The sequence below is a fragment of the Streptomyces humicola genome, from assembly GCF_024436035.1.
Taxonomy (GTDB): Bacteria; Actinomycetota; Actinomycetes; order Streptomycetales; family Streptomycetaceae; genus Streptantibioticus_B; species Streptantibioticus_B humicola.
Genome location: NZ_JANFNG010000003.1, coordinates 57,672 through 113,227, shown reverse-complemented (window position 1 = coordinate 113,227; position 55,556 = coordinate 57,672). Strand labels below are relative to the sequence as shown.

General features: G+C 71.6%; 55 protein-coding genes (1 of these 55 only partly in view). 22 read left to right on the top strand and 33 right to left on the bottom strand.

Features of this window, described 5'->3' with window-relative positions:
• From NGB36_RS06520 to NGB36_RS06510, 3 genes are all read right to left on the bottom strand, one after another.
• A protein-coding gene (locus tag NGB36_RS06520) for an ATP-dependent helicase (RefSeq protein ID WP_255919134.1) crosses the window boundary here: on the bottom strand, positions 1-942 show its 5' portion. The gene continues 2,352 nt to the left of window position 1, outside the view; only the first 942 of its 3,294 coding nucleotides appear in the window; it begins with the start codon at positions 940-942; its stop codon lies off the left edge, out of view.
• 40 nt (positions 943-982) lie between these two features.
• Entirely contained in the window at positions 983-4,267 is a 3,285-nt protein-coding gene (locus NGB36_RS06515; RefSeq protein WP_255919133.1) for an ATP-dependent helicase, read from the bottom strand.
• A gap of 171 nt (positions 4,268-4,438) precedes the next feature.
• The gene (locus NGB36_RS06510) at positions 4,439-4,840 is read right to left on the bottom strand and encodes an MGMT family protein (protein ID WP_308288809.1); all 402 of its coding nucleotides are present in this window, start codon (positions 4,838-4,840) and stop codon (positions 4,439-4,441) included.
• Positions 4,841-5,001: 161 nt separating this feature from the next.
• On the opposite strand from NGB36_RS06510, the gene NGB36_RS06505 reads away from it, so the two are divergent.
• From NGB36_RS06505 to NGB36_RS06490, 4 genes are all read left to right on the top strand, one after another.
• Entirely contained in the window at positions 5,002-7,761 is a 2,760-nt protein-coding gene (locus NGB36_RS06505; protein WP_255919132.1) for a flippase-like domain-containing protein, read from the top strand.
• A gap of 93 nt (positions 7,762-7,854) precedes the next feature.
• Positions 7,855-8,253: a TOBE domain-containing protein gene (locus NGB36_RS06500; protein WP_255919131.1), complete on the top strand. Its 399-nt coding sequence runs from the start codon at positions 7,855-7,857 to the stop codon at positions 8,251-8,253.
• Between the two features lie 43 nt (positions 8,254-8,296).
• The gene (modA, locus tag NGB36_RS06495) at positions 8,297-9,082 is read left to right on the top strand and encodes a molybdate ABC transporter substrate-binding protein (RefSeq protein ID WP_255919130.1); all 786 of its coding nucleotides are present in this window, start codon (positions 8,297-8,299) and stop codon (positions 9,080-9,082) included.
• Positions 9,079-11,043, top strand: coding sequence for an ABC transporter permease (locus NGB36_RS06490; protein WP_255919129.1), 1,965 nt, complete (start codon positions 9,079-9,081; stop codon positions 11,041-11,043). Before modA ends, NGB36_RS06490 begins: the two co-directional genes overlap by 4 nt.
• 399 nt (positions 11,044-11,442) lie before the next feature.
• Here the strand turns inward: NGB36_RS06490 and moeZ are convergent, their stop codons facing one another.
• The 11 genes from moeZ to NGB36_RS06440 all read right to left on the bottom strand — a co-directional run bounded on the left by moeZ (position 11,443) and on the right by NGB36_RS06440 (position 24,480).
• Positions 11,443-12,621: an adenylyltransferase/sulfurtransferase MoeZ gene (moeZ, locus tag NGB36_RS06485; RefSeq protein ID WP_255919127.1), complete on the bottom strand. Its 1,179-nt coding sequence runs from the start codon at positions 12,619-12,621 to the stop codon at positions 11,443-11,445.
• Positions 12,622-12,746: 125 nt separating this feature from the next.
• The gene (locus NGB36_RS06480) at positions 12,747-13,532 is read right to left on the bottom strand and encodes a spherulation-specific family 4 protein (protein WP_255919126.1); all 786 of its coding nucleotides are present in this window, start codon (positions 13,530-13,532) and stop codon (positions 12,747-12,749) included.
• Positions 13,520-14,437, bottom strand: a complete 918-nt coding sequence (locus tag NGB36_RS06475; protein ID WP_255919125.1) for an NAD-dependent epimerase/dehydratase family protein — start codon at positions 14,435-14,437, stop codon at positions 13,520-13,522. The genes NGB36_RS06480 and NGB36_RS06475 overlap by 13 nt, the downstream gene beginning before the upstream one ends.
• A gap of 66 nt (positions 14,438-14,503) precedes the next feature.
• The gene (locus NGB36_RS06470) at positions 14,504-15,796 is read right to left on the bottom strand and encodes a hypothetical protein (RefSeq protein ID WP_255919124.1); all 1,293 of its coding nucleotides are present in this window, start codon (positions 15,794-15,796) and stop codon (positions 14,504-14,506) included.
• Positions 15,793-17,607 (bottom strand): glycosyltransferase, encoded by a 1,815-nt coding sequence (locus tag NGB36_RS06465; RefSeq protein WP_255919123.1) that lies wholly within the window; start codon positions 17,605-17,607, stop codon positions 15,793-15,795. Before NGB36_RS06465 ends, NGB36_RS06470 begins: the two co-directional genes overlap by 4 nt.
• 215 nt (positions 17,608-17,822) lie before the next feature.
• Positions 17,823-19,469, bottom strand: a complete 1,647-nt coding sequence (locus tag NGB36_RS06460; RefSeq protein WP_255919122.1) for a dipeptide ABC transporter ATP-binding protein — start codon at positions 19,467-19,469, stop codon at positions 17,823-17,825.
• Positions 19,466-20,455: an ABC transporter permease gene (locus tag NGB36_RS06455; protein ID WP_255919121.1), complete on the bottom strand. Its 990-nt coding sequence runs from the start codon at positions 20,453-20,455 to the stop codon at positions 19,466-19,468. Before NGB36_RS06455 ends, NGB36_RS06460 begins: the two co-directional genes overlap by 4 nt.
• A complete protein-coding gene (locus NGB36_RS06450; protein WP_255919120.1) occupies positions 20,452-21,444 on the bottom strand; it encodes an ABC transporter permease in 993 nt (330 codons plus the stop codon). The genes NGB36_RS06455 and NGB36_RS06450 overlap by 4 nt, the downstream gene beginning before the upstream one ends.
• The gene (locus tag NGB36_RS06445) at positions 21,444-23,156 is read right to left on the bottom strand and encodes an ABC transporter substrate-binding protein (protein ID WP_255919119.1); all 1,713 of its coding nucleotides are present in this window, start codon (positions 23,154-23,156) and stop codon (positions 21,444-21,446) included. The genes NGB36_RS06450 and NGB36_RS06445 overlap by 1 nt, the downstream gene beginning before the upstream one ends.
• Before the next feature lie 182 nt (positions 23,157-23,338).
• Positions 23,339-23,434 carry an Ms4533A family Cys-rich leader peptide gene (locus NGB36_RS33695; protein WP_372509384.1) on the bottom strand — a complete coding sequence of 32 codons (96 nt, stop codon included), beginning with the start codon at positions 23,432-23,434 and terminating at the stop codon, positions 23,339-23,341.
• Positions 23,435-23,466: 32 nt separating this feature from the next.
• Positions 23,467-24,480 carry an alpha/beta fold hydrolase gene (locus NGB36_RS06440; protein ID WP_255919118.1) on the bottom strand — a complete coding sequence of 338 codons (1,014 nt, stop codon included), beginning with the start codon at positions 24,478-24,480 and terminating at the stop codon, positions 23,467-23,469.
• 183 nt (positions 24,481-24,663) lie between these two features.
• Here NGB36_RS06440 and NGB36_RS06435 point away from each other — a divergent pair, with 183 nt between their 5' ends.
• The 4 genes from NGB36_RS06435 to NGB36_RS06420 all read left to right on the top strand — a co-directional run bounded on the left by NGB36_RS06435 (position 24,664) and on the right by NGB36_RS06420 (position 26,439).
• Positions 24,664-24,843 carry an Rv3202a family protein gene (locus tag NGB36_RS06435; protein ID WP_255919117.1) on the top strand — a complete coding sequence of 60 codons (180 nt, stop codon included), beginning with the start codon at positions 24,664-24,666 and terminating at the stop codon, positions 24,841-24,843.
• A gap of 211 nt (positions 24,844-25,054) precedes the next feature.
• On the top strand, positions 25,055-25,705 hold the full coding sequence (locus NGB36_RS06430; RefSeq protein ID WP_255919116.1) for a TetR/AcrR family transcriptional regulator: 651 nt from the start codon (positions 25,055-25,057) through the stop codon (positions 25,703-25,705).
• 99 nt (positions 25,706-25,804) lie between these two features.
• A complete protein-coding gene (locus NGB36_RS06425) occupies positions 25,805-26,032 on the top strand; it encodes a DUF3107 domain-containing protein (RefSeq protein ID WP_255919115.1) in 228 nt (75 codons plus the stop codon).
• A 134-nt stretch (positions 26,033-26,166) separates the two neighbouring features.
• The gene (locus NGB36_RS06420; protein ID WP_255919113.1) at positions 26,167-26,439 is read left to right on the top strand and encodes a hypothetical protein; all 273 of its coding nucleotides are present in this window, start codon (positions 26,167-26,169) and stop codon (positions 26,437-26,439) included.
• On the opposite strand, the gene NGB36_RS06415 is transcribed toward NGB36_RS06420, so the two are convergent.
• Complete coding sequence (locus tag NGB36_RS06415; RefSeq protein ID WP_255919383.1) at positions 26,440-27,195, bottom strand: ferritin-like fold-containing protein; 756 nt, start codon at positions 27,193-27,195, stop codon at positions 26,440-26,442.
• Between the two features lie 351 nt (positions 27,196-27,546).
• Between NGB36_RS06415 and NGB36_RS06410 the strand changes: the two genes are divergently transcribed.
• The 3 genes from NGB36_RS06410 to NGB36_RS06400 all read left to right on the top strand — a co-directional run bounded on the left by NGB36_RS06410 (position 27,547) and on the right by NGB36_RS06400 (position 30,483).
• Entirely contained in the window at positions 27,547-29,298 is a 1,752-nt protein-coding gene (locus tag NGB36_RS06410) for a DEAD/DEAH box helicase (RefSeq protein ID WP_443740992.1), read from the top strand.
• Positions 29,299-29,364: 66 nt separating this feature from the next.
• Positions 29,365-30,237: an alpha/beta fold hydrolase gene (locus NGB36_RS06405; RefSeq protein WP_255919111.1), complete on the top strand. Its 873-nt coding sequence runs from the start codon at positions 29,365-29,367 to the stop codon at positions 30,235-30,237.
• A gap of 105 nt (positions 30,238-30,342) precedes the next feature.
• Complete coding sequence (locus NGB36_RS06400; protein WP_255919110.1) at positions 30,343-30,483, top strand: DUF8834 family protein; 141 nt, start codon at positions 30,343-30,345, stop codon at positions 30,481-30,483.
• 112 nt (positions 30,484-30,595) lie between these two features.
• On the opposite strand, the gene NGB36_RS06395 is transcribed toward NGB36_RS06400, so the two are convergent.
• The 5 genes from NGB36_RS06395 to NGB36_RS06375 form a co-directional block, all read right to left on the bottom strand.
• The gene (locus tag NGB36_RS06395) at positions 30,596-31,204 is read right to left on the bottom strand and encodes a MarC family protein (RefSeq protein ID WP_255919109.1); all 609 of its coding nucleotides are present in this window, start codon (positions 31,202-31,204) and stop codon (positions 30,596-30,598) included.
• Positions 31,205-31,355: 151 nt separating this feature from the next.
• On the bottom strand, positions 31,356-32,213 hold the full coding sequence (locus NGB36_RS06390; RefSeq protein WP_255919108.1) for a PHP domain-containing protein: 858 nt from the start codon (positions 32,211-32,213) through the stop codon (positions 31,356-31,358).
• A 104-nt stretch (positions 32,214-32,317) separates the two neighbouring features.
• Positions 32,318-32,956, bottom strand: coding sequence for a DUF6758 family protein (locus NGB36_RS06385; RefSeq protein WP_255919107.1), 639 nt, complete (start codon positions 32,954-32,956; stop codon positions 32,318-32,320).
• A gap of 102 nt (positions 32,957-33,058) precedes the next feature.
• Complete coding sequence (locus tag NGB36_RS06380) at positions 33,059-33,652, bottom strand: suppressor of fused domain protein (protein ID WP_255919106.1); 594 nt, start codon at positions 33,650-33,652, stop codon at positions 33,059-33,061.
• Between the two features lie 22 nt (positions 33,653-33,674).
• Complete coding sequence (locus NGB36_RS06375) at positions 33,675-34,541, bottom strand: DMT family transporter (protein WP_255919382.1); 867 nt, start codon at positions 34,539-34,541, stop codon at positions 33,675-33,677.
• A gap of 222 nt (positions 34,542-34,763) precedes the next feature.
• Here NGB36_RS06375 and NGB36_RS06370 point away from each other — a divergent pair, with 222 nt between their 5' ends.
• The 4 genes from NGB36_RS06370 to NGB36_RS06355 all read left to right on the top strand — a co-directional run bounded on the left by NGB36_RS06370 (position 34,764) and on the right by NGB36_RS06355 (position 38,550).
• Complete coding sequence (locus NGB36_RS06370) at positions 34,764-35,303, top strand: hypothetical protein (protein WP_255919105.1); 540 nt, start codon at positions 34,764-34,766, stop codon at positions 35,301-35,303.
• A gap of 112 nt (positions 35,304-35,415) precedes the next feature.
• Entirely contained in the window at positions 35,416-36,786 is a 1,371-nt protein-coding gene (locus NGB36_RS06365) for a magnesium transporter MgtE N-terminal domain-containing protein (RefSeq protein ID WP_255919104.1), read from the top strand.
• The gene (locus tag NGB36_RS06360; protein WP_255919103.1) at positions 36,776-37,363 is read left to right on the top strand and encodes a DUF1003 domain-containing protein; all 588 of its coding nucleotides are present in this window, start codon (positions 36,776-36,778) and stop codon (positions 37,361-37,363) included. The genes NGB36_RS06365 and NGB36_RS06360 overlap by 11 nt, the downstream gene beginning before the upstream one ends.
• 29 nt (positions 37,364-37,392) lie before the next feature.
• Positions 37,393-38,550: an Mrp/NBP35 family ATP-binding protein gene (locus tag NGB36_RS06355; protein ID WP_255919102.1), complete on the top strand. Its 1,158-nt coding sequence runs from the start codon at positions 37,393-37,395 to the stop codon at positions 38,548-38,550.
• Positions 38,551-38,625: 75 nt separating this feature from the next.
• On the opposite strand, the gene NGB36_RS06350 is transcribed toward NGB36_RS06355, so the two are convergent.
• From NGB36_RS06350 to sigE, 5 genes are all read right to left on the bottom strand, one after another.
• The gene (locus NGB36_RS06350) at positions 38,626-39,249 is read right to left on the bottom strand and encodes a hypothetical protein (RefSeq protein ID WP_372509383.1); all 624 of its coding nucleotides are present in this window, start codon (positions 39,247-39,249) and stop codon (positions 38,626-38,628) included.
• A 106-nt stretch (positions 39,250-39,355) separates the two neighbouring features.
• Complete coding sequence (locus NGB36_RS06345; RefSeq protein WP_255919101.1) at positions 39,356-39,814, bottom strand: sec-independent translocase; 459 nt, start codon at positions 39,812-39,814, stop codon at positions 39,356-39,358.
• A 100-nt stretch (positions 39,815-39,914) separates the two neighbouring features.
• Positions 39,915-41,039, bottom strand: a complete 1,125-nt coding sequence (locus NGB36_RS06340; protein WP_308288807.1) for a S1C family serine protease — start codon at positions 41,037-41,039, stop codon at positions 39,915-39,917.
• A gap of 87 nt (positions 41,040-41,126) precedes the next feature.
• Entirely contained in the window at positions 41,127-42,029 is a 903-nt protein-coding gene (locus NGB36_RS06335; RefSeq protein WP_255919099.1) for an anti-sigma factor family protein, read from the bottom strand.
• Positions 42,026-42,838 (bottom strand): RNA polymerase sigma factor SigE, encoded by an 813-nt coding sequence (sigE, locus tag NGB36_RS06330; protein ID WP_255919098.1) that lies wholly within the window; start codon positions 42,836-42,838, stop codon positions 42,026-42,028. The genes NGB36_RS06335 and sigE overlap by 4 nt, the downstream gene beginning before the upstream one ends.
• Positions 42,839-43,195: 357 nt before the next feature.
• Between sigE and NGB36_RS06325 the strand changes: the two genes are divergently transcribed.
• On the top strand, positions 43,196-43,867 hold the full coding sequence (locus NGB36_RS06325) for an O-methyltransferase (protein WP_255919097.1): 672 nt from the start codon (positions 43,196-43,198) through the stop codon (positions 43,865-43,867).
• A gap of 130 nt (positions 43,868-43,997) precedes the next feature.
• Here NGB36_RS06325 and NGB36_RS06320 read toward each other — a convergent pair whose 3' ends face one another.
• Complete coding sequence (locus NGB36_RS06320; protein WP_255919096.1) at positions 43,998-44,165, bottom strand: DUF3117 domain-containing protein; 168 nt, start codon at positions 44,163-44,165, stop codon at positions 43,998-44,000.
• Positions 44,166-44,481: 316 nt separating this feature from the next.
• Between NGB36_RS06320 and chcB the strand changes: the two genes are divergently transcribed.
• Positions 44,482-45,282 carry a 2-cyclohexenylcarbonyl CoA isomerase gene (chcB, locus tag NGB36_RS06315; RefSeq protein ID WP_255919095.1) on the top strand — a complete coding sequence of 267 codons (801 nt, stop codon included), beginning with the start codon at positions 44,482-44,484 and terminating at the stop codon, positions 45,280-45,282.
• On the opposite strand, the gene NGB36_RS06310 is transcribed toward chcB, so the two are convergent.
• The gene (locus NGB36_RS06310; RefSeq protein ID WP_255919094.1) at positions 45,279-45,866 is read right to left on the bottom strand and encodes a DNA-3-methyladenine glycosylase I; all 588 of its coding nucleotides are present in this window, start codon (positions 45,864-45,866) and stop codon (positions 45,279-45,281) included. The two genes, chcB and NGB36_RS06310, sit on opposite strands and share 4 nt — an antisense overlap.
• A complete protein-coding gene (locus NGB36_RS06305) occupies positions 45,863-46,228 on the bottom strand; it encodes a DivIVA domain-containing protein (protein WP_255919380.1) in 366 nt (121 codons plus the stop codon). The genes NGB36_RS06310 and NGB36_RS06305 overlap by 4 nt, the downstream gene beginning before the upstream one ends.
• 164 nt (positions 46,229-46,392) lie before the next feature.
• On the opposite strand from NGB36_RS06305, the gene folP reads away from it, so the two are divergent.
• A complete protein-coding gene (gene folP, locus NGB36_RS06300) occupies positions 46,393-47,253 on the top strand; it encodes a dihydropteroate synthase (protein WP_255919093.1) in 861 nt (286 codons plus the stop codon).
• 32 nt (positions 47,254-47,285) lie between these two features.
• On the opposite strand, the gene NGB36_RS06295 is transcribed toward folP, so the two are convergent.
• Positions 47,286-47,984 (bottom strand): LOG family protein, encoded by a 699-nt coding sequence (locus NGB36_RS06295; RefSeq protein ID WP_255919379.1) that lies wholly within the window; start codon positions 47,982-47,984, stop codon positions 47,286-47,288.
• A gap of 392 nt (positions 47,985-48,376) precedes the next feature.
• Complete coding sequence (gene dapE, locus NGB36_RS06290; protein ID WP_255919092.1) at positions 48,377-49,444, bottom strand: succinyl-diaminopimelate desuccinylase; 1,068 nt, start codon at positions 49,442-49,444, stop codon at positions 48,377-48,379.
• 57 nt (positions 49,445-49,501) lie between these two features.
• Between dapE and NGB36_RS06285 the strand changes: the two genes are divergently transcribed.
• Together NGB36_RS06285 and NGB36_RS06280 are read left to right on the top strand one after the other, a co-directional pair.
• Positions 49,502-50,446, top strand: coding sequence for a hypothetical protein (locus NGB36_RS06285; RefSeq protein WP_255919091.1), 945 nt, complete (start codon positions 49,502-49,504; stop codon positions 50,444-50,446).
• Positions 50,447-50,762: 316 nt separating this feature from the next.
• Positions 50,763-51,230 carry an ATP-binding protein gene (locus NGB36_RS06280; RefSeq protein WP_255919090.1) on the top strand — a complete coding sequence of 156 codons (468 nt, stop codon included), beginning with the start codon at positions 50,763-50,765 and terminating at the stop codon, positions 51,228-51,230.
• A gap of 125 nt (positions 51,231-51,355) precedes the next feature.
• On the opposite strand, the gene dapC is transcribed toward NGB36_RS06280, so the two are convergent.
• Together dapC and fdxA are read right to left on the bottom strand one after the other, a co-directional pair.
• Positions 51,356-52,456 carry a succinyldiaminopimelate transaminase gene (gene dapC / locus NGB36_RS06275; protein ID WP_255919378.1) on the bottom strand — a complete coding sequence of 367 codons (1,101 nt, stop codon included), beginning with the start codon at positions 52,454-52,456 and terminating at the stop codon, positions 51,356-51,358.
• A gap of 116 nt (positions 52,457-52,572) precedes the next feature.
• Positions 52,573-52,899, bottom strand: a complete 327-nt coding sequence (gene fdxA / locus NGB36_RS06270) for a ferredoxin (protein ID WP_255919089.1) — start codon at positions 52,897-52,899, stop codon at positions 52,573-52,575.
• Between the two features lie 113 nt (positions 52,900-53,012).
• On the opposite strand from fdxA, the gene NGB36_RS06265 reads away from it, so the two are divergent.
• Together NGB36_RS06265 and NGB36_RS06260 are read left to right on the top strand one after the other, a co-directional pair.
• On the top strand, positions 53,013-54,059 hold the full coding sequence (locus tag NGB36_RS06265; RefSeq protein WP_255919088.1) for a GNAT family N-acetyltransferase: 1,047 nt from the start codon (positions 53,013-53,015) through the stop codon (positions 54,057-54,059).
• A gap of 9 nt (positions 54,060-54,068) precedes the next feature.
• Positions 54,069-54,902 carry a transglutaminase family protein gene (locus NGB36_RS06260; protein ID WP_255919087.1) on the top strand — a complete coding sequence of 278 codons (834 nt, stop codon included), beginning with the start codon at positions 54,069-54,071 and terminating at the stop codon, positions 54,900-54,902.
• A gap of 12 nt (positions 54,903-54,914) precedes the next feature.
• On the opposite strand, the gene NGB36_RS06255 is transcribed toward NGB36_RS06260, so the two are convergent.
• On the bottom strand, positions 54,915-55,520 hold the full coding sequence (locus NGB36_RS06255) for a response regulator transcription factor (protein WP_255919086.1): 606 nt from the start codon (positions 55,518-55,520) through the stop codon (positions 54,915-54,917).
• Between the last annotated feature and the right edge of the window lie 36 nt (positions 55,521-55,556).

Below are 55,556 nucleotides of genomic sequence, written 5' to 3'. Positions count from 1 at the left end.
CGCCTGGCAGGGGTCGCCGACGGCGGTGACGGGATGGCCGGTGCCGCCGCCGAACAGGCCGGCGAGCAGCAGCCGTTGGGCGACGGAGGTGTCCTGGTACTCGTCGAGGAGCACGACGGCGAACTCCTCGCGCAGCGCGCGGCCGACCTCGGGCCTGGTGCGGGCGAGCTCGGCGGACAGGGCGATCTGGTCGCCGAAGTCGAGCAGGTCGCGGCGGGTCTTCTGCTCGCGGTAGGCCTGGACGAGCCCGGCGAGGTCGCGCCGCGCCGCGACGGCAGAGGCCACCTCGCGCACCCAGGCGAAGCCGCGCCGCTCCGGGTCGAACGGGTCGAGGCGCTCGGCGAGCTCCGCGTCGTACTCGCGCACGGCGTCGACGGGAACGAGGTGCTCGGCGAGCTCCGCGTCGAGGGCGAGCAGATCGGCGGCGAGCGCGGACAGGCCCTTGGTGAGCGCGGGGTACGGGCCGGGGGCGGCGCGCAGCACATGTGCGGCGAGCTGGAAGCGGGTGGCGTCGGCGAGCAGCCGGGCGCCCGGTTCGAGGCCTATACGCAGTCCGTGGTCCTTCAGCAGCTGACCGGCGAAGGCGTGGTACGTGGAGATCCTCGGGTCGCCAGGCGGTTCCTCGGGCGGCTCGGGGCCTGCGCTCGTGCTCGTGTCCGTGCCCGTGACGCCTGCCTCCACGAGGGCTTTGCGCACCCGCCCGGAGAGCTCGCCGGCCGCCTTGTTGGTGAAGGTGAGCCCGAGCACCTGCTCGGGCGCGACCTGGCCCGTGCCGACCAGCCAGACGACGCGGGCCGCCATGACGGTGGTCTTGCCCGATCCGGCCCCGGCCACGATGACGTTCGGGGCGAGCGGTGCGGTGATGCACGCCAGCTGCTCTGGGGTGAACGGGATGCCGAGGAGCTCCTTGAGCTCGTCGGGTTCGGTGATACGGGACGCCACCCGAGTGAGGCTATCGGGCACCACTGACAGCGCGGCCGTCTCACTCGATGACGTGACGGCCTTCGGGCCGGGCACTGCAGCTGCTGCGGAAGGCGCAGGTCGTACAGTGCCGGCCGGGGGTGGGCGTGAAGCGTTCGTCCAGGACCTTGGCCGCCGCCGTCGTCAACAGCTCGCCCACCCAGTCGCCGTCGAGCGCCGGTTGTGCCTGCACCTTCGGCAGCGCATCGCCGCCGTCCCGTTTGGGGGCACCCTGGCGAAGCTGGACGAGCTCCGCGCCGCCCGGGCGGGGGCGCCGGCCGTCGAAGGCGTCGTCCACCGCGCCCTCGGCCACCGCCAGCTGGTAGACCGCGAGCTGGGGATGGCCGGCGACCTCCGCGGCGGTGGGGGCGCCCTTGCCGGTCTTGAAGTCGACGACGTAGGCGTTGCCCTCCGCGTCCCGTTCGACGCGGTCCATGCTGCCCCGGATCCGTACCTCGTACTCGCCCGCTGCCAGCGTCACGTCGAAGCCGTGCTCCGTGCCCGCCACCTCGCGGCCGCGTTCCAGGACGTGCCAGCGCAGGAAACGTTCCAGTGCGGCGCGCGCCTGCTCGCGCTCCTGCCGCGACTTCCACGGCGCGTCGAAGGCGAGTGCGTCCCAGACGGAGTCCAACCGGGCCATGAGCACGTCGAGTTCGGCCGCCGTGCGGCCGGAGGCGACCTCGTCGGCGAGGACGTGCACCACGTTGCCGAATCCCTGGGCGGCGGTGGGCAGCTCGTCCGCCTTGACCTCACGCCCCAGGAACCATTGCAGCGCACACCTGTTGACGAGCTGGTCGAGCGCGCTGCCGGACAGGGTCACTGGGCGTTCGCGGTCGCGCAGCGGGATCTGCGACCGGGTCGGCTCGTCAAGGCCCCACCAGCGGCGCGGGTGCGCGGCCGGCACGAGGGGTTGCCCCTCCTCGTCGCGCAGCGCGGCAAAGCGCGCGAGGCGCTCGGCGGCCGCCTTGCGCAGCGCGGGCGAGGCCTGCGGGTCGACGGTGGTGGCGCGGAGCTCGGCGACGAGCGCGGAGACGGCGAGCGGGCGGCGGGGGCGGTGCGTCACGTCCCGTGGCTCGACGCCGAGTTCGGTGAGGAAACGGGAGGGCTGGTCACCGTCGTCCGCCGGTGCCTTGACCGCGGTGACGACGAGCCGCTCCCTGGCGCGGGTCGCGGCGACGTAGAACAGCCGCCGCTCCTCGGCGAGCAGGGCGCCCGCGGGCAGCGGCTCGGCGAGGCCGTCGCCTCCGATCCTGTCCGCTTCCAGGAGCGAGCCGCGGCGGCGCAGATCCGGCCACAGCCCCTCCTGCACCCCGGCGACGACGACCAGCCGCCATTCGAGCCCCTTGGAGCGGTGGGCCGTCATCAGCCGCACGGCCTCGAGGCGGGCCGTGCGGCGGCTGAGGACATCGGCGGCGATGTCCTGGGCCGCGAGCTCGTCGAGGAAGTTGAGGGCCCCGCGCCCGCCCGAACGCTCGGCGCGGGCCGCCGTCTCGAACAGCGCGCAGACGGCGTCGAGGTCGCGGTCGGCGTTGCGGCCGGCCGCGCCTCCGCGGGCTGCCGCGCGTTCCAGGCGCTGCGGCCACGACGTGCCGTCCCACAGCTCCCACAGCGCCTGTTCCGCGGTGCCGCCGTCGGCGAGCACGGTGCGGGCGCGTTGCAGCAGCAGCCCGAGCCGCTGGGCACCACGGGCGTACGACGGATCGTGGGCGACGAGCCGTCCCGGCTCGGCCAGCGCCTCGGCGAGCAGGACGTCGGAGGGCCGGGGCACGGTGACCCCCGCGCCCCGCTCCTCGTCGCGCAGGGCACGGCCGAGACGGCGCAGGTCGGTGGCGTCCGTTCCGCCCAGCGGCGAGGAGAGCAGCGTGAGGGCTTCGTCGACGGGGAGCGCGGCGGGCGTGTCCGCGGCCTCGTCGGGGCGCAGTGCCGCCTGCGCGGCGGCGCGCAGGGCGAGGAGCAGCGGCGCGACGGCGGGTTCCTCGCGCAGCGGGAGGTCGTCGCCGTCGATCTCGACCGGTACACCGGCATTGGTCAGCGCCCGGCGCAGGCCGGGAATGGAGCGCGCGCCGGCGCGCACGAGGACGGCCATCCCGCTCCAGGGCACCCCGTCCTCCAGATGCGCCCGGCGCAGGATGTCGGCGATGTTCTCGGTCTCGGCGCCCGGCGTCGGGTAGGTGAGCACCTCGACGCGGCCGCCGTCCCGCACGGCGGTCAGGTCGCGGTGCGCGCGTACCGCCTCGGCGGGCAGCCGGCCCAGCGGCATCCGGCGCGTGATCAGCCGGGTCGCGGCGAGCAGCCCGGCCCCGGAGCGGCGGCTGACCCGCAGCACCTCGACGGGGGCGGGGCGGCCGTCGGCGCGCGGGAAGTCGTGCGGGAAGCCGAGGATGCCGCCGACGTCGGCGCCACGGAAGGCGTAGATCGACTGGTCGGGGTCGCCGAAGGCGACGAGGGTACGGCCGGAGCCGGCGAGCGCGTGCAACAGCCGGATCTGGGCGGAGTCGGCGTCCTGATATTCGTCGACGAAGACCGCCTCGTAGGCAGTGGCGAGGCGGGCCGCGACCTCGGGGCGCCCGGCGAGGAGCACGGCGCGGTGCACGAGTTCCGCGTAGTCGACGACGCCCTGCGCGTCCAGGTTGTCGAGATACTCGGCGAGGAAACCGGCCGCGGCCCGCCAGTCCGGGCGTCCGGCCCGCTCGGCGAAGGCGGCGAGCTCATTGGGGCCGAGGCCCAGCTCACGGCTGCGGGCGAGCACGGCCCGCACCTCGTCGGCGAAGCCACGGGTGGTCAGGCAGGCCCGCAGCTCGTCGGGCCAGCGCACCGAGCCGAGACCCTCGCTGTGGCCGGCCAGCAGCTCACGCACGACGACGTCCTGCTCCGGTCCCGACAGCAGCCGCAGCGGGTCGGCGAACAGCTCGGGTTCCTGGTGAGCGCGGACGAGGGCGTAGCAGAAGGAGTGGAACGTCGTCGCCTGCGGGGCCTGCGCCTGCGCCTGTGTCCCGGTCAGGCGGGCCGTCATCCGGTCGCGCAGTTCGAGCGCGGCCCTGCGGCTGAAGGTGAGGACGAGGAGGCGCGCCGGGTCGGCCCCCTGGCGCACGCGCTCGGCGACCGCCTCGACGAGGGTGGTGGTCTTGCCGGTGCCGGGCCCGGCGAGCACGAGAAGCGGCCCGTTCGCGTGCTCAACCACAGCGCGTTGGCGGGCGTCCAGATCAGGGGGCACCGGGGGGGCCGGCGGTGTGCGCAGCAGGCGGTAACCGCCCGTGGCCACGGGCGGTGCGGGCACGGTCGGGACGGACGAGATGGAGGATGTCACGTGGTTCGGGGGTTCCGTGAGTTCCGTTCGGGTGCCGACGGTACGCCACGCCGCATGCGGGCCGCAGGCGGGTCGACCATTCGCGAACGGATTACGCCTTACGGGCGGTATGGGCCGCCCGGAGCATGCTTGGGCCCCGGATGGCGGAAGCTGGATGGTGTGAGGTGCAGGTCATCCGTCGCCGTCCCAAGGTTCGTAGCCCGGTTCGTCAGCCGGTTCGTCGCCGACCGGGCCGTCCCAGCGGGCCCGCGCCATGTCCACACGCGGGATGTGGCCCTGCGCCGCCCGGGAGGCGCCGCGCAGCGGGGTACCCTCCTCCCGGTAGTGCGCCAGCGCGCGCTGCTCGTGGCCGGGCAGCAGCACACCGTCCGAGCGCACCACGCGCCACCAGGGCACGGCGCCCCCGTACAGCGCCATCACCCGGCCCACCTGACGGGGACCGCCTTCCTCCAGCCACTCCGCGACGTCGCCGTAGGTCATCACGCGGCCGCGCGGAATCAGCTCGGCGACGTGCAGCACCCGCTCCGCATACTCGGGGATCTTGCTGTTCTCAGTCATCGCAGCCTCAGTCATCGAGGCCATCCTGCCGCACGTCCCGCGGGGTGCAGGGGCGCATATCATCCGGCGTTCACCACCCCGAAATGCACCCTCATGCCCCCGTACGGGGATCGGCCATGCCACCATCGTCCGGGCGGTGACTGGTGATACGAGATCAAGATGCGACGGCGGGAGAGATGAGCGCGGAGCAAAGTGATGCGCTGCGCGATGCCTCGGGCATGCCCGCAACCGGGCCCGAGCCCGCCCCCGGGTCCGTGTCCGAGCCCGCGCCCGAGCCCGCCTCGCCGACCCCCTCCACCGATCCCCCTGATCCCCCGGGCGACGACGACCGCACCCCGCCGGAGCCGCACGGCGAGCACGTGGCGCACGTCGACGAGGTCGCGGGCGACGAGCCGCTGCTGGCCGCGCGCGTGCACCGGCCGGTGGACCTGCTGCGCTTCCTCATGGGAATCGTGGGGATTGCCGTGGTGCTCGGCATCGCCGGTTTCGCGCACGGCACCACCACCGGTGTCGAGCAGGACATCTCACGCGGCACCAACAACGCCCCCAATTTCCTGATCAGCTTCGCCGGCTTCACCGCGAGCGTCGCCGTCCTGATCGTCCCGGTCGCGTTCGCGGTCGAGCGGCTGATCAAGAGGGACGGGCTGCGCGTCGCCGACGGTGTGCTCGCGGCCGTCCTCGCGCACGGCGTGTCCCTCGCCGGCGATCTGTGGGTGACCGGCTCCGCCCCCGCCGCGATCCGCGACGCGCTCACGCGTACCGCGCCGAGCGGCGGAATCACCGATCCCGTGCACGGGTATCTCGCGCCCGTCATCGCATACATGACGGCCGTCGGCATGGCACGGCGCCCGCGCTGGCGCATCGCCTTGTGGTGCGTGCTCGTCCTCGACGCCTTCGCGGTGCTCGTCGGCGGCTACACCACGCCGTTCTCGATCCTGGTGACCGTGCTGATCGGCTGGACGGTGGCATACGGCACCGTCTACACGGTCGGCTCGCCCAACGTGCGGCCCACCGGCCGCACCCTTCTCGCCGGGCTGCGCCGCGTCGGCTTCGCGCCGCTCACGGCCCAGCGCCTCGACGACGGCGTCGAACCATCGGACTCCGAACGCGGCCGCCGCTATCTGGTCACCCTGGAGGACGGGCCACCGCTCGACATCACGGTCGTCGACCGCGAGCAGCAGGCGCACGGCTTCTTCTACCGGGTCTGGCGGCGGATGCAGCTGCGCGGCATCACCGAGCGCCGCAGCCTGCAGTCGCTGCGCCAGGCGCTGGAGCAGGAGGCGCTGCTCGCCTACGCCGCGATCTCCGCCGGAGCGCATGCCCCCAAGCTGATCGCCACCTCCGAGCTCGGCCCGGACGCGGTGATGCTCGTCTACGAGCACATCGACGGCCGCACGCTCGACTCCCTCACCGACGACGACATCACCGACGACGTGCTCGACGCCGCCTGGGAGCAGGTCAAGGCGCTGCAGTCGCGGCGCATCGCCCACCGCCGGCTGACCGGCGAGTCGCTCCTGGTGGATCGTTCCGGCACGCTCTACGTCACCGACCTGCGCAGCGGGGAGATCGCCGCGGGCGACATCGTCCTGCGGATGGACATCGCCCAGCTGCTGACCACGTTCGCGCTGCGTGCAGGCGCCGAGCGCTCGGTCGCCTCGGCGCTGCGCGTCCTCGGCACCGACGCGGTCGCCGACAGCCTCCCCCTGCTGCAGCCGATCGCGCTGAGCCGTTCGACCCGCGCCACGCTCCGCAGGCTCGCCAAGGAGCGGGCGGAACGCGAACGCGAGGCGGTGCTCGCCGCCTTCCACGCCCGCAAGTCCTCGTCCGCCGGTGACACGGACGACGCAAAGGACCGCAAGGCCAGCAAGGCGGAGGCCAAGGCCCAGAAGGACGCCGAGAAGCGGGCTCTCGACGAGGCCGTGGAGCAGGCCCACGAGGACGACATGCTCGCCCAGATCCGCCGCCAGGTGCTGTTGATCAGACCGCAGGCCCCGGCCGTCCCCGCTCGGCTGGAACGGATCAGGGGCCGCACCCTGGTCAGCCTGATCGCGGGCGTCATCGCCGCGTACTACCTGCTCTCCCAGCTCATCACGATCAAACTGGGCGCCATGGTCCACCAGGCCCACTGGCTCTGGGTGGTGGCCGCGCTCGCCTTCGCCGCGCTCACCTACATTGCGGCGGCGATGAGCCTGCTCGGGTTCGTCCCCGAGAAAGTGCCGTTCTGGCGCGCGGTGATGGCGCAGATCGCCGGCTCGTTCGTGAAACTCGTCGCGCCCGCCGCGATCGGCGGTGTCGCGCTCAACACCCGCTTCCTGCAGCGCAACAAGGTGCGTCCCGGCCTCGCCGTCGCCAGTGTCGGCGCCTCGCAGCTGGCCACGGCGTGCAGCCACCTCACCCTGCTGCTGGCCTTCGGTTACGTCACGGGCACGCAGCACACGCCGTCGCTCTCGCCGTCCAGGGCGGTGATCGGCGGGCTGCTGACCGCGGCCGTGCTGGTGCTGGTCGTCGCCGCCGTACCGCAGCTGCGCAGGTTCGTCGTCACGCGGGTGCGGGCGCTGTTCGCCGGTGTCGTGCCCCGCATGCTCGATCTGCTGCAGCGTCCGACGAAACTGATCAGCGGCATCAGCGGCATCCTGCTGCTCAATCTGGCGTTCATGGCCTGCCTCGACACCTCGGTGCGGGCGTTCGGGCAGTCGCTCAGCTTCGCGACCATCGCCGTCGTCTTCCTCGTCGCCAACGCGGCGGGTTCGGCGATCCCCACGCCGGGCGGTGTCGGCCCGATCGAGGCCGCGATCGCCGGTGCCCTCACCCTCGCGGGGCTGCCCGCCTCCACCGCGTTGTCGGCGACGCTGCTGTACCGGCTGCTGACCTTCTGGGTGCCCGTGCTGCCCGGGTGGGCCTCCTTCACGTATCTCACGAAGAAGGGCTCCCTCTAGCATCGGAGGAAGCTACAGCCACGCCCGCATCTACCAGTCTCATCGACCGAATTTTCTTGCAGATGCGGTCCCTGCAGCTCTAACGTGCCGCACATGCGGTCCTACACCATCGGCCGGGCAGCGCGACTGCTCGGCGTCAGCCCGGACACCGCGCGCCGCTGGGCGGACGCGGGACGGATCCCGACCCATCGGGACGAGTCCGGCAAACGGCTGATCGACGGCCGGGACTTGGCCGCGTTCTCCGTGACGCTCGCCGAGGAGGCGAGTGCCGAGGAGGCCGACGGCCCGTACACCTCCGCCCGTAACGCGTTCCCCGGCATCATCACCGCCGTCAAGCTCGGGGACGTCGCGGCCCAGGTCGAGATCCAGGCCGGGCCGCACCGCCTCGTTTCCCTCCTCACCCGCGAAGCCGTAGAAGAGCTGGGCTTCGAAGTCGGCATGGAGGCCGTGGCCCGCGTGAAGTCCACCAACGTCCATATCGACCGCGCCTGAACGACCGCGCCCTAGCGCCTGGAGTGACACGATGCCCCGCCACATGCCCCGCCGCCGGAAGCTGGCTCTGCCGCTGCTGGCCGCCGCCCTCGCCATCCCGCTCGCCGCCTGCGGTGGCAGCAAGTCGGCGGCGACCAGCTCCTCCTCCACCGGCAGCAGCAAGCCGGCGAGCCTGACCGTGCTGGCCGCCGCCTCGCTCACCGATGTCTTCAACGCCGAGGGCAAGGCCTACGAGAAGGCCCACCCCGGCACCACCATCAAGTTCTCCTACGCCGGCTCGCAGGAGCTGGCCGCGCAGGTCGGCCAGGGCGCGCCCGCCGACGTCCTCGTCACCGCCGACACCAAGACGATGGACGGCCTCAAGAGCGACACCCGTACCCCGACGATCATCGCCAAGAACCGGCTGACCATCGTCACCGCCCCCGGCAACCCGAAGAAGATCACCAGTCTCGCCGACCTCGCCAAGCCGGGTCTGAAGGTCGACCTGGCCGCCCCGCAGGTGCCGGTCGGCAACTACGGCGCGAAGGTGCTGCAGGAGCAGCACCTCAACGTCAAGCCGGTGTCGCTGGAGACCAACGTTCGCGCCGTGCTGACCAAGGTGGAGCTCGGCGAGGCCGACGCCGGAATCGTCTACATCACCGACGCGGAGTCGGCCAAGGGCAAGGTCGCCACCGTCACCATCCCCGACGCGCAGAACGCCATCGCCTCCTACCCCGCAGCCACCCTCAACACCTCCAAGGACGCTTCGGCCGCCGCCTCCTTCGTGGCGTTCCTCTCCTCCGCACAGGGGCAGCAGATCCTGCGCAGCTACGGCTTCCAGCAACCGTGACCAGCACCCGGCCGGCGGCGGCAGCGAGGCTGCCGATCGCCCTCGTACTCCCCGCGCTGGCAGCGGTCTGTTTCCTGGCGCTGCCGCTGGCCGGTGTGCTCGCCCGCACCCCCTGGTCCACCCTCCCGGACCAGCTGACCAGCCCCGAAGTCACCCAGGCGCTCTGGTTGTCGCTCACCGTCTCGCTGTGGGCGCTCGGCCTCGCAGTCGTTCTCGGGGTGCCGCTGGCCTGGATCCTGGCGCGCGTCGACTTCCCCGGCAAACCGGCGGTGCGCGCCCTCGTCATGCTCCCGATGGTGCTGCCGCCCACCGTCGGCGGTGTCGCGCTGCTGATGGGGTTCGGCCGCAGGGGGCTGCTCGGACCGCTGCTCGCCGATTTCGGTGTCACCCTCCCCTTCTCCACGCCCGGCGCGGTCGTCGCGGCGGCCTTCGTCGCGATGCCGTTCCTCGTCATCAGCCTGGAAGGCACGCTCACTTCGCTCCACCCGCGGTACGAGGAGACGGCGGCCTCGCTCGGCGCAAGGCCACTGCGTGCCTTCCTCACCGTCACCGTCCCCATGGCCGCACCCGGCCTCGTCGCGGCGGCGGCGCTGTGCTGGGCGCGCGCACTCGGAGAGTTCGGGGCGACGATCACCTTCGCGGGCAATCTCCCCGGGGTGACGCAGACGCTTCCGCTCAATGTCTATCTGCTGCTCCAGGACAACCCCGAGGGGGCAACCTCCGTCTCGTTGCTGCTTCTTGTGGTGGCCATGGTCGTGCTGACCGGGCTGCGCGGCCGCTGGACGGGGTCGGGGGCGAGGACCGCCACGGCCGCCGACCCGGCTCCGGCCGCAGCACCCGATGCGGTACTGGATGCGGTCGAGGCCGAGGCGGAGGCTCCGGCGCCCGCCGCATCCGCCACCGTGCCCACGGAGCCGCCGCCCGAGCGCTGGCCGCTCAAGACCACCGTGACCGGTTTCACCCGGCTCTCCCTCGAAGCCGAACCGGGCACCACCGTCGCCGTCGTCGGCCCCAACGGCGCAGGCAAGACCACGCTGCTGCGTGCACTGCTCGGCCTCACCCACCGCGCCCATGCGGAGCAGTTGCTGCTGGGCGCGGTGGACGCGGCCGGGGCACCGCCGCACAAGCGCGGTGTCGCCTGGGTCCCGCAGGACGGTGCGCTCTTCCCGCATCTGACGGTGCTGGGCAACACCGCATACGGGCTGCGCGCCCAGGGCGTGCCACGCCGGTCGGCGCGCGCGCAGGCGCAGCTGTGGCTCGACCGGCTCGGCGTGGGCGACCTCGCCGACCGCAAGCCGGGGCGCATCAGCGGCGGGCAGGCCGGGCGCGTCGCGCTGGCGCGTGCACTGGCCGTGCGCCCGCGCCTGCTTCTGCTCGACGAACCGCTCGCCGCGCTGGACCAGACGACGCGCGCCAAGGTGCGGCACACGCTGCGCGAGCACCTCGCCGGGTTCACCGGGGCCTGTCTGATCGTCACGCACGATCCGGTGGAGGCCGTCACGCTCGCCGACCGGGTGCTCGTACTGGAGGACGGGCGCGCCGTGCAGTACGCATCGCCCGCCGATGTCGCCCGTCACCCCCGTTCGCCGTGGGTGGCACGGATGCTCGGCCGAAACGCGTGGGCGGGCACCGCGAAGGCGGACGGCCTCGAACTTCCCGGCGGGGCTCGTCTGGTGGCGGCGGAACCGCTGCCCGAGGGGACGGCGGCGCTCGCCGTGGTCGGTCCCGAGGCGGTCTCCCTGCACCGGGTACGGCCCTCGGGAAGCCCGCGCAATGTATGGCAGGGGCAGGTGCGCGAACTCACCGCACTGGGCAGCCGGATGCGGGCGCTGGTCACATCGGACGGGCTCGACGCGCTCGCCGAGATCACCGCCTCCGCCGCGGCCGAACTCGCCCTCGCGGAGGGCGGCACCGTCTGGGTCAGCGTCAAGGCCACCGAAATCACCCTGGTGGCACTGTAGAGCGAACCGCTCCCTCGTGTCTCTCGTCAGACTTTGGTCACCCGGACCCGTGCCCACCGGCAATGTCACCTACACGATCACCATCTGCCGCCGGGACCAGGCACCCTCCGTCACACCCCAACCACCCGCCACATAACGACGCGACGTCAGGCGAGCAGCCAGCCCGATTCGCGGTGCGGCTTACGGCCCCATGACCTCTCGCCCATGGCGGCTCCCGCCCAAAGTCTCGGACCACCGCCCGCGTGATCACGTGCGGCATCAAGGGGCCCCTCCGAGGCCGGGCCGTCGCTGGGCCGTATGACGTCAGCCAACGCCGACCAACAATGGCACAGGCCCACGGCATCTGAACTGGTCAGAGCCGTGGGCCTGTTCTGCCTCACTGGTCAGCCGGACGGCTGATTAGTACACCGGCTTGTGCGGCTCGACCTGGTTGACCCAGCCGATCACGCCGCCGCCGACATGGACGGCGTCCGCGAAGCCCGCGTTCTTCAGCACGGCGAGCACCTCGGCCGACCGTACGCCGGTCTTGCAGTGCAGGACGATGCGCTTGTCCTGCGGGAGGTCCTGAAGGGCGTTGCCCATCAGGAACTCGTTCTTCGGGACCAGGCGGGCGCCGGGGATGGAGACGATCTCGTACTCGTTCGGCTCGCGGACATCGATGATCTCGATGTTCTCGCCGCCGTCGATCCACTCCTTCAGCTGCTTCGGCGTGATCGTGGAACCGGCGGCGGCCTCCTGGGCCTCCTCCGAGACGACTCCGCAGAAGGCCTCGTAGTCGATGAGCTCGGTGACGGTCGGGTTCTTGCCGCAGACCGCGCACTCCGGGTCCTTGCGGACCTTGACCTCGCGGTACTTCATCTCCAGGGCGTCGTAGATCATCAGGCGGCCGACCAGCGGCTCGCCGATACCCGTCAGCACCTTGATCGCCTCGTTGACCTGGATCGAGCCGATCGACGCGCACAGCACGCCGAGCACGCCGCCCTCGGCGCACGACGGGACCATGCCGGGCGGCGGGGGCTCCGGGTACAGGCAGCGGTAGCACGGACCGTGCTCGCTCCAGAAGACCGACGCCTGGCCGTCGAAGCGGTAGATCGAGCCCCACACGTACGGCTTGTTCAGCAGCACGCAGGCGTCGTTGACCAGGTAGCGCGTGGCGAAGTTGTCAGTGCCGTCGACGATCAGGTCGTACTGCGCGAACAGCTCCATCACGTTCGAGGAGTCGAGGCGCTCCTCGTGGAGATTGACCGTGACGTACGGGTTGATGCCGAGCACGGTGTCGCGCGCGGACTCGGCCTTGGAACGGCCGATGTCGGCCTGGCTGTGGATGATCTGGCGCTGCAGATTCGATTCGTCGACCTCGTCGAACTCGACGATGCCGAGAGTGCCCACGCCGGCGGCGGCCAGGTACATCAGCGCCGGCGAACCCAGACCGCCGGCGCCCACACAGAGCACCTTCGCGTTCTTCAGCCGCTTCTGCCCGTCCATCCCGACATCCGGGATGATCAGGTGGCGGGAGTACCTGCGGACCTCGTCGACGGTGAGCTCGGAAGCCGGCTCGACCAAGGGTGGCAGCGTCACGGGGACTCCGGATCGGTAGGACAACGGTTACTCTCCCCGTAACAGTGCCACGACCGTCGGCATTCCGAGACCGCCGGTCCGGTCCGCGAGACGATTGCGGCCCAAATGCCGGGCATCCGGGGCATTCAGCGACTGGGAGGTGGTTGATCCCGGAGTATTCGTGCCGCTTCGTCCCAGTATGCGGGCAGCCCTTCCCAGGGATCGAACCCCCTCCCCACGGCATCACGCGCCGCATCGGTCGCGTAGGTCGCGTATTCATCATCCGCACCATCCGTGCGGTCGGTGAAGTAGACGCTGGCGGCGCCCTGCCAGCGGGCGATGCGCATCGCCTCCTCCAGATGCGGCCGCGGCACCCCGTGGACCAGATGGCAGAAACGCTCCGGTGGATAGCCCGCCGTCCATTCGGGCGCCTCCGACCAGCGGTAGCCGGTCCACGGCCCGCAGTACGTCACGAGCTGATCGGCGATCTCCGCAAAGCCGGGGTACGGATGGGTGCCGTGCCCCAGCACGATGTGGCCGTCGCCGCGGCCGAGCAGCGCTTCGAGCGTCGCCGCCGCCCGCCGGCACTCCGGGAGCCGGTCCCGGGTCTGCGGCGCACGGTCCAGGTAGAAGCCGGTCACCTCGTACCAGTCCAGATAGTGGCGGGCGTCGGAGACGAGCTCGGCGAACCCCCGGTCCCCGTACGCCGCATCGAGGTGGCCGAGCACTCGCACCCTCGCCTCGCGCAGCCGCGCCACCGCCTTCGCGTACAAGGGGTCGGGGCAGGCGCCGGGCCCGTCGTCGACATTGAGCACGACCCAGTGGACAGGCGCGTCGGGGCGGGCGAGTGCGTCCCATTCCGAGGGTGCGACCAGGGGGTGGGCGTGGGCCGGGACACCGAAGCCCGCGACGTCGATGGTCAGATGCGGCATGCCGCCTCCATCCAGATGTCGGCGAGGGATTCGTCGAGAGCGATACGGGGGCGCCAGCCCAGCCGGTCGCGCGCGGTGCGCACATCGGCCTGCTGCCAGACGCCGCAGCCGTCGGGGTACGGGGCGGAGCCCGCGGCCGGCAGCACCGCGGGGTCGTCCAGCTCGTGCAGGGAGCCGGCGAACCCGGCGGCGCGGGCGAGGTTGGCGACCGAGTCACGCAGCCGTACCGCGCGACCGGTGCCGATGTTCACCACGCCCTGAGCGGCGGAGAGCGAGGCCGCGTGGACGGCGCGTGCCACGTCCCGCACGTCCACGAAGTCGCGCTGGACGCCGAGTCCGCTGAGCTTCAACTCGCCGTCGCCGTTCTGCATCGCACGGCGCAGCGCTTCGGCGAGGCGGCCCAGCGGCGAGGCGGGCGGCGTGCCGGGGCCGACCGGGGAGAAGACGCGCAGCACGATCGCGTCGAGGCCGGAGCCGAGGACGAGTTCGGTGGCGGCGAGTTTGCTCACCCCGTACGGGCCTCCCGGCCGCGGCGTGGCGTCCTCCGCCGTGCACGAACCCGGCTGCGAGGGCCCGTACTCGGCGGCGCAGCCCAGCTGTACGAGCCGCGCTCCGCAGCTGCTGCGCCGCAGCGCCTCGCAGATGCTCGCGACCGCGACGGTGTTGTGACGTGCCAGGTCGCGGGCGCTGCCGCGGGTGGTGCCGGCGCAGTTGACGACGACGCCGGGGTGCACGGCGTCGAAGAACCGGGCGAGGGCGCCAGGGCTGCCGCTCGCCAGGTCGAACCGGACGTCGGAGTCGTCGCGGCGGCCGAGCGCCGTGAGTTGGACGGCCGGGTCGGCGAGCAGCCGTTCGGCCACATGGCGGCCGAGGAATCCGTCGGCGCCGAGCAGCAACACTCTCATCGGCTTCCGCCCACGTGCTGTCGGTGGTGCGTCATGTCTTCTCTGCTCCTACGGCTTCTTGTGGGGTCAGGCTTCTTGTGAGGTGGGGTCCGTGAGGTCGGCTGTCGCGTGTGCGGAGACCCGGCAGAGTGCCGGGAGCGCGCAGGCGATCAGCGCGACGACGGCTGCGGTGCACGCGACGGCCTGGACCGAGCCGGGGCCCGCCGCACGGACGAGATCGCGCAACGGGCGGCCTGCGGCGTGCAGGCCGGGCAGCCGCTGGAGTGCGGCGGTGACGAGGGCGGCCGCTTCGAGGGCGCACGCGGCTCCCGTTCCGGCGGCTGCGACGGCCGGGAAGCCGTGGACGGAGAGCAGCTGGGCGACGAAGAGCAGCAGGCCGAGGAGTGCGCTACCGGCGAGCGCGACGAGATCGACGGGATCGGGGCGCCGCGCGGCCTGGGCCGGGGCGAGGATCGTGACGGCGGTGTACGCGGCGGCGAGCAGGACGAGCAGCGCAACGCCGAAGAGCGCGAAGGTGCGCACCAGCAGCGGCCTCACCTCGGAGGCGAACTCGGCGAGCCCGTGGCTGTCGGCGAGCCGTGCCCGCGTGCGCAGCGCATAGCGGCGCGCGCACCAGGCGGCGGGCAGCAGCGCGAATGCCGGGACGAGCAGCCCGGGAAGGCCCGCCGTCGGACCGGAGGACCGCGCGTCGAGCAGCGTGGTCACCCCTTGCGCCCCGTAGAGCCCGAAGGCGAGCAGCCAGCACGTCCACAGTGCGTTACCGCCCATGCTGCCCGCGCGGAGCGGCCCGTGGCGCACCGCGGCGCGGGCGGCCGGCAGGGCGAGGACGAGGACGAGTGCGGCTTCCGCAGCCTGTCCGTACGGCACCGCGGCGAGCAGGTGCGAGGCGACGACCCCGGCGGCACAGAGGAGGCCGGGCAGCAGATGCAGCGCCGCCCGCCGCGCGGTCAGCCGGCCAGGGAGCTCCGGTTGCGGCGGTGGTGAGGCGGCGGAGCCGTCCGCCGGCTCGCGCGGCACGCGGGCGTACAGCTCCTCGGCGAGCGAGAAGACGTCCCGGTGGCGGAAGCGGGCCGCCGCGCGATCGGTGACGCCGTGGGCTTCGAGCGCGGCGGCGATCTCCAGCGGGTCGACCGCGCGGGCGCACAGGTCGTAGTGACGGTGCATCAACGCGAGCACGGGATCGGCCGGGCTGCGGCGCCGTGGCTGCTCGTAGGGGCGCGGCGCGGCGTTGCGCCCAGGGGGTTCGGCCAGGCGGGGTGGCTGGTTGCGGCGTGGTGGCTCGTCGAGGCGGGGTGGCGGATCGAGGCGGGGTGGCGGATCGAGGCGGGGTGGCGGATCGAGGCGGGGTGCGTCGGTCATGCGTACTCCCTTTCGCCCCGGGCCGCCCAGGCCGGGCCGCGGCGGGGCCGTCCGGGCGTCCCCGTCCAGGTGCCGGGCAGATGGGCCTCGGCCGGCAGCGCGAACGGGACGGCGTCGGTCTCCGCGGCGGCAGGTTCGCGATGGGCGACCAGGTCGAGGTAGATCTCCCGGAAGGCGCGGATGTTCTGTTCGACGGTGAAGAGTTCGAGTGCGCGGGCGCGTGCCGCCGCGCCCAGGCGCGCACGGCGCTCGGGGTCGCGCAGAAGCTCGACGCACGCCTCGGCGAGCGCCCGCGGGTTGCGCGGCGGGACGACGAGGCCGGTACCGCCGATCACTTCGCGGACGGCTCCGACGTCGGTGGAGACGGTGGGCCGGCCGCAGAACATCGCCTCCACGAGGGAGAGCGGGAACCCCTCCACGACGCTGGAGAGCACGACGACGGCACCTGCCGCGTACGCGTCCGCGCGCTCCGGCACGTACGGCGAGCCGACCTCCTCGAAGGAGACCGGATTCTCGCCGACGGAGACCGCGTCGGCCGCCTCGTCGGGGAAGAGCTGGGCGGCGAGGGCACGGCAGGAGTCCAGGCACTCGGGGGACGGTCCGTCGTTCGCAGTGTCCTCGCCGCCCCTGTCGTCTGCGCGCTCCTCCACATCGGCCGAGATGATGCGCAGGCGCGCGCTGGGCTCTTCCTTGCGTACGTCGGCGAACGCGTGCAGCAGCCCGACGAGATCCTTGTCCGGTCCGGCGCGCCCCACCCATGCGAGCGTGAGCTCGTCGGCGTCGAGCAAACCCGCCTCCGCGGCCTCGCCCACGGCGGCGAGCGGTCCGGCGTCCATGCCCGGATGGACGGTCCTGATCTTCGTACGCGGCGCACCGCAACGTTCCTGCCAGCGCCTGACGTGGGCATTGCCGGGGGTGATCAGATCCGCCTGGCGGTACACCTCGCCCGCGAGCAGCCGGTGGAAGGCCGCAAGCAACGCCCTGACCTGCGTGGGCAGTTCACTCGCGGCTTCGCCGAGGTAGTGCTCGCGCAACCGGACCGCGTACTCGGTGATGAGGAGCGGCGTTCCGCAGAATCGTTTTGCGACGATCCCGGGCAGCGCTGCGGGTCCACCCGTCGTGGCATGGCACAGATCCGCGGACGCGAGCGTTCCGCCTTCGTGCGCCTCATACGCCGCATACGACGCCTCGTACGCCGCGCACTCCCCGTACCAGGGCACGGAGAGTGGCCGCAGGGCACGCTCCAGAAGCGCGCTCGCCGTGAGCAGATCGCGGACCTGGGCGCCGCCCACGAGGGGTTCGGCGCCGGGTGCGCGGCAGGCGGCTTCGAGCGCCCGGATCGCTGTCTCGGAGCGGAGCGCGGCGGGGAGGCCGCCGTGCTCACGGGCGAGCTCGGCAAGTCCGTACAGACTTGCGGCGAAACGGTCCGCCTGATCGGTGGAGGAGCGCGCAGCGCCTCCGTTGAGGGTGCGGGGTCCCCCATGCCGCAGGCCAGGGGCGGGAGACGGGAGGGCGGAGGTGTCCGGGCGCACGGTGAGCGCCGCCACGAACTCCTGGTAGCACTCCAGGAAGCGCCGCCGCGGAATGCGCGCCCCGTCCGCCGGTGGCGCCCCGTAGACCGGGAGGATGTGCACGGCCCTTACCTGCGGCGGGAGTTCGGGCCTCCCCCCGGGCACCTCCCCGGGTGCGCGGGCGAGCGCGAACACCTCGAAGTCCTGGCCCGCGAGCCCGCGTACGAGACGGTCGCACCACGCGGAGGCATCGCCGTACGGCTGCGGAAGGCCGCCTTCCGTGAGCAACGCAATGCGCATGAACGCACCCCCTCGTGACCAGGTGTAAGTCGACGGGGTGACGCTATGCCGACATGGCAGTGGCGCGGCGGACGGTTGTCCACCGCGCCACCAAAAGGGGTGAACGGTCGTAACTTTCCACCCCCGCAACCGTTCTGCGTGTACGCCCGCCCGTTGCGGTAGGACGCAAGCTCGTCTTCGCCTCGGGGCGAACGCCGGGGATGGCAACCGCTTCGCTACGCGCTCGCGAGCCGCGACTCCCGCCGGGCCGCCGACTCCTCCGGGTCCAGTACCGGCACCGCCGCCAACAACCCCTTGGTGTAGGGGTGCTGGGGAGCGCCGTAGACCTGGTCGGCCGTGCCCTCCTCGACGATGCGGCCCGCGCGCATCACCGCCACCCGGTCGCTCACCTGCCGCACCACCGCCAGGTCGTGGGCGATGAAGACGAGCGACAGCCCGAGGTCGCGCTGCAACTCCCCAAGCAGCTCCACGACGTGCGACTGCGTGGTGACGTCGAGCGCCGAGACCGGCTCGTCGCACACGATCAGCTTCGGGCCGGGGGCCAGTGCCCGGGCGATGCCGACGCGCTGGCGCTGGCCGCCGGAGAACTCGTGCGGATAGCGGTGGTACCAGTCGGGGTCGAGACCGACCCGTTCGAGCAGCTCGCCGACGCGTGCCGCGATCCGCTTCTCGTCGCGTTCGCCCGCCGCGCGCAGCGGATCGGCGATCGACTCGCCGATGCTGCGGCGCGGGTTGAGCGAGGAGACCGGGTCCTGGAAGACCATCTGCAGCTCGCGCCGCAGCGGTCGCAGCTCCTTCTCCCGCAGCCGGCCGATCTCCCGCCCCTCGTAACGGATCCGGCCTGCGGAGGGCTCCACAAGCCGCACGAGCATCCGGCCAAGGGTGGTCTTGCCGCTGCCGGACTCGCCGACGATGCCGATCGTCTCACCGCGCCCCACGGTCAGCGACACATCGTCGACCGCGGTCACTGCGGCGCCGCGGCGGCCGAACGTGTGTCGCAGGCCGTCCGCTTCGAGCAGCACCTCACGCCCGGGCGCCGCGCGCGGCGGCGGTGCGGCGTCCACCCTGGGCACGGCGTCAACCAGCGCCCGGGTGTACCTCTCGCGGGGCGCGCCCAGCACCTCGGCGACGGTGCCACGCTCCACCGCACGCCCGTCCTTCATCACCAGCACGTCATCGACGCTCCCCGCGATCACTCCGAGGTCGTGGGTGACGAGGATGAGCCCGGTGCCGTTCTCGGTGCGCACCTCGTGCAGCAGGTCCAGGATCTGCGCCTGGACCGTCACGTCGAGGGCGGTGGTCGGCTCGTCGGCGATGATCAGCCGGGGCTCGCAGACGAGAGCCATCGCGATGAGCGCGCGCTGCCGCATGCCACCGCTGAACTCGTGCGGCCGGGAACGGGAGCGCCTCGCGGCGTCCGGAATGCCGACCCGGTCGAGCGCCTGGACGGCGCGGGCGCGGGCGGCGCGCCGCGTTGCCTTCGTGTGCACCCGGTAGACCTCGGCGATCTGGTCACCGATGGCGTAGTACGGGTCGAGGGCGGAGAGCGGGTCCTGGAAGACCATCGCCGCAAGGCCGCCGCGCAGCCGGGTGAGTTCGTCCCCTTCCGCGGTGCGCGGGTCGACGCCCGCCACCCGCACCGAGCCGCCGATCCGTGCGCCCGTCCCGCGGTGCATGCCCAGCAGACTGAACGCGGTTGCGCTCTTGCCGGATCCGGATTCGCCGACGATCCCGAGCGCCTGCCCCGCGCCGAGGGTGAAGTCGAGACCGTCGACGGCCTTGACGACGCCGTCGCCGACGGGGAATTCGACGGTGAGCCCGCTCACCTCCACCAAAGGCTCGGCCTGAGGCTGCGCGCTCATGTCAGCACCACCCGTCGGTCGGCCACCGCGTACAGCACGTCCGCGACGGCGTTGGCGAATACCACGAAGACCCCGGTGACCAGCGTCACCCCGACGACCACCGGCAGATCGACGATCTGCACCGAATACACCAGCAGCCGCCCGATCCCGGGAAGTCCGAAGAGCGATTCGGTCAGCACGGCACCGCCGAACATCGTGCCCAGGTCGATCGCGGACAGCGCGATCACCGAGGTGAGCGCTCCGCGCAGCGCATGCCGGGTGATCAGGTGGCGCTCGCCGACGCCGTAGGCGCGGAAGGTCCTGATGTGGTCCTCGGCAAGCGTCTCCAGCATCGAAGCCCGCGTCAGGCGCGCGTACTTGGCGGACTCGTAGAGCGCCAGCGTCGTCCACGGCAGCAGCAGCCCCCAGAACCACTGCTGCGGATCCTGGCTGAGTCCCACGTACGTGGGGAACGGCAGCCACTGGAGCACCGAGCAGAAGACGATGAGCAGCAGCAGGCCGATGATGAAGACGGGCAGGGAGTTTCCGGCGAGGGTGAGCGTGGTCAGCGCCCGCTCGGTGAAGCGGCCTCGGCGCAACGCGGAGACCAGCCCCGTCCCCACGCCGAGCAGCAGCCAGGCGACCATCGCGCCGAGCGCGAGGGACGCCGTCACCGGCAGCCGGGTGGCGAGCATGCTGGTGACCTGTTCGCCGGTGCGGTAGGAGATGCCCAGACAGGGCGCGTTGCAGTGCATGACGCCCGTTCCCGTAGAGAAGTCGCGTCCCACGAAGATCCCCTCGAGGAAGCGCGCGTACTGCAGGTAGACGGGGGCGTCGAGACCGAGTCGCTGGCGAACTTGCGCCACCTGTGCCGGGCTGCACTTGAGCCCGCAGGCGAGCTGGGCGGGATTGCTCGGGGCGATGTAGAAGATCGCGTAGACGACGAGGGAGAGCGCCAGCAGCACGGACACCATGCCGATGAACCGGCGCAGCAGATAGCCCTTCATGACTGCGCCTCCCTCTTCCGTCCCGTGCCGACGCGCAAGCGAGAGGCGGCGCGCGGGTCGAGTGCGGTGCGTATCCCGTCGCCGAGGACGGTGAAGGCGAGGACGGTGACGAAGATCAGCCCGGAGGGCAGCAGCACGTACGTCGGGTCCTCACGGAACCAGGTGGTCGCCGAGGAGAGCATCTGCCCCCACGACGACGTCGGCGGCTGAACCCCGACTCCGAGGAACGACATGGACGCCTCGCCGACCACGTTCGCCGGCAGCAGCAGCGCCGCGTAGGTGACCACGGGTGCGGTCAGTGTCGGCAGCAGCTCGCGTCGCGCGATCCGCCACGGCCCGGAGCCGCCGAGCCGCGCCGCCGCCACGTAGTCGAGCTCCTTGAGCGTCAGCGTCTGGGCCCGCACGATGCGGGAAATCCCGCCCCAGCCCAATAGACCGATGGCGAGCATCAGCAGCAGCGGGCGCGGGAAGCCAGGGGGCACGATCGCGATCAGCGCGATGGCGAAGAGCAGCCAGGGCAGCGCGAGCATGACGTCGGTGGTCCGGCTGAGCAGCTGGTCGAGGAGGCGGTTGCCGAGGCCCGCGGCCAGGCCGACCCCGACGCCGACGGCCACCTCGACCAGGGTGGCACCGACGGCGACGAGCAGCGAGATCTGCGCCCCGTAGACGAGGCGGGCGAAGAGATCGCGCCCGGTGCCCGGTTCGACGCCGAGCCAGTGCTGGGCGCTGACCCCGCCGAAGGAGCCGATCGGGACGCCGCCCGTCGCGGAGTTGACAAGGGAGTCATGGTACGTGTTGGGGTCCTGGCCCTCGAGGGCGGTCAGCAGCGGTGCGGCGACCGCGACCACCACCAGCAGGGCGATGACGATCGCGCCCGCGAGGGCGGCGCGCTGCGAGCGCAGCCGCCGCCACACCTGCCGGGGCCCGGCGGCCGGGGATGCGCCCGCGATCGCAGGCGTACCCCCGGTCAACAGGTCTTGCGTGCTCATTACTTGACCGCTGCCTCGGCGAGGTCGAGACGTCCGTCCCAGTCCTCGATCACCACGTTGCGGATGTTCTTGCCGAACAGCCGCTTGTAGATGGGGTGGAAGAGCGGCACGTCCAGCGCCTCCTGGCCGATCTGCTGATCGAGCGCGCCCCACTGTCTGGCGGCGGCGGCGTGGTCGGTCAGCGTGTTGATCCGATCGATGGTGGCGTTGACGGTCGGGTCGTTGAGCTGGGCAGAGTTGAAGTTGGAGCCGTTGGTGACGATCTGACGGCCGTCGAAGATGGGCGCCAGGAACGGCGCGCCGGAGGGCCAGTCGGCGCCCCAGCCGGAAAGGAAGAAGCCCGGCTCGGTCTTGGTCGAGTCGATGGTGTTGTCGTAGTTGTCGTCCTGGACGGCGGTGAACTTCACCGTGATCCCGGCGGCCTTCAGCGCGTCCTGCACGGCAGTGGCAAGGGCCGGTCCCTTGTAGTCGGCGTCGTCGCTCTCGTGGGTGAGATTGACGGTGAGCCCGTTCGGGTAACCGGCCTCCTTCAGCAGCTCCTTGGCCCTGGCCGGGTTGCCCGTCGCGCCCGCCGGGAAGGGGTCGTACGGCGTGTAGCCGAAGGCCGCCTGGTCGGGCAGGAAGGTGGTGGCGGGGTCGGCGAGCGAGGAGCCGCCGGCCGCGTTGACGACCGAGGTGCGATTGATCGCGTAGGCGATGGCCTCACGCACCTTGATGTTGTCGAACGGCTTCACCTTCGGGTTGAAGGCGAGGTAGTAGGTTTCGCCGAAGTGGCCGGTGCCGACCCGCGATGCGAGCTGCTTGTCGGAGCTGACCTGTGCGAGTTCGGCCGGGTCGAGGTTGGTGTCGGTGGTGACGGCGTCCGCGTCGTTGCCGGTGCCGGCGGAAAGCCGCTGGTTGATCACCGAGGGGTCGAGCCCGGCGAGCACGTCGACCGTGTCGGGATAGGCCTTGCGCTGGCTGTCGGTCGCCGTCGACCAGTACGGGTTGCGCTTGAGGATGAGGTGCACACCGTCGTTCTGGTTCTCCGCGACCTCGTACGGGCCGGAGGATATGGGGTGCTTGTAGTAGTTCGTCCCAGTGTCCTTCGCCTTGGGCACCGGCGCGAACTGCGTCATCGTCGCGAGGTACGGGAAGTCGCCCTCGGGCTTGGTGAGGTGGAAGACAATGGTCCAGGGGTCGGGCGTCGCGATCGAGTCCAGGCCCTGGGGGTCCTTGTACGGACCCTGGTAGCCGGCGCCGCCGACCAGCCAGTCGCGGAAGTACGGCGGGCCGCCGGAGAGCTCGGGGGCGAAGGAGCGCTCGATGCCGTACTTGACGTCGGCCGAGGTGATGGGCGTGCCGTCCTCGAACTTCAAGCCCTTCTTGAGGTGGTACGTCCAGACCGTGGCGTTCTGCGAAGGCTCGCCGGTGTCGGTGGCGAGGTCCGGCACGACCTTGGTGCCCTCCGCGCCGTTCACCCGGTTGCGGGTGGTCAGCGTCCGGAAGACAAGCGAGGGCACGTCACCGCCGCCGGTGGTGTACAGCCTGGCGGGGTCGAACTCGTTCTGCGGGTTCTGGTTGAGGACGTAGAGCGTGCCGCCCTTGTGCGGCGTGGCGTCGGCCGAGTTCGTGTCCCCGCTCTTCGGGCCGCAGGCGGCGGCCCCTCCGAGGAGGGCGGCGCTGACGGCCACCGCGGCCAAGCGGCGGGATCTGTGGGGATGGTGGGACATCGGAACGAGCCTTTCGCTGCGTCGAGCGGATCACGGCGACACGAACTGTGTACGGGTGACGGGAAATCCGCAGGCGGGAGCGACGGCCGGCACGGCAAGCATGGTGGCAGGAAAGGCTGCGCCCGCGGAAGACGGTGTCCCTGAGCGGAGGCTCGGCCTCTACGCGTCGGGGACGGGCGGGGTCAGCGACAGTGGATATCGGCCACGCACAGCCAGGTCACGCCGATGAGCGCCAGCTCGATGCTGGCGGGCTCGATGGCGTGACGATACTTCGGCATGCCGAGAAGATTGAATGATTCAACAGCGGATGTCAAAACCGTGTGAATGAGCCCTGCTCCCGCTCGGCGGTCTCCGCGAGCAGATCACGGAAGGCACGGGCCACCACATCCGGGTGTTCCATCATGCACACGTGCCCGCCCTCGGGGATCGCCACGAGGCGTGCGTCACGGAAGGCCTTGAGCGCCCTGCGTGCCATGCGGAACGAGACCAGCTTGTCGCGCCCGCCGTACACCAGCAGGGTCGGCGCGAGCACCCGTTCCGCCTGCCGCCACAAGCAGTGCTGGCCGCCGAGGGTGTATGCGTCGACGATGCCGCGCGTGGAGCGGATCAGCGCGTCCCAGTAGTACGGGAGCGCCATCCGCCGCTCGGATTCGCGCGCCGCGGCCGCCAGCTCCTCCGGCGGGATCGAGGAGGGATCGCCGTAGACGAGTTCGGCGAGCGCACGCGCCCGCCGATCGCCCGGCCAGCCCCGCGAGGCGCGCGCGTACAGCTGAGGCAGGCCCGGCACCGAGGCGAGGACGGTGAACCACGCGGTGCGCTGCACCAGCAGCTCGGGCAGTGCCGGCGAGACGAGGGTGAGCGTGCGGACAAGATCGGGACGCAGCGCGGCGATGCGTGTGGCCACCGTCCCTCCCATCGAGTTGCCGAAGAGATGGACGGGGCCGCGCCCGCTCGCCTCGACCAGCCGCACGACCGCCCGCGCATGCCCGTTGATCGAGTAGTCGCCGTCGTCGGGCGGCGGCGAGTACCCGAAGCCGGGCAGGTCGAGCGCCTCGCACTCCACGACGTCCTCCAGCCGTCGCATCAGCGCCGACCAGTTGTCCGACGAGCCGTCCAGGCCGTGCACGAAGAGCGCGGGCGAGAGCCCGTCGCGTTGCGCGGCCCGCCGCCGTACGGTCAGCGTCAGCCCGGGCAGCGACACCGAGCCGACCACCTCTCCGTCGAGTGTCTGGGGTCCCGTCGGCACCGCCGCGCCAGCGGCTGACGTTACTTCGGCGGGACCCACGGCTGCCCGGGCGGCATCAGGCGACTCGGTCGAAGACATGGAGCAATATTACGAGCCGATCACACAGGCCACACCGCCTGTGCCGCACGCCGCACGCCGCGCAATGCCGCGGCAACTGCCAGGGCGACCGCCGAAAGACACAGATCCTGCGCAGGTCAACAGCTCCACCACGGTGCGTTCCCCGCCCGGCTCTCCTACGCTCGTCAGTGAAAGGGAGGCGCCATGTCCGACGTAGAGCCCGAGGCGAACGAGGCCGATGCCGCGGAGCAACAGTTCGAGCTGGTGGATGACGAGGGCGCGGCCCTCGAAACCATCGAGGAGACCCCGGACGAGGCCAATCCGGCCGACGCCGCCGAGCAGCACCGGACGGTTCCACTGGACGAGGACGACTACCGCTGGTAGCCGTCATCGGTGCACAAAGTGGGGCATTGTCGGCTTCTCACAAAATCCACTTGGTGAGATTCTGGGGCAGCGCCACGCACAGGTCGGTTACCGAAAAGTACGATGGCGTACGCATCACTCGCATCGCAGCGCCGCGAGTGCCGGGGGATGCCGGGGATACGCAAGCCATCCGGTAAGCAAGCCGAAGCCATAGCCAGCATTGGGAGGCGGCGTGACAGCCATCGAGCAGACAGAGGCGCGCCCGCGCGGGACGCGTCTGCCGCGCCGTGCCCGCCGTAACCAGCTTCTGGGCGCCGCGCAGGAAGTGTTCGTCGCACAGGGCTACCACGCGGCCGCCATGGACGACATCGCCGAGCGCGCCGGCGTCAGCAAGCCGGTGCTCTACCAGCACTTCCCCGGGAAGCTGGAGCTCTATCTCGCCCTGCTCGACCAGCACTGCGAGGCCCTGCTGCACGCGGTCCGCACCGCGCTCGCGTCCACGACGGACAACAAGAAGCGCGTCGAGGCCACGATGCACGCCTACTTCGCGTACGTCGAGGACGAGGGCGGCGCCTTCCGCCTCGTCTTCGAGTCCGACCTGACCAACGAGACGGCGGTGCGCGAGCGGGTCGACAAGGTCGCGCTCGACTGCGCGGAGGCGATCAGCGAGGTGATCGCCGAGGACACCGGCCTGCCCAGGGAGCAGTCGATGCTGCTCGCCGTCGGCCTCGGCGGCGTCTCGCAGGTGGTGGCGCGCTACTGGCTCTCCTCGGGCGGCTCGATCCCGCGCGAGGAGGCGGTGCAGCTGCTCACCTCGCTCGCCTGGCGCGGTATCGCGGGCTTCCCTCTGCACGGCGGCGAAGGCCAGCAGGGCCAGCACTGAGGCGGGCCAGCACAGACGCCGGCCCGACCTGCGACTAATGTGGGCCGCGTACGGCGCGACCTGAAGCGCCCATCGGCAGACCATCGGAGGGAAACAGCCGTGGAGGTCAAGATCGGCGTGCAGAATGCGCCGCGCGAGATCAACATCGAGAGCGAGCAGTCGGCCGAGGAGATCGAGCAGGCCGTTTCCGCGGCTCTCTCCGGCGCCGCGAAGCTGCTCAGCCTGACCGACGACCGGGGCCGCAAGATCCTGGTGCCCGCCGACCGGCTGGCGTACGTCGAGATCGGCGAGCCGACCAAGCACAAGGTGGGCTTCGGAACGCTCTGAGACATCCGAGCACTGAAGAAGGCGGCGGCCGTCCCGGTGAGAATCCGGGACGGCCGCCGCCTTCCGTTTGCAAACCGCCGTGAAGTGGGTAGGACCGGAGACGTCTGATTTTCACCGCTGCGGGAGGGATCGCGATGATCTGGGAAGCACTCGGCAGCGCGCTCGTGGGACTGGCCGCTGCCTGGGCGGCACTGCGCTGGCTGCCACGCCGCTTCCCGTCCCGCACGATGGTCCTCGCCACGGGCCCCTCGGCAGGCCTGGTCGGCGGCCTGATCACCCGCATCATCCTGGGCCCCGGGCACATTCCCGTCACGCTCGTCGCCGCCCTGGCGGTCGGCGCGGCGATCCTCTCCCTCCTCGTCCGGGCCCCCGCACCGCGCCGATCACGCACCCCGCGCGTGGTCTGACTAGGCAGCGAGGCCGAGCGCAGCCATCCGCTTGGTGTGCGCCTCCGTGATCCGGGTGAACATCCGCCCGACCTCCGCGAGATCGAAGCCGTCCGCGACCCCGCCCACGAGCATCGTCGACAGCGCGTCGCGCTCAGCGACGACCCGCTGGGCCTGGGACAGCGCCTCGCCCATCAGCCGCCGCGCCCACAGCGCGAGCCGCCCTCCGACCCTCGGCTCGGCCTCGATCGCCGCGCGTACCTTCTCCACCGCGAAGCTGGCGTGCCCGGTGTCGTCGAGTACCGCGAGCACCAGGCCCCGGGTGTCCGAGTCCAGCCGCACCGCGACCTCGCGGTAGAAGTCGCTGGCGATCGAGTCGCCGACGTACGCCTTGACCAGGCCCTCCAGCCAGTCGGACGGCGCAGTCTGACGGTGGAACTCGTCCAGTGCGGTCGCGAAGGGCTCCATGGCGGACGTCGGGTCCTCACCGATGTCGGCGAGCCGGTCGCGCAGCCGCTCGAAGTGGCCGAACTCTGCGGATGCCATCGCGGCCAGCTCCGCCTTGTCGGCGAGGGTCGGTGCGAGCTTGGCGTCCTCCGCCAGCCGCTCGAACGCGGCCAGCTCCCCGTACGCCAGCGCACCCAGCAGATCGACGACGGCGGCCCGGTAGTGCGGGTCCGCGGAGGCGGTGGCCCAGTCCTGGGCGGCGATGCCGTTCGTGGCAGCGCCGGCGGCGTCGGTGGTGGCGTTGGCGTTGGTCTCGTCAGGCGTCTCCATGCTGGGCACAATAGCCCGCCGGTGGCCTGCCGTGATGTCCTGCGGACGTCTTACGGACATCTTGCGGACGTCCTGGGCGAGGGTGGGCTCGATGCCCTCGTAAAGGTGCTGAAACAACGATTCGGACTTGGCTGCGCGATTCCGGGGTACAGTGATAAAGGACCTGCCAGATCCTGGCGGGTCATCGCACGAATGCGGATGCCCGGTCGGTGGCCCGATCGGCTCCGAACCGACCACCCTCCCCACCCCCCGGTGGGAGGGGCCCGCTCGCGGCACACGTGAGGGCTGCGGTCCCGCGCTTCTCGGCCTCCCCTGGCCTTTGGAGGGGGCACCTCTCATGCCCGAAGGGCTATGGGGGAGGGGAATCCCGCGGCCGTACGACTCCCCACGGCGCGGTCAGCACCCGATGAGACAACGGATGCTCGACCCCCCTCACCACACAGTGCCGCGCGAATGGAAGAGGCAAGCATCCTGTCCACAACGACCTTCCGCGACCTGGGGATTCTCCCCGAGACCGCCGAGGCCCTTGAGGCAGTCGGCATCACCACACCGTTCCCGATCCAGGAGATGACGCTGCCGGTCGCACTGCCCGGCAACGACGTCATCGGCCAGGCCAAGACCGGAACCGGCAAGACGCTCGGTTTCGGCATCCCGCTCCTCGAACGCGTCACCGTCCCCGCCGATGTCGAGGCCGGCCGCGCGCAGCCCGAAGAGCTCTGCGACACCCCTCAGGCGCTCGTCGTCGTCCCCACCCGCGAGCTGTGCCAGCAGGTCACCAACGACCTGCTGACCGCCGGCAAGGTCCGCAATGTGCGGGTCGCCGCGATCTACGGCGGCCGTGCGTACGAGCCGCAGGTCGAGGCGCTGAAGAGGGGCGTCGACGTCGTCGTCGGCACCCCGGGCCGCCTGCTCGACCTCGCCGGCCAGCGCAAGCTGAGCCTGAAGGCGGTGCGGGTGCTCGTGCTCGACGAGGCCGACGAGATGCTCGACCTCGGCTTCCTGCCCGACGTCGAGAAGATCATCGAAATGCTGCCGGCCAAGCGGCAGACCATGCTGTTCTCGGCGACCATGCCGGGCCAGGTCATCTCGCTCGCGCGCCGCTACCTGTCGCAGCCCACCCACATCCGGGCGACCGCCCCGGACGACGAGGGCGCGACCGTCGCCAACATCACGCAGCACGTCTTCCGTGCGCACTCGCTCGACAAGCCGGAGGTCGTCTCCCGCATTCTGCAGGCGGAGGGCCGCGGCCTCGCGATGATCTTCTGCCGTACGAAGCGGACGGCGGCCGACATCGCCGACCAGCTCTCCCATCGCGGCTTCGCGGCGGGCGCCGTCCACGGCGACCTGGGCCAGAGCGCGCGCGAGCAGGCTCTGCGGGCGTTCCGCAACGGCAAGGTGGACGTGCTCGTCTGCACGGACGTCGCGGCGCGCGGCATCGACGTCGACGGCGTCACGCACGTGATCAACTACCAGTCCCCGGAGGACGAGAAGACCTACCTGCACCGCGTCGGCCGCACCGGCCGCGCAGGCGCCTCGGGTACGGCCGTCACACTCGTCGACTGGGACGACATCCCGCGCTGGCAGCTGATCAACAAGGCGCTCGACCTGCCGTTCAACGAGCCGGAGGAGACGTACTCGACCTCCGACCACCTCTACGAGCTGCTGGGCATCCCGGAAGGGACGACGGGTGTGCTTCCGCGCGCGGAGCGCACGCGTGCGGGTCTTGCGGCCGAGGAGATCGAAGACCTGGGCGAGACGGGCGGCCGCCGCCGCTCCGCCGCCCCGGAGCGTTCCGAGCGTTCGGAGCGTTCGGAGCGCCCCAAGCGCCAGCGCCCACGTCGTCGCACGCGCGCCGGCAAGCCGGTCGACGCCCCGGAGCAGCCTGAGTCCGCGGCCGAGCCCGCGGCAGCCGAAGCCCAGGCCGAGGCCGACGCACCGAAGGCGGCGGCCCCGCGCCGGCGCCGCCGCACCCGCGCCGGCGTCCCGGCCGACGCTGCCGCGGCCGACACAGCCCCGAACCCCGCGGCGACGTCCGACGAGCCCGCCAAGCCCCGTCGTCGCCGCCGCACTCGCCGCTCCTCCGCCGACATCCCGGAGAGCTGACCCGCCGCCGACGCCGGGTCACGGGCCGCGCAACCGCGCGGCCCGGGTGCGTCGTACGCTCGGGCCATGAGCCGACCCCCCACGCTTGTCCTGCCGGACGCCGCGCTTGCCTATGCGTTGGAGACCTCCCGCGGGGCGTTCGCAGTCCTCGATGCCGGCCGGCCGCTCCGCGGCACCGCGCTGCTCGTGCCCGGATTCACCGGCAGCAAGGAGGACTTCATTGCGCTGCTGGAGCCGCTTGCCGACGCCGGGTGGCGCGTCGTCGCCATCGACGGCCGCGGCCAGTACGAGAGTGAGGGGCCGCACGACGAGAAGGCCTATGCCCAGGCCGAGTTGGCCGCGGATGTCATCGCGCAGGCGGAAGCCGTCGGCGACGGCGGGCCGGTCCACCTTCTGGGGCATTCGTTCGGCGGGCTCGTCGCCCGTGCCGCCGTCCTTCGGGATGCCGCTCATGATGCCTCGCTCTGGGCCTCGTTGACGCTGATGAGCTCCGGTCCGGCGGCAATCGACGCGAGCCAGCAGGTCCGTACGCAGCTCCTGACCGACGCGCTCGCCGCGAACGGCAACGACATGGAGAGCGTGTGGCAGCAGATGCGCCGGCTCGACGCCGAGGACCTGGACACCCGCACCTCGCCGGATGCCATCGACGAGTTCCTGCACCGGCGTTGGCTTGCGACCGTACCCGAGCAGCTGACGGCCACCGGCCGTCAGCTGGTGTCGGAGCCGGATCGCGTCGCCGAGCTGGCGGCCGTGGTGCTGCCGAAGCTGGTGATGTCCGGGGAGGTGGACTACGCATGGCCCACGCCGTGGCTGGACTCGATGGCCGAGGAGCTCTCCGCACGTCGTGAGGTGATCGGGGGCGCCGAGCACTCGCCCAACGCCGAGCAGCCGGAGGCGACCGCGGCAGTGCTCGACAACTTCTGGGGAACAAGCCGGTAACATAGTCGTTACACGTTTAGACAGAGAAAAAATTTCCTTAGCGTAGGGAATGTTTTCGTCGGTTCAGCCGTTGACCAGTACAGAACCGACGAAGGGAGACGCCCCATGCGCTTCGAGATCATGCGACTCGACGACGTCGACGGCATCGCCATCGACAGCACCGTCGTGGACGCCGCCTCCGTCAAGAAGATCGTTCAGCAGGCCGCGGCCACCGGCGAGCGCCTTTACATCCGCCCTGCAGAGTGACTCCGACGGGCCACCCACGGCCCTGATCCGGCGACGACGCACAGCGCCCCGTACAGCGACGTACGGGGCGCTCGACGTATCACGAACCGCTCACGGCATGCTCACGCCCCGCTCACGAGCCGCCGTGGACGAAGCCCATCACGCCGTTGGCCACCTGCTGCACGGCGATCGCGGAGAGCAGCATGCCGGAGAGCCTGGTCACCAGCACCACACCCCCGTCCTTGATCAGCCTGATGATCGCCAGCGAATAGCGCATCGTCAGCCACAGCACCACGTGCATCGCGACGATCGCCGCCCACACCGATATCTGCTGGCCCGCGCCCTGCGCGTGCTGCACCGCGAGAATCACCGTGACGATCGCACCCGGCCCGGCGAGCAGCGGCATGCCGAGCGGCACGAGCGCCACGTTGACGTCCTTGGTCTGCGTCGGCTCGTCCGCCTTCCCCGTCAGCAGATCGAGGGCGATCAGCAGCAACAGCAGACCGCCGGCGATCCGCAGCGCCGGCACCGAGACATGCAGATAGTCGAGGATCTGCTGGCCGCAGACGGCGAAAACGGCGATGACGCCGAAGGCGACCAGCACCGCTTGGAGCGCCATTCTGCGCTGCACCTTGGTGGCCCGCCCCGAGGTGAGGGCGATGAAGATCGGGGTGATGCCCGGCGGGTCCATGATCACGAACAGTGTGACGAACACGGACCCGAAGAGGGTGACGTCGAACATGGTGAATGAGCGCTTTCGGCGGAAGGGAGCGGTTGGGGGAGGACAAACAAGGACAGACAAGGACAGACAGGGACAGGGGCGAAGCACGCAGCACGCCGGCACGGCAGCGCAGGACCCCGGAGACGTGCCGGGTGCGCGCTCGTGCGGCGCGCTAAATGGCGGTGATCGGGACGGCCCCGGTCGCGCGGCGCGAGATCTCGCGGTAGACCTCGGGGTCAGTGGTGTACTCCCCGAGCCGGCACTCCTTGCGGCTGCCGTGGTAGTCGCTGGAGCCGGTGGTCAGCAGCCCGAGGTCGCCGGCGAGGCCGCGCAGCCGGACGCGGGTCTCCTCGTCGTGGTCCATGTGGTCGACCTCGATGCCGTCGAGCCCGGCGGCGGCAAGTTCGGCGATCGCCGTCTCCGGCACGGTCTCGCCGCGCTTGACGGCGGCCGGGTGCGCGAAGACGGAGACTCCGCCGGCACCCTTGACCAGACGGATCGCCTCGAACGGGTCCAGCTCGTGCTTCTCCACGTACGCCCGGCCGCCGTCGGCGAGCCACGCCTGCGTGAACGCGTCGGAGACAGTCTCCACCACGCCGAGCTCCACCAGCGCGCTGGCCACATGCGGCCTTCCCACCGCGCCGCCGTCGGCGATCCGTGCGACCTGCTCCCACGTGATCGGAACGCCCAGCTCCCGCAGCTTGGCCACCATGCCCCGGGCGCGCGGCACCCGGTCGTCCCGCACGAGCTCGCGTTCACGCGCGAACTCCGGCTCGTCCGGGTCGAAGAGATACGCCAGCATGTGCAGGCTCGTACCGGCGAGACGGCACGAGAGCTCCGCCCCCGGGACCAGCGTCAGCGGGGCGCCGAGCTGCCGCAGCGCCGCTGCCGCCTCCGCGTGCCCGGCGACGGTGTCGTGGTCGGTGAGGGCGACGACGTCGAGTCCGGCGCGTGCCGCGTTCCGGACCAGCTCCGCAGGGGTGTCCGTACCGTCCGACGCCGTGGAGTGCGTATGCAGGTCGATGCGCACGGCTCGGACTCCCCTCTGCTCTCGTCTGGTCTCGATCACGACAGTCGAAAGTCAAGGATAACGGCCGCGAAGACCCTCACAGTCCCAGGCGACGGACGGGGGCATCACTGGAGCAGGCGGGGCGAGAGCGCACCGCACGGCAGCAGGTCGACCTCCGCGCCAGCCTCCCGCAGATCGGTCAGTATCAGCTCGTCGTAGAGCAACAACCCGGACTGCTCCGGCCAGATGATCGCCCACAGCCACAACCCGCGCGCCTCGCCCGCGAAGACGGCACGGTCGGAGGGGACGTTGGCGACGTGCCACAGCGGGGTGGGGCGGCCTGCGGCCAACACCTTGGCGTCCGGAGGCTTGTTGACGCACATCTGCGGCCCCGGATCGGGTCCGGGGATGCCGGCATACCGTGCGCCGAGGCCCACGCCGAGCTCCTCGGCGACGATCAGCAGCTCGCCGGGGCCGCCGAGCGGCCCCGGACCGGAGCAGGCGACGGCGGTGGCCCGGCCTCCGCTGCGGTCGTCACCGGCCGATGCGACGCCGGTGAACAGCCAGCCGACCGGCAGCGGCCACAGCATCCACACCGGCACGTGCGAGCGGTTCACGACCACGCCGAGCGCCTCGACGCTCGGCGGTACCACCGGCTGCAGCGGGTACACGGTGCCGTGCACGTCGCACTGCCAGGAATCGGCGAAGAGGCCGGGCGCCCGTACCCGGCCACCGCACTTCGGGCAACTGGGTTCGCCCCTCATAGCGCTCCACGGTCCTCGTCCGCCGGGCCCGCGTCAAGGACGATCACCCGTACGCAGCGGGTCGGTTGTGGCGTCATAGGCCCTCGAGCAACGCCAGTGGCGTCAGTCGACGAGTGGGACCGATCCGCGGAAGGGGTCGCGCAGGTCCGTGCCCATCCGCAGCCAGCGCTCCTGGAGCGCGGCCGCGCCCCGCGCCCGCTTCCATGCCGCCTCGTTCGCCGTCATCGGCAGCAGCGGGAAGAAGCGCACCGGGTCCATCGGCGGGTCCAGCTCCAGGTCCTCGACGAGGCCTCCCGGCTCGGCGACGAGCACCGCCGGGAAGGGCGCGCCCGGCCACAGCGGCCCGCCCAGGTCGAGGGAGGCGCCCGGAGCCACGACCACGCCCTCGACCTGCGGGGATGCGGCGAGCACGGCGAGCGGCCGCAGCGCCTTGTCGGTCTCCGCATGGCCCGCCCGTACGGACAGGACGAGTTCGGCGCGCGGACCGCGCACCGGTTCGGCGACGAGCTCGTTCGGGTCGGTCATCGGCCGGCGGGACATGCCGAGCGTGGCGTAGCGCAGCGTCTCGTTCTCGGCGTCGACGAAACGCAGGACCTCGATGCGCTCGGCGCCGAGGAAGGTTACCGCGGCGCGCGCATCCGGTTCGCCGAACGCCGTACGCAGCCGCGCCTCCGTCAACTCCAGCACATCGTCCATGGGCTGAGCATAGATCGCGTGGTCAGCCCTGCTTGCCGCGGCGGTCGGAGAGGATCACCATGGCGAGCCCGGCGAGAATCACCAGCAGCGCCGGATAGGTAGCGGCCGGCGGCCGCTGGCCCAGCCACACAGCGGCGACCAGCGCGGCACCCGGCGTCTCCAGCAGGATCGCGGTGGAGGTGACGGACGGGCCGAGTCCGTGCACCACGCGGTTGATCAGCGAGTGCCCGAGCAGCTGCGCGGCGACGGTGAGGGCGACGAGCTTGAGCCAGGTCTGCGCGTCGTACCCGGAACCGAGCGAGGCGCCGGAGAGCAGGCAGGCGACGAGCAGCACCAGCGAGGTCGTCGAGTAGCAGACGTAGGTGTACGCGGTCGTGCTCACCGTGCGCCGTACCTCCGCGCCGATCAGCACGTACCCGGCGGCCGCGATCCCCGCGCCGAGCGCCAGTGCGTCGCCGAGGAGCGCTCGCGGCGACATCGACAGGTCGACGCCGGAGATCATCACCACGCCGAGGATCGCCAGCGCGCTTCCCGCCCACACCAGCGCGGGACGACGCTGCCCGCGCAGCCGCAGGATCAGCGTCGTCCAGATCGGCGTGGTGGTCACCAGAGCGGTCGAGGAGGCGACGGAGGTCATCGACAGGCTCGGCAGCCACAGCCCGAAGTGCAGGGCCAGCACCGCACCGGCGGCTGCGGAGAGCAGCACCGCGCGCCGTCCCATCCGGCGCACCTCGGCGCGGTGGCGCAGCAGGGCGAACGGGCTCAGCGCGCCCACCGCGATGGCGTTGCGCCAGAAGGCGATGGCGAGCGCGGGCGCGGCGGTCGCTGCGATGAGCGGCGCGGAGAACGAGATCCCGGAGACCGCGACGGCGAGCAGCAGCAGATCCATGCGGTGGGCAGGCGCCGCCTGCGGGCCGCGGCCGGCCGCGGCCCGTGCCGGTGAGGCATGGGCGGGACGACCGGGCGTGGCACGCGGCGCGGGAGGCACGGCGATCCTTCCGGGATCGATGAGATGAGGGGATGGCTCCAACGTAAGGCGTGTGTCAAGCCGTTACAGCTGTCCTTCCGGGCGAATGGGGGAATTCCCCGGACGGCCGCATAGGCTTCCCCCATGACGGACACCATGGACCCTCGCCTGCTGGAGCGCGCCCTCGTCGAGGAGGCCGCGAAGAAGTCCGGGCTGGTGTGGGTGCAGGGGGCCGAGGGCCCTGCGGTGCCGTTGTGGCACGTGTGGCATGACGGCGCCGTGTGCCTCGTCGGCGGCGGGCCGGGCGAGCAGCCGCTGCGCGGGCTCGCCGACGGCGGGACGGCCACCGTGACCGTCCGCAGCAAGGACAAGTGGGGACGGCTCGTCGCCTTCCAGGCCCGGATCACGGAGCTCGCGCCGCACAGCGAGGCGTGGCAGTCCGCCGTCGACGAGCTGAAGGGCAAGCGGCTCAACGCCCCCGACGCCGAGACGATGCCCGAGCGCTGGGCGCGCGAGTGCCGGGTGCTGCGGCTCGAACCGACCGGTCCCGTGACCGAGAAACCCGGAGCGATGCCCGACGGCGGCGGCGCCGCCGTACCCGTACCGACCACGGCCACCACGCGGCGGCCGATCCCGGCCGGGCTGCCCAGGCTGCTGCTGCGACGGAGGTCACGGAAGGGCTGAGGGCGCAGCGCCACTACGCTTGGCCTCCGGTCTTCATTACTTCCCGTCGTATCACCGCCAGCACCGCGTTATCAGCCGTATCAGCAGACCACCGGATCATGGGAGGCTCGGCATGGCCGCAGGGACGCCTAGGGTCTTCATCTCGCACCTGTCTGGTGTGGCGGTGTTCGACCCCAATGGTGATCAGGTCGGCCGGGTGCGCGACGTCGTCGTCATGCTGCGCACCGGCAGCAGGCCGCCGCGCGTGCTCGGGCTCGTGGTCGAGGTGGTCAGCAGGCGCCGGATCTTCGTGCCGATGACCCGCGTGACGAGTCTGGAGTCCGGGCAGGTCATCACCACCGGCGTGGTCAATCTGCGGCGCTTCGAGCAGCGCGCCGCCGAGACCCTGGTCCTCGGCGAGCTCCTCGACCGGCGCGTGCGTCTCATCGACATCCCGGGCGAGGAGCAGGGGCAGGCGCCGGGGCAGGGCGACGGCGAGGAGGTGACGGTGCTGGATGTGTCCATGGTCCAGCTGCCGGCCCGCCGCGACTGGGAGATCGACAAGGTCTTCGTCCGCCGCGGCCGCCAGGGACGCGGCGGGCCGCTGCGGCGCCGGGGAGAGACGCTCACCGTCGACTGGTCGGCGGTCATGGGCTTCTCCGTCGTCGAGCACGAACAGGGCGCCGAGTCCCTGCTGGCCACCTTCGAGCAGCTGCGCCCCGCCGACCTCGCCAACGTGCTGCACCACCTGTCGGCGAAGCGCCGCGCCGAGGTGGCGGCGGCGCTCGACGACGACCGCCTCGCCGACGTCCTCGAGGAGCTCCCGGAGGACGACCAGGTGGAGATCTTCGGCAAGCTCGCCGAGGAGCGCGCCGCCGACGTGCTGGAGGCGATGGACCCGGACGACGCCGCCGACCTCCTCTCCGAACTTCCCGAGAGCGACAAGGAGCGGCTGCTCGCGCTGATGCAGCCGCACGACGCGGAGCCTCTGCGCCGACTGCTGTCGTACGAGGAGCGCACGGCGGGCGGTCTGATGACCACCGACCCGATCGTGCTGCGCCCCGACGCCACCGTTGCGGACGCCCTCGCCCGCGTCCGCAAGGAGGACCTCTCCCCTGCGCTCGCCGCCCAGGTTTATGTCTGCCGCCCGCCCGAGGAGACGCCCACCGGCAAGTACCTGGGCCTGGTCCACTTCCAACGGCTGCTGCGCGACCCGCCGTTCACCCTCGTCGGCTCCATCGTCGACACCGATCTGCGGCCGCTGCCGCCCGATACGCCGCTGCCGGCGGTCACCAGCTACCTGGCGACCTACAACATGGTCGCCGCGCCCGTCGTCGACGAGAGCGGAGCTCTGCTCGGCGCGGTGACGGTCGACGACGTACTCGACCATCTACTGCCGGACGACTGGCGCGAATCGGCGCACCGCGAGCCGGCTCAGGTTCCGGTTCCTGTGCCGGTTCCTGTTCCGGTTCCTGTTCGAGGGGAGGGCGCGAATGGCCACTGAGAGGACGCTCACCAGGGCGCGTACGCGGCTCGACGTGCCGCGCTCGCAGAGCCGCAGCCTGCTGTCTGCCTACGATCCCGAGGCGTTCGGGCGGCTGTCTGAGCGTGTCGCGCGCTTCCTCGGCACCGGCCGGTTCCTGGTGTGGATGACGGTCGTCCTGATCACCTGGGTGGTGTGGAATACCTCGGCCCCGCCCTCCCTGCGCTTCGACCAGTACCCGTTCATCTTCATGAACCTGGGTCTGTCGCTGCAGGCCGCCTATGCCGCTCCGCTGATCCTGCTGGCGCAGAACCGCCAGGACGACCGGGACCGGGTCAATCTGGACCGCGACCGCAGGCAGAACGAGCGCAGCATCGCCGACACCGAGTATCTGACCCGCGAGATCGCGGGTCTTCGGATGAATCTGGGCGAGGTGGCGACGCGCGACTGGATACGCTCCGAGCTGCAGGACATGCTCAAGGAGCTGGAGGAACGGCAGTACGCCCAGCTGCGCGCCGAGCTGCGCGACGGGCTGCCCGCGCACGAGGAGGCCGTGGACGCCGTACGTGACCAACGAGACGGCGGACCCCGCCCGTAACCTGCGGACCGTCGCCGTACCATCGGGACATGGCTACCGACACGTACGGCACCGTCCCCGACACCGATGCGGTGCGCGCAGCGCTCGCGACGGTGAACGACCCGGAGATCCACCGCCCCATCACCGACCTCGGCATGGTCAAATCCGTCGAGGTCGCAGACGGCGGCGCGGTCCGGGTCGAGGTGTATCTCACCGTGTCCGGTTGTCCACTGCGTGAGACGATCACCCGCGAGGTCACCGCGGCCGTCTCGAAGGTGCCCGGTGTGACGGGCGTCGAGGTGACCCTCGATGTGATGAGCGACGAGCAGCGGCGCGAGCTTGCCGCCTCGCTGCGCGGCGGGCAGGCCGAGCGGGAGGTCCCGTTCGCCAAGCCGGGCTCGCTGACACGGGTCTACGCGGTGGCCTCGGGCAAGGGTGGCGTCGGCAAGTCCTCCGTGACGGTGAACCTGGCCGCCGCGATGGCGGCCGACGGCCTCAAGGTCGGTGTGGTCGACGCGGACATCTACGGCCACTCGGTGCCTCGGATGCTGGGCGTCGACGGGCGTCCCACCCAGGTCGAGAACATGATCATGCCGCCGTCGGCGAACGGCGTGCGGGTCATCTCGATCGGGATGTTCACGCCGGGCAACTCGCCGGTGGTCTGGCGCGGCCCGATGCTCCACCGCGCGTTGCAGCAGTTCCTCGCCGACGTCTACTGGGGCGATCTGGACGTGCTCCTGCTCGACCTGCCGCCCGGCACCGGCGACATCGCGATTTCGGTCGCCCAGCTCGTACCGAACGCGGAGATCCTGGTGGTGACGACGCCTCAGCAGGCCGCCGCGGAGGTCGCGGAGCGGGCCGGCTCGATCGCCGTGCAGACCCACCAGAAGATCGTCGGCGTGATCGAGAACATGTCCGGGATGCCATGCCCGCACTGCGACGAGGTCGTGGACGTGTTCGGCACAGGCGGCGGCCAGCGGGTCGCCGATGGGCTGACGCAGGTGACCGGCACCAATGTGCCCGTGCTCGGCTCGATCCCGATCGACGTGCGGCTGCGCGAGGGCGGCGACGAGGGCAAGCCGGTGGTGCTCACCGATCCGGAGTCCCCGGCCGGCGCGGCGCTGCGGGCAATCGCGGGCAAGCTCGGCGGGCGGCAGCGCGGTCTGGCGGGGATGTCGCTCGGCATCACCCCTCGGAACAAGTTCTGAGGAACACGTTCTTACCGGCTTGCCGGAGCGGGTTGTGATGACCTCCGGCGAGCCCGGTGCCCGCAGGCTGCGGGCTCAGGCCTCGTAGGCGCCGAGGTCCTTGATCACCGAGAAGCCGAGGCCGTAGGCGCTCATGCCGCGCCCGTACGCGCCGATGTGCGCGTCCTGCGCGGTCCCTGCCAGCACCCAGCCGAACTCGGACTCGCGGTACTGGAACGGCGTCGGCACCCCCTCCACCGGCAGCGTCAGCGACGTCCAGTCGGGCCCTTCGACGTTGTCGGCGAGGTCCCAGGCGATCGCGGACTGCTGTTCGAGCCAGTCCTGGCGCAGGCTGCGGTCTATGCGGTGCGGCCAGGTCGAGCCGAGCAGCCCGACACCCGCCAGCCAGGCCGCCGAGGAGACGGAGGTGGCGTCGAGCACACCGGTGCCGTCTGCGCTGCGGCGCACCGGGCGGTGGGCGAGCGTGACGACGACGGCGAAACGCTGGGCGTCGGGGGCCGGGTCGGCCATGGGCAGCGACGCCTTGAGCGTCGGCACGTCACCGTGGCCGAGCGAACCGTGCTCGACGGTCCCGTCGGCGCTCGTCCCCACCTGCATCAGCCAGCGGGGGCCCGTGAACGCGTCGTCCAGCCCGTACCAGGGGAAAGACGCCATGAGATAGCCACCCATCTCCGCCCCGGCCTGGCTCGTCGTCTCCACTAGCGGCGCCTCCTCCATGCCCATGCCCCACCCCGCGCGCAATGCCAACCTGAGTCAACCTGAGTGAGGATATCCACCGAGCGAGGACGAAGCAGGCAGGTTCGGATCAGGTGGCGTCGGCGTCGAAGGGCGGGCGCTCACCCGGGCGCAGCGGCTCCTGCGTGCCGAACGCGTCGGCGCTGCCTCGTGCACCTGCCGCGCCCACGGCGCGGTCCGAGGCGGCGTCGCGCACCGTGCGGTCGGTCTCGCGGGCGGCGTCGGTCACCGCCGCCATCTCGGCTTTGAGGTCCAAGCTGTTGCGGATGTCCTTCAACCCCAGGCTGTCGTTGTCCAGCAGGTTCTTGCGGACGAACGTCTTGGGGTTGAGGTCCTCGAACTCGAAGTCCTTGAACTCCGGGCCGAGCTCCTTGCGGATGTCCTCCCGGGCGCTGTCGGAGAACTCGCGGAGCTTGCGGATCATCCGGCTTGCGTCCTGGATCAGCTTGGGCAGCTTGTCCGGGCCGAAAATGATCACCGCAAGGAGCACGATAGTGACCAGTTCCAATGGCCCTATGTCGAAGAACACCGTTGCAGCTCCTTGGGACGTCCGAGAAGACCACGGTACCCGGCCGCACAGACGAGGCGGGAGGGTACCGCGCTGGAATGTGCAGGCTGCGGCACGATGATCAGCTGCCGCCGGCGGTGCCGAGCACCAGGTCGACGGTGCGGGTGCCGCTGCCGCCCCGGACGGTCAGCGTCATGTGGTCGCCGGGCCGGTGGCTGCGGGTGCGGGCGATCAGCTCCCTGCCGCTGTGGACACGCCGACCGTCCACGGCCTTGATCACGTCGCCCGGGCTGAGTCCGGCCTTGTCGCCGGGGCCTCCTGGCGTGACCCCGGGGCGGCCGCCACGGCCCTGTGCGGCGATCCGCGCGCCGTCGCCGCGGTAGCCCATGTCGACGGTCACCCCCATGACCGGGTGGGTCGCCCGGCCCGTGGCGATCAGCTGCTCGGTGACACGCTTGGCCTCGTTGACCGGGATGGCGAAGCCCAACCCTATGCTGCCGCCCTGGCTGCCCGGGCCGCCGAAGCCCCCGTCGGCCGAACGCATGGCGCAGTTGATGCCGACCACCCGTCCCTGCGGGTCGACCAGCGGGCCGCCCGAGTTTCCGGGGTTGATCGCCGCATCGGTCTGCAGCGCGTTGACGTAGGAGGTGTCGGATCCGCCTCCCTCGTCGCCGCCTGCCGTGATGGGGCGGTCCTTGGCGCTGATGATCCCCGAGGTGACGGTGGCGTCGAGCCCGTACGGGGCACCGATGGCTACCACCGGTTCGCCGACGCGTACGGAGTCGGAGTCACCGAGGGGCAGCGGCCTGAGCGAGGAGACCCCGCGCACCGTGATGACGGCGAGGTCGTAGCCCGTGTCACGGCCCACGATGGACGCCTTGTGCACGGTGCCGTCGTTGAAGGTCACCATGATGTCGCCGGCGGAGGCGGCGGGGGCCACGACATGGTTGTTGGTGACGATGTGGCCGGCCGTGTCGGCGACGAAGCCCGTGCCCTTGCCTTCGACCCCGCCGCCCTTGACATCGATGTAGACGACGCTCGGCAGGGCGGCGGCTATCGCGGCGACGGTACCGGGCGGGCGGGCGGAGGCGCCGGCCGGAGACTGGGACAGGCTCATATCGCTGCCGAATCCGCTGCTTTGGAGGTATGCGCCGGTCACCCCGCCGACGCCGCCCGCGAGCAGCGCGAGCAGCAGCGCACCGGCGAACAGCCGGCCGCGCCGCGGTACGCCCTGCCCCTCGTCCATGGGTTCCCCTGTCTGTCCGGATACCCGTTCAGGCCACCTCTCGATTGAATACCAGGAATCAATCGGGCGTACCGGACGATCACTCCGTCAGGGGAGCTGAGGGGCGCGAGAGGGAGCGTTGTGGGGCGGGCCGAGCACGGGTATCGCCCGCGGCGGCATGGACCGCGCCGACAGCGGCGTCGCGGCGGCGACGTCGGCCGGGGAGACGCCGTCGGCGGGCGACGGAAGCGCAGCGTGCGCGCGCCCGCCCTGCGGTGCGAACAGCCGCTGGAGATCGGAGACCGGGGTGGCGCCGACGCCGGGCGTTACGCCCTGCCCACCCGGCTGCTGGCGGGTGGCGTGCGGCACGTCAGTGATGTTCGCCGAGGTCGCAGCCGCCCCGCCGTCGCCCGCTGCACCGCCCTCCAGCGCCGCGTCGAACGGCAGCGCCCCGCCGAGCGCGATGGCGGCCATCGAGAAGGCGCCCGCGGCGACGAATGCGAATCTGCGCCCGCGTGAGGCCGAACGGGTGACGTCGTGGATCCGGAAGCCTTCGAGGCGCTCCCCGGTCGGGGCCAGAACACTGCCGCGGCCGGGCGTGAGATACGAATCGGCCTCCCCATCGGAACCGAGCTCGCCGAATCCGCCGCGTCCACCGCGTCCGCCGAGCCCCGTGCGCGGCGCGAAGGCATCTCGCCCGAGGAGTCCGCCGTCGAACGGACCGCCGTCCCCCGGGCCGTCGGGGCCCCCGCCCGGAAGCCCCTGCAGCCGGGCGATCAGGCCCGCGGACAGAGCGGGCGGCATGGCGCCGGCGACGACGTTCTTCAGCCGGCGCTGCTCGTCGGCCTCGGCCTTGCACTGCTCGCAGGTGGCCAGATGGGCGGCAACGCGTTCGCGCGTGCCGTTGTCGAGCTCGCCGTCGACGAAGGCAGCGAGGCGATCACCCAGGTGCTCCTCCGCCGGGGTCCGTGCGGAGATCCGGGGATGACGGAAAGGACCAGTGCCGCTCACGTTCTCCCCCGCGTCGCCGATCCGCCGCTGCTCTCCGCGCCGGACGTCACCGCGGCCATCGCACGCCCGGGGCGGGCGGCGGGCGCACGGTGCTGCAAGGCGCTGCGCAGGTGGGAGCGACCGCGGTGAATACGGCTGCGAACGGTGCCCAGCTTGACTCCGAGAGTGGCGGCGATCTCCTCGTACGACAGCCCCTCGATGTCGCACAGCACGACCGCGGCCCGGAACTCCGGTGCGAGCGTGTCGAGCGCCTGCTGCACGTCCGCCTCGAAGTGGGTGTCGCTGAAGTGCTGTGCGGGGGACGGCTCGCGGCTCGCGAGCCGTTCGGCGGCGTCGTCGGCGAGGGCGTCGAAACGGATCCGCTGACGGCGCCGCACCATGTCCAGGAAGAGGTTGGTGGTGATGCGGTGCAGCCAGCCCTCGAAGGTGCCGGGTGTGTAGGAGGAAAGGGAGCGGAAGACCCGTACGAAGACCTCCTGGGTGAGGTCCTCGGCGTCGTGCTGATTGCCGGTCAGGCGGTAGGCGAGGCGGTAGACCCGTGCACTGTGGGTGCTGACGATCTCCTCCCAGGTGGGAGGCGTCCACGTCGACGCGTCACCGTCGGCGCCGAAGGAAGCCGCCGTGGCGAAGGTCGCGGTGGCGGTCTCGGAGCTGCCTGCGGTGGCGGCGTCGGTCGGACGGTCAGCGCTCTCGTTCACGGATTCCGGCTGCCCGCCCAACCTGAGGAAGCGCAGAAACGCTCCCCGGCCCTCGGCTGCAGCCGCACCTCCCCTGTCGGCTCTGGTGGTCTCCAGTAGAGCCCCTACCATATCCACCTCGCCCGTTAGCTCCGGATAAGCCCAGTCATCTCCGAATGAACACTGTCCGCTCCGTGACGGAGTCGGCGGCGGAGGGCCTGCGCGTCCCTTCCGTGACCGAATCCGTACCCGAGCCCTACCAGCGCTAACGCACGGGCTCGTCCACGGGTTCCCGGGCGCAACGGATACAGTCGCCGAGCGGCTTTCAGCGCGACCGGCGGGCGAGACCACGCCGGGGAGAGACGGGGACACCGTGAGCGACTCACGCGAGCAGGCGAAGGGGGTCCCCCCGCCGCAAGGCAGGGGGAGGGCGGTCGAGGCTCCCATCGAGGGGCGCGCCTCCGGCACGGCAGGCCGGCTGCGGAACCTGTGAGCGGGTGGAGAAGCGAACGGGGACAGGAGACGGCCATTACCGGCAACCGGCAGGCGAGCTGGGCGTTCGCCGACGCGTTCGTCGCCGAGGACGACGCGTTGCTACGTGCCCGGGAACGCGCACACGAATCCGGTGTGCGCGCCGTGTCGCCCGGTACGGGGGCGACCCTGCGGATGCTTGCGGCGACGGCCGGGGCACGGCTGATCGTCGAGATCGGCACCGGCGCCGGCGTCTCGGGCATCCACCTGCTGCACGGAATGCGCCCCGACGGGGTACTGACCACCGTCGACACCGAGCCGGACCGACAGCAGCTGGCCCGGGAGGCGTACCGGGAGGCGGGGTTCGCCCCGAACCGGGCGCGGCTCATCCCCGGACGCGCCCTCGACGTCCTGCCGCGGCTCGCGGACGGCGGCTACGACCTGGTGTTCTGTGACGGCGACCGGCTGGAGTACCCGGAGTACCTGGCCGAATCATTGCGTCTGCTGCGGCCCGGCGGTCTCGTCTGCTTCGAGGGCGTCTTCGCCCGCGGCCGGGCGATGGACGCCTCGTTCCAGGAGACGGAAGTACGGGGGCTGCGCGAGGTGATGCGGGAGGTGCGGGACAACACGGCACTCGTCCCCGTCCTGCTGCCGACCGACGACGGTCTGCTCTGCGCGGTGAAGCGCTGACCGCCGGGCCGTCGGCCCCCAGCCAACGGTTTCGGCTCCCGGTTCGCACGTACGGATCCGTACGTGCGAACCGGGAGCCGAAAGAGCTCCGAAGGGCGAGCGCGCCGAAGGCGCGGCCGGCGCCCCGGATTCAGACGCTGACCTTCTCCAGGGCCTCCCCGAGGGCCTTGGCCTCATCGGGTGTCAGCTCGACGACGAGACGTCCGCCGCCCTCGAGCGGAACGCGCATGACGATGCCCCGCCCCTCCTTGGTCACCTCGAGCGGGCCATCACCCGTCCGCGGCTTCATGGCCGCCATGCTCGTTCCCCTTCCTGAAACCAGCTCTTCGCAACCGGCGACCCAGGCGCCACCGGACTCGAACACATTGGTTCCAGGCCATTATCCCGCATGCCGGTCCCCGATGACCAATATCGGGGACCGCCCGTTCGACGACCCGCTGTCCCAAAACCACCCAATACGGCGATGGGACTGCAATACTTCGCCACCAATGACACTCGGCGCGGTCGACGGCGCGTGTGTTTATTTGATGCAGGTCACATGTCCCTGGCCGAAGATCTCCGGCATGCTGAGCCCGACAAGCCGTGCAGGAGCCGCAACGGAGGGGAAGACTGCCATGGCCGACACCGTGCTGTACGAGGTGGCTGATGGGCTCGCGACGATCACCCTGAACCGGCCGGAGGCGATGAACGCCCTCGACACGGCGACCAAGGTCGCGCTCCGGGACGTGCTGCAGGAGGCGGCGCAGGACCAGGCGGTGCGGGCCGTGCTGTTGATCGGCAGCGGGCGTGCGTTCTGCGTCGGGCAGGACCTCAAGGAGCACATCGGCACGCTCACGGGAAGCGGGCAGGACGCGGGCGGCCGCACCATGAGCACGGTCGCCGAGCACTACAACCCCATCGTCACGGCGATCGCGACCATGCCGAAGCCGGTGCTCGCGGCGGTCAACGGCGTCGCCGCCGGCGCGGGTGCGGGGTTCGCCTTCGCCGCCGACTACCGGATCGTCGCGGAGACGGCCTCGTTCAACACCTCGTTCGCCGGGGTCGCCCTCACCGCCGACTCGGGCGTCTCGTGGTCGCTGCCGCGCCTCGTCGGCCATGGCCGCGCCGCCGACCTGCTGCTCTTCCCCCGCAAGATCACCGCTCAGGAGGCGCTGGAGCTCGGCATCGCCCAGCAGGTGGTGCCGGCGGAGCAGCTGCCCGCCACGGCGGCGGAGGTCGCGCGGCGGCTCGCCGAGGGCCCGACGGTCGCCTACGCGGCGATCAAGGAGTCGCTCGCCTACGGCGCCGGGCACTCGCTCGTCGAGACCCTCGCCAAGGAGGACGAGCTGCAGGAGCGCGCGGGCACGTCGGAGGACCACCGGATCGCGGTCGAGGCGTTCTTGAAGAAGGAGCCCCCCACGTACGTCGGCCGTTAGCGGGCGTGGCAGTCGGCGAGGTGGTCGTTGACCAGGCCGCACGCTTGCATCAGCGCGTACGCGGTGGTCGGTCCGACGAAGCGGAAGCCTCTTTTCTTCAGCTCCTTGGCGAGCGCGGTGGATTCGGGGGTGGTGGCCGGCACGTCGGCGGTGGTGCGGGGGGCCGGGCGCGCGGCCGGGTCGGGTGCGTACGACCAGATGAGCGCGTCGAGACCGCCGTCGTGGTTCTCGGTGAGCTCGCGGGCGGCGCGGGCGTTGGCGATGGCCGCGTCGATCTTCGCGCGGTTGCGGATGATTCCGGGGTCGGCGAGCAGCCGTGCGCGGTCGGCGTCGGTGAACTCGGCGACGTCCTTGACGCGGAACCCGGCGAAGGCGCTGCGGAATCCCTCGCGGCGGCGCAGGATGGTCAGCCACGACAGGCCCGACTGGAAGGCTTCGAGGCACAGCCGCTCGTAGAGAAGGTCGTCGCCGTGAACCGGGCGGCCCCACTCGGTGTCGTGATAGGCGCGGTAGTCGTCGGCGTCCAGCCCCCAGGGGCAGCGGACGAGACCGTCGGGGCCGACCACCGGGCCAGTGCCGCTCATCGAGGGCCTCCCGGACGGTGCGGCGGCTGCGGGGGCTCCGGGGACCGCAGCGGCTGCGGGCGTTGCTGCGCGGCGTGCGCACCGGCGAGGGCGGCCTCCAACTCGGCGATCCTGGCGTCACGTTCGGTGAGCTCGGCGCCGAGCCGGTCGAGCACGTCGTCGACGTCGCTCATGCGGTAGCCGCGCAGGGCGGTCGGCAGCCGCAGCGCGTCGAGGTCGGCGCGGCCCAGTGGCCGGTCGTCGGGGAGCGGGTCGTGCAGACGGTCGGGCTCGGCCTCACCGAGCACCTCGCCGTCGCCGAGCACCGCGAGCGCGACGGCGGCAACCACCGCGACCAGCGCGATGAGCATGAACCAGAACAAGACGATCTCCCCGGGTGCCAGGCCATCCATGCTACGTGTTGCCAGGTGTCGGGGACGATCGTGCCATGCCGTCCGGCGCGCGGTCCCCCCGCTGCGGAGAGTGCCAGGCATCAGGCAGGCATTAGGGTCGCCCGGGGGAAGGCGACGAGGAAGGCGTTCGGAAGATGTTGCGGCTGGGCACGCGGGAGTTCGGGGACCACGAACCGGTGATCATGGCGATCGTGAACCGGACGCCGGACTCCTTCTACGACCGCGGCGCCACCTTCGCCGACGAGGCGGCGCTCGTACGCGTGGACCGGGCGGTGTCAGAGGGTGCTGCCATCATCGACATCGGCGGGGTGAAGGCCGGTCCGGGGGAGGAGGTGTCGGCCGAGGAGGAGATCAGGCGAACTGCCGCGTTCGTGGGGAAGGTGCGACGGCGCCATCCCGATGTGGTGATCAGTGTTGACACCTGGCGGCACGAGGTCGCGGAAGCGGTCTGCGAGGCGGGCGCGGATCTGCTCAACGACGCGTGGGGTGGGGTGGATCCGGCGCTCGCCGAGGTCGCTGCGCGCTTCGGTACGGGTCTGGTGTGCACGCACGCGGGCGGTGCGCAGCCGCGTACACGCCCGCACCGCGCGCAGTACGAGGATGTGATGGCCGACATCCTGCGCGTCACGCTCGGCCTCGCGGAACGCGCGGTCGGGCTCGGCGTGCGCCGGGACGGGATCCTCATCGACCCCGGGCACGACTTCGGCAAGAACACACGGCACTCGCTGGAGGCGACGCGGCGGCTCGGCGAGATGACCAGGACGGGCTGGCCGGTGCTCGTCTCGCTCTCCAACAAGGACTTCGTCGGGGAGACGCTCGACCGGCCGGTGAAGGAACGGCTCATCGGTACGCTCGCCACGACGGCGGTCTCGGCATGGATCGGCGCCCGCGTCTACCGGGTGCACGAGGTCGCAGAGACGAAGCAGGTGCTGGACATGGTCGCCTCGATCGCGGGCCAACGCGCCCCGTCGGTGGCCCGCCGCGGCCTGGTCTGAGGCGTCCCACCGGCGCGGCTGGAGCTCCGCCTCTACAGCTCCACTTCCTTGGTGACCAGGGCGACGGCCTCGTCCACGTCGTCGGTGACGTGGAAGAGCTCCAGATCGGCGGGCGACGCCTTTCCCTCCCCCACCACCTTGTCGCGCACCCAGTCGACCAGCCCCTCCCAGTAGCCGTTGCCGAACAGGACGATCGGGAAGCGGGTGACCTTCTGCGTCTGCACCAGCGTGAGCGCCTCGAACAGCTCGTCCAGCGTGCCGAATCCGCCGGGCAGCACCACGAAGCCCTGCGCGTACTTGACGAACATGGTCTTGCGGACGAAGAAGTAGCGGAAGTTCACCCCGATGTCGACGTAGTTGTTGAGGCCCTGCTCGAAGGGGAGCTCGATGCCGAGCCCGACCGAGACACCCCCCGCTTCGCAGGCGCCCTTGTTGGCCGCCTCCATCGCCCCTGGGCCGCCGCCGGTGATCACCGCGAACCCGGCCCCGGCGAGCGCCCGTCCGATGCGCACCCCGGCCTCGTACTCCGGCGAGTCGGGCGCGCTCCGCGAGGAGCCGAACACACTGACCGCGGGCCCGAGTTCGGCGAGAGCGCCGAAGCCCTCGACGAACTCCGACTGGATGCGCATCACCCGCCACGGATCGCCGTGCAGCCACTCCGTCGACCCCTGGGTGTCCAGCAGCCGCTGGTCCGTCGTGCCCGGCGTCACCTGGCCACGGCGGCGCAGCACCGGGCCGGTGTACCGCTCGGGCCAGCCCTGGCCGCGCGGGAGGCGCTCCGCCTCGGCCGCGGCGCGCGCGGCGGACTCCTGCGCCTCGCGCCAGGGGTGGCCGACCGCTCGGCCCTGTTCCTCGGCCGAATGCCTGGGGTCCTTGATGTTCCTGGTGTCCTTCGGGTCCCTTGAGTCTCGTGACTCCCTGGAGTCCCTCGCGTTTCCCACGTCGCACTCCCTCCACGGGCATCGGCGGTTGCCGTGCCCTCTGCTCGCTTCTCCGCCCGCTCCCAGGCTCCGCGGACGGCCTGTCGTGCCGGAGGCGCCCTCGACAGGAGCCTCGGCCGCCCACTCCGCCTGCTCGCGTGCGTCGCTCGCAGCCTCGCTTCAGCGTACGTACCCCGGCGGGATCACGACGTCAGCCAGTGTCGAAGGCGCTCCTCGCACCGCAGGACGGCCGCGGTCTCGACGTATTCCTCGCGGGTGTGGGCGAGCTTGGGATCGCCGGGGCCGTAGTTGACGGCCGGCACGCCGAGGGCCGAGAAACGGGCCACGTCGGTCCAGGCTTCCTTCGGCGTGGGCTCGCCGCCGATCGCCTCGACGAAGGCGGCGGCCGCCGGGTGGGACAGTCCGGGCAGCGCACCGGGCGCGGAGTCGGTGAGCACCACGGTGAAGCCGTCGAAGACCTCCCGTACGTGCGCCAGCGCCTCGTCCTCCGAACGATTGGGCGCGAAGCGGTAGTTGACGGTGACCGCGCAGGAGTCGGGGATGACGTTCCCGGCGTGGCCGCCCTCGATCATCACCGCGTTCAGCCCTTCGCGGTAGGTGAGTCCGTCGATCTCCACCCGGCGCGGCTCGTAGGCGGCGAGGCGGGCGAGCACGGGCGCGGCGGCGTGGATGGCGTTCTCGCCCAGCCAGCTGCGCGCGGAGTGGGCGCGCCGCCCGGTGGTCTCGACGCGCACCCGCAGCGTCCCCTGGCAGCCGCCCTCGACCACGGCCGAGGTCGGTTCGAGGAGCACCGCGAAGTCTCCGGCGAGCCACTGCGGGTGGTGTTCGGCGAGCCTCCCCAGGCCGTTGAACTCGGCAGCAATCTCCTCGGCGTCGTAGAAGACGAAGGTCAGGTCCCGGTTGGGTTCCGGCAGGGTGGCGGCGAGGCGCAGCTGGACCGCGACGCCGGACTTCATGTCCGTGGTCCCGCAGCCGTACAGCAGTCCGCCGTCGAAGCGCGACGGCAGGTTGTCGGCGATCGGCACGGTGTCCAGGTGGCCGGCGAGCACCACGCGCTCGGCCCGGCCCAGTTCGGTACGGGCCACCACCGCATCGCCGTCCCGGTCGACGGTCAGGTGCGGCAGCGCGCGCAGCGCCTGCTCGACGGCGTCGGCGAGGGTCTTCTCCTCACGGCTGACCGACGGAATGTCGACGAGCTGCGCGGTCACGGCCACGGCGTCCTGGCTGAGATCGAGTGCGGGATTGCTCATGTGCGCGACCTTACCGGCGCGCAGGTCTCGGCCGCGGTGTGGTCTACGGTGTGGACCATGCGCGAGTCCGAGCGATCTTCGCAGCGCGGGAGCTCTGCGGCCGCTCCTGCCGGGCGGCGCCGTCGCCGGGTGCGGTACGGCGCCGCGCTGCTCACGCTGCTGGCGGTTGTCGGTTATGTGACCTTCCGTACGCTCACCGGCGCGGCCACGGAGTGCACCGTGGAGGCGAACGGCGAGCGCGTGGCGCTGCAGCCGGAGCAGGCGGCCAACGCCACGACGATCGGCGCGGTGGCCTCCTCCCGCGATCTGCCGGAGCGTGCGTTGGCGATAGCTCTCGCCACCGCCATGCAGGAGTCGGGGCTGCGCAATCTCCGTGACGGCGACCGCGATTCGCTCGGTCTCTTCCAGCAGCGTCCCTCTCAGGGCTGGGGCACGGCGCAGCAGATCGTGGACCCGGTGTACTCGGCGAACGAGTTCTTCGACCAGTTGGTCAAGATCCCCGGCTATGCCGACCTCCCGCTGACCGTCGCCGCGCAGCGGGTGCAGCACAGCGGTTACCCGCAGGCTTACGCGAAGCGCGAGGGCGACGCCTCGGTGCTCGCCTCGGCGCTCTCCGGGCGGGTGCCGAGTCTGACGTGCCGGGTGGTGCCGGACGAGGGCGCCGGGAACGCGGCCGCGGTGCGGGCCCAGCTGGCGCGGGAGTTCGGGCAGCAGGCGCTGCCCCAGCAGGACGCGTCGCAGGCGTCGGTCGACGTGCCTGTCGTCGCTCCCGGCGCCGGCGCTTCGGCCGGCCAGGCATCGCAGCATGGATGGGTGCTGGCGCAATGGGCGGTGGCCCATGCGCAGGCTCTGCGGATCGCCGAGGTCTCGTATGCGGGCCGGGTGTGGCGGGCCTCGCACTCGGGAAAGGGGTGGGTCGAGGATCCCGCCGCGGACGCCCCGGGCCGGCCGGGTGCGTCCGGACAGCCGTACGAAGACGTTCGGATCGCGGTCGCCCGATAGGCGTGCAGGGGTACGGCGGTTAACTCCTCCGGATTAATGGCGGGTTCGCGTCGCGCGGCCGGTCGAGGCGTTCTCCCGCGCTCCCCCGTATTGCCCTGACTTAACAAGCGGCCGTGGCGCTGTGACGATTCTTCACACAGAGCCGAGTCGAGCGGAATGCCCCATTCTCCCGAAACGATATTATGCGATGCATTGCCAATTCTTTACTTCGAACAGCCGCAACTTTAGGGCTCCTCGGACGGTAGTCACGGCGTCCGCCCGCCGGACTCTGCAACGTCTGAAGTTCTCTGTCGTTTCTCTCCGTAAAAGGAGCACCATGTCCCTCCCCCTCAAGAGCCGGATCGCCCGGGCCGCCCTGCTCGTGGCGGCAGCTGCCCCCGTGATCGGAATGGGCGCCACCACGGCGTCGGCCGCCGAGCAGCCCCAGGCGGCCGGCCTGGGTGGAATGAGCAGCCTGGACAACGCCGTCCCCCTCGGCACCACCGTCAACGACGCCACGCCGGCGGCCGCCGGCCTCGTCGACAGTGCGGGCAAGAACGCCGTACCGGCCACGCAGGAAGCCACGGGCGACGCCTCCAAGGTGCTGGGTCAGGTCACCGACCAGGCATCGAAGTCCCTGCAGAATGGCGACCTGGTGAACAGCGCGATGCCCGTGCAGACCGCCGGCATGCCGACGGCCTCCGACCTGGTGGGGCGCGGACTGCAGGCGGTCCAGGACCTGCCGTTGCAGGGCGCGCAGGCCCAGCCGCTCAACGCACCGATCCAGGGTCTGCCGCTCAGCTGAGACAGGAGCGGAAGCGGGGCGGGTGACGTCTCGCAGAGGCATCGGGGCCCGGCGCATGTTCTCCGGGCCCCGCGCGTCGCTTCGGCGCTGCGGCTTCGCCGCTGTTGCGCGCCCGCTACCGCCCGCTACGCCCGGCTCAGCCGCCGCACCGCCGCCTCCACCCGCTCGTCGGTTGCGGTGAACGCGATGCGCACGAACGTCTCCCCCGCCCGCCCGTAGAACTCGCCCGGTGCGACGAGGATGCCGTCCTTGGCGAGACCGCCGACGGTGTCCCAGCACGGCTCGTCCCGGGTCGCCCACAGGTACAGGCTCGCCTCGCTGTGCTCGATGCGGAACCCGGCCCCTTCGAAGGCACCGCGCAACGCAGCGCGACGCCGGGCGTACCGGGCACGCTGCTCCTCGACGTGAGCACGGTCGCCGAGCGCTGCGATCATCGCGTTCTGCACGGGCGTCGGCACCATCAGGCCCAGGTGCTTGCGCACCCCGAGCAGTTCCTTGACCACCGCCGGGTCACCCGCGAGGAACGCCCCGCGGTAGCCGGCGAAGTTGGAGCGCTTGGAGAGCGAGTGGACGGCCAGCAGGCCTTCGTGCGAGCCCCCGCACACGTCCGGATGCAGCACCGAGACCGGTTCGGTCTCCCAGCCCAACTCGATGTAGCACTCGTCGGAGACGACGAGGACGCCGTGCTCGCGCGCCCACCCCACGATGCGGCGCAGCTCGGCCGCGTCGAGCGTGCGGCCGGTCGGGTTCGACGGGGTGTTGAGCCACAGCAGCTTGACGCGCGCCGGGTCGAGACCGGCCACGGGGTCTGCGTAGGCGACCGCCTCCGCCCGGGCGACGCGCGAACCGATCTCGTAGGTCGGGTAGGCCAGCTCGGGGTAGGCCACCTGGTCACCGGGGCCCAGGTCGAGCAGCGTCGGAAGCCAGCCGACCAGCTCCTTGGAGCCGATCAGCGGCAGCACGTGCGCCGGGTCGGCCGCCACACCGAGACGCTCGCGCAGCCAGCCGGCGATCGCCTCGCGCAGCGCGGGCGTCCCGTAGGTGGTGGGGTAGCCGGGGCTGTCGGCCGCGGCCGTGAGCGCCTGCTGGACGATGGCCGGAACCGGGTCGACCGGAGTGCCCACGGACAGGTCGACGACACCGTCGGGGTGTGCCGCGGCCGCGGTCTTGTACGGCTCGAGGCGGTCCCAGGGAAAGACGGGAAGCCGGTCGGAGACTCGGGCCACGGTGCTGCTCACTTTCCTCGTGTTCCTCAAACTCGGAAAAGCGGTCCCGTACGGCGCGCTGCCGCACGGAACCGCCTCGGCTGTCCAGTCGCCGCAAGTCCGCTCGTCAGACGCGCTCAGGCGTCCGTGTTCTGCGGGGGCAGTGCGGCGATGATGGGGTGGTCACGCTCGATCAGGCCCAGCTTGGAGGCGCCACCGGGCGAACCGAGCTCGTCGAAGAACTCGACATTCGCCTTGTAGTAGTCCTTCCACTCCTCCGGCGTGTCATCCTCGTAGAAGATCGCCTCCACCGGGCAGACCGGCTCACATGCCCCGCAGTCCACGCATTCGTCCGGGTGGATGTACAAGGACCGGGCGCCCTCGTAAATGCAGTCGACGGGGCACTCCTCGATGCACGCCTTGTCCTTCACGTCGACACAAGGCTGCGCGATGACGTAGGTCACGCTGTCGTTCCTCCTCGGTAGGGCTCATCTCGCGCGGGAGCGCGGCGTCGTCGATGCCCGCCTCTAGTATCTCCGTTCCCGGTCGGCATACGAACTTCAGGGCGGGAGGCACCATGATGTTCTCTGGCGGAGCACGGCTCGACATCCGCTTTACCCCCGCTGACGTGGGCAAACGCGTATCGGTGCGGAGGGTAGCGGAGATCGTGGGAGGGCGTCCCGTGTTCTCCGATGCGGTCGGCGTTCTCACATCGTGGGCCGATGGTGTGCTGATCATCACACGCCGGGACGGACAGGCCGTCCACATCACGGAATCCTCGGTGGTGGCGGGCAAGGTCGTGCCGGACGCGCCGGCCCGTCGACGGGGTGCGCGGCCGCCCTCCGTCTCCGCGCGCGAGCTGCAGGAGATGGCGGCGCGCGGCTGGCCCGCGCTGGAGAACGAACGCCTCGGGGAGTGGACCCTGCGCGCATCCGGCGGCTTCACGCGGCGCGCCAACTCCGTCCTGCCGCACGGCGACCCGGGCGTTCCGCTCGACACCGCGCTGCGACGTGTCGTCGACTGGTACGGCGAGCGCGGGCTGCCGGCTTATGTGCAGGTGACCACGGGTGACGCGGAGCGCGACGCCCGGCTCGCGGCGGAGCTGGAGCGGCGCGGCTGGACCGCCGAGGGCCACGCCACGCTGCGCACCGCGGCGCTGGCCCCGCTCGCCGACGCCGCCGGGGCCGAACGCGTCGTCCTGTCCCGCGAACCCGACCCGGCGTGGCTGGCCGCCTATCACCGCACCGGCGACCTCGCCGACGACGCGCTGAAGGTGCTGGCCGGGGGGCCGTCGGTGTGGTTTGCGACCGTGCCCGGCGCAGCACCCGGTCCCGCGGCGATAGGCCGCTGCGTGGTGGACGGTCCCCCCGGGCCCAACGGCCCGGGCGGTGCCCCCTGGGCGCTGTTCGGGGCCGTCGAGGTCGCCCTCGAGCGCAGACGGCAGGGCCTGGCGACCGCGGTGATGGCAGCACTCGCGCGCAAGGCGCTCGACGAGGGCGCGGCCGGCGCGTATCTGCAGGTCGAGGACGGCAACGAAGGGGCGCACGCGCTCTACGACCGGATGGGCTTCACCACACACCACACCTATCACTACCGACGCGCTCCGCTCGGCGCCAACGGGTAGGTGTGGAGCATGGACGAGGCCGGCCGTCGCCAACGTTTCTTCGAGGAGGTGCGTGCCGAGCAGCCGAACCTCGCACTGTTGTGCCTGCTCGTGGGCGCTGAGGCGGATCCGGAGTTCGGCACGCCCGAGATGGCGGCCTGCATGGACGAGCTCGACCGGCTTGCGGAGGCTGTGGTGCAGCACCGCGTCCCGGAGGATCCGCACGACTGGGCGGAAGCCCTCGCCGACGTCCTCGGCGAGGGCTACGGCTTCCACGGGCTGCAGTCGGACTACCGGCGCCTGGACTCCTCGCTGCTCCAGCACGTGCTACGGCGCAGGCGTGGGCTGCCGATCCTGCTGTCGGTGGTGTGGATGGAGGTGGGGCGCAGGCTGGACGCCCCGGTGTACGGGGTGGCGTTGCCCGGGCACTTCGTGGTGGGAATCGGCGATCCGGACGGGTCGCATGTGCTCGCCGATCCGTTCCGGGGCGGACAGCCACTGACCGTCGAGGACACCGAGCTGCTCGTCACCGGCGCCGCCGGCACCGCGCTCGCCCCCTCGATGCTGGAACCCGCGGAGCCGCTCGACATCATCGCCCGGATCCTCAACAACATAAGGGCCTGGGCCGCCGCGCGCCCCGAACACACCGGCGTGCAGCTGTGGGCGGTCGATCTTTCTCTGCTGCTCCCCCGCCATCCCGCACGGCTGCGCTTCGAGCGGGCCCAACTGCTCGTGCAGCGCGGGAAGTTCATCGACGGCGCCGTCGAGATGGAGGAGTACGCCCAGGTCGTGGAGGAGCTGGACCCAGCGGCCGCGGAAACCGTACGCCGGCGGGCCCGCGCGGCCCGGGCGATGCTCAACTGACCGCGCGGCCCGTCAAAGCCAGCCCTTCTCCCGTGCAATGCGGACCGCCTCGGAACGGTTGCGGGCACCGGTCTTCTGGATCGCCGTGGACAGGTAGTTGCGCACGGTGCCCTCGGAGAGGTGGAGGGCGGTGGCGATCTCTGCGTTGACCGAGCCCCCGGCCACGGCCCGCAGCACATCACGCTCGCGGGCGGTCAAGGGGTCGGCGCCCTCGGAGAGCGCAGCGGCCGCCAGCGTCGGATCGATGACCTTCTCACCGCGCAGCACTGCGCGCACCGCGTCGGCGAGCTGCGCCGCGGGGGCGTCCTTGACGAGGAAGGCGTCCGTGCCGTTCTCCATGGCGCGGCGCAGATAGCCGGGACGGCCGAAGGTGGTGACGATCACCACCTTCACACCGGGGAGCTCCTTGCGCAGCTGCGCAGCCGCGTCGATACCGGTCATCCCCGGCATCTCGATGTCGAGCAGCGCGACGTCCACCCCGTGCTCCCGGGCCGCCGGGACGATCTCGTCGCCGCGCGCGACCTGCGCAACCACCTCGATGTCGTCCTCGAGCCCGAGAAGCGTGGCCAGCGCCTCGCGGACCATCCCCTGGTCCTCCGCCAGCAGCACCCTGATCATGCGAGCAGGGTAGCGACTGGCCGCGCACCCGATCCG

Excerpts from the sequence above, each read along its gene's own strand:
- NGB36_RS06510 (WP_308288809.1), bottom strand. The coding sequence starts at position 4,840 with ATGACTGAGGCTGCGATGACTGAGAACAGCAAGATCCCCGAGTATGCG.
- NGB36_RS06505 (WP_255919132.1), top strand. The coding sequence starts at position 5,002 with ATGAGCGCGGAGCAAAGTGATGCGCTGCGCGATGCCTCGGGCATGCCC.
- NGB36_RS06500 (WP_255919131.1), top strand. The coding sequence starts at position 7,855 with ATGCGGTCCTACACCATCGGCCGGGCAGCGCGACTGCTCGGCGTCAGC.
- modA (WP_255919130.1), top strand. The coding sequence starts at position 8,297 with ATGCCCCGCCGCCGGAAGCTGGCTCTGCCGCTGCTGGCCGCCGCCCTC.
- NGB36_RS06480 (WP_255919126.1), bottom strand. The coding sequence starts at position 13,532 with ATGCCGCATCTGACCATCGACGTCGCGGGCTTCGGTGTCCCGGCCCAC.
- NGB36_RS06475 (WP_255919125.1), bottom strand. The coding sequence starts at position 14,437 with ATGAGAGTGTTGCTGCTCGGCGCCGACGGATTCCTCGGCCGCCATGTG.
- NGB36_RS06470 (WP_255919124.1), bottom strand. The coding sequence starts at position 15,796 with ATGACCGACGCACCCCGCCTCGATCCGCCACCCCGCCTCGATCCGCCA.
- NGB36_RS06465 (WP_255919123.1), bottom strand. The coding sequence starts at position 17,607 with ATGCGCATTGCGTTGCTCACGGAAGGCGGCCTTCCGCAGCCGTACGGC.
- NGB36_RS06460 (WP_255919122.1), bottom strand. The coding sequence starts at position 19,469 with ATGAGCGCGCAGCCTCAGGCCGAGCCTTTGGTGGAGGTGAGCGGGCTC.
- NGB36_RS06455 (WP_255919121.1), bottom strand. The coding sequence starts at position 20,455 with ATGAAGGGCTATCTGCTGCGCCGGTTCATCGGCATGGTGTCCGTGCTG.
- NGB36_RS06450 (WP_255919120.1), bottom strand. The coding sequence starts at position 21,444 with ATGAGCACGCAAGACCTGTTGACCGGGGGTACGCCTGCGATCGCGGGC.
- NGB36_RS06445 (WP_255919119.1), bottom strand. The coding sequence starts at position 23,156 with ATGTCCCACCATCCCCACAGATCCCGCCGCTTGGCCGCGGTGGCCGTC.
- NGB36_RS33695 (WP_372509384.1), bottom strand. The coding sequence starts at position 23,434 with ATGCCGAAGTATCGTCACGCCATCGAGCCCGCCAGCATCGAGCTGGCG.
- NGB36_RS06440 (WP_255919118.1), bottom strand. The coding sequence starts at position 24,480 with ATGTCTTCGACCGAGTCGCCTGATGCCGCCCGGGCAGCCGTGGGTCCC.
- NGB36_RS06435 (WP_255919117.1), top strand. The coding sequence starts at position 24,664 with ATGTCCGACGTAGAGCCCGAGGCGAACGAGGCCGATGCCGCGGAGCAA.
- NGB36_RS06420 (WP_255919113.1), top strand. The coding sequence starts at position 26,167 with ATGATCTGGGAAGCACTCGGCAGCGCGCTCGTGGGACTGGCCGCTGCC.
- NGB36_RS06415 (WP_255919383.1), bottom strand. The coding sequence starts at position 27,195 with ATGGAGACGCCTGACGAGACCAACGCCAACGCCACCACCGACGCCGCC.
- NGB36_RS06410 (WP_443740992.1), top strand. The coding sequence starts at position 27,547 with ATGGGGGAGGGGAATCCCGCGGCCGTACGACTCCCCACGGCGCGGTCA.
- NGB36_RS06405 (WP_255919111.1), top strand. The coding sequence starts at position 29,365 with ATGAGCCGACCCCCCACGCTTGTCCTGCCGGACGCCGCGCTTGCCTAT.
- NGB36_RS06400 (WP_255919110.1), top strand. The coding sequence starts at position 30,343 with ATGCGCTTCGAGATCATGCGACTCGACGACGTCGACGGCATCGCCATC.
- NGB36_RS06395 (WP_255919109.1), bottom strand. The coding sequence starts at position 31,204 with ATGTTCGACGTCACCCTCTTCGGGTCCGTGTTCGTCACACTGTTCGTG.
- NGB36_RS06385 (WP_255919107.1), bottom strand. The coding sequence starts at position 32,956 with ATGAGGGGCGAACCCAGTTGCCCGAAGTGCGGTGGCCGGGTACGGGCG.
- NGB36_RS06380 (WP_255919106.1), bottom strand. The coding sequence starts at position 33,652 with ATGGACGATGTGCTGGAGTTGACGGAGGCGCGGCTGCGTACGGCGTTC.
- NGB36_RS06375 (WP_255919382.1), bottom strand. The coding sequence starts at position 34,541 with ATGGATCTGCTGCTGCTCGCCGTCGCGGTCTCCGGGATCTCGTTCTCC.
- NGB36_RS06370 (WP_255919105.1), top strand. The coding sequence starts at position 34,764 with ATGACGGACACCATGGACCCTCGCCTGCTGGAGCGCGCCCTCGTCGAG.
- NGB36_RS06365 (WP_255919104.1), top strand. The coding sequence starts at position 35,416 with ATGGCCGCAGGGACGCCTAGGGTCTTCATCTCGCACCTGTCTGGTGTG.
- NGB36_RS06360 (WP_255919103.1), top strand. The coding sequence starts at position 36,776 with ATGGCCACTGAGAGGACGCTCACCAGGGCGCGTACGCGGCTCGACGTG.
- NGB36_RS06355 (WP_255919102.1), top strand. The coding sequence starts at position 37,393 with ATGGCTACCGACACGTACGGCACCGTCCCCGACACCGATGCGGTGCGC.
- NGB36_RS06340 (WP_308288807.1), bottom strand. The coding sequence starts at position 41,039 with ATGGACGAGGGGCAGGGCGTACCGCGGCGCGGCCGGCTGTTCGCCGGT.
- sigE (WP_255919098.1), bottom strand. The coding sequence starts at position 42,838 with ATGGTAGGGGCTCTACTGGAGACCACCAGAGCCGACAGGGGAGGTGCG.
- NGB36_RS06320 (WP_255919096.1), bottom strand. The coding sequence starts at position 44,165 with ATGGCGGCCATGAAGCCGCGGACGGGTGATGGCCCGCTCGAGGTGACC.
- chcB (WP_255919095.1), top strand. The coding sequence starts at position 44,482 with ATGGCCGACACCGTGCTGTACGAGGTGGCTGATGGGCTCGCGACGATC.
- NGB36_RS06310 (WP_255919094.1), bottom strand. The coding sequence starts at position 45,866 with ATGAGCGGCACTGGCCCGGTGGTCGGCCCCGACGGTCTCGTCCGCTGC.
- folP (WP_255919093.1), top strand. The coding sequence starts at position 46,393 with ATGTTGCGGCTGGGCACGCGGGAGTTCGGGGACCACGAACCGGTGATC.
- dapE (WP_255919092.1), bottom strand. The coding sequence starts at position 49,444 with ATGAGCAATCCCGCACTCGATCTCAGCCAGGACGCCGTGGCCGTGACC.
- NGB36_RS06285 (WP_255919091.1), top strand. The coding sequence starts at position 49,502 with ATGCGCGAGTCCGAGCGATCTTCGCAGCGCGGGAGCTCTGCGGCCGCT.
- NGB36_RS06280 (WP_255919090.1), top strand. The coding sequence starts at position 50,763 with ATGTCCCTCCCCCTCAAGAGCCGGATCGCCCGGGCCGCCCTGCTCGTG.
- NGB36_RS06265 (WP_255919088.1), top strand. The coding sequence starts at position 53,013 with ATGATGTTCTCTGGCGGAGCACGGCTCGACATCCGCTTTACCCCCGCT.
- NGB36_RS06260 (WP_255919087.1), top strand. The coding sequence starts at position 54,069 with ATGGACGAGGCCGGCCGTCGCCAACGTTTCTTCGAGGAGGTGCGTGCC.
- NGB36_RS06255 (WP_255919086.1), bottom strand. The coding sequence starts at position 55,520 with ATGATCAGGGTGCTGCTGGCGGAGGACCAGGGGATGGTCCGCGAGGCG.